The following is a 57,671-nucleotide window of genomic DNA, read 5'->3' as shown; positions in this document are numbered from 1 at the left end:
AGTTGCTGGGTCCGATGCTCGCCGCCGTACTCCTCGGCGCGGGCGGCCTCCGTGCCGTCCTGGTGGTCGACGTCATCTCCTTCGCGCTGGGAGTGCTCACCCTGTTGGTCGCGCGCTTCCCCGAACCGCCCGGCTCACCGAAACGCACCGGCCCGCACGAAGAAGGGCCGGGCTGGCGCGCGGAGTTGACCGAAGGGCGCCGACTGCTCACCAGCCAACCCGGATTGAAGTACCTGCTCCGCCTGGTCACGGTCCTCAACGCGGCCGAGGCCACCGCCACCGCCCTGTTGCTCCCCCTGGTCCTGGCGGCCACCCCCGAGGCGGACCAGAACGCCGCGGTGGCCATGGTCAGCACCGCCGGCGGGCTCGGCCTCGCGGTCAGCAGCATCGCCCTGTCCATCTGGGGAACCCCGCGCCGCCCGTTGGCCTGGGTCACCGCGGCCACCCTCGTGAGCGGCCTCGCGGTGCTCCAGGCCGGGTTCTTCCCGCGCCCGGTCCCGTTGGCGGCGGCAGCCTTCGTCTTCTTCCTCGGCCTACCGGTGGTCAGCAGCTGCGCTCAGGTGCTCTGGCAGTCCGCGGTGGCCGCCGAGGCCCAGGGGCGGGTCTTCGCCCTGCGCCGCATGTTCACCCAAGGCGGCATCCTGCTCGGCTACTTGGTGGCCGGACCGCTCGCCTCGCAGGTGTTCGCCCCGCTGGTGGACCCCGGCGGTCCGCTCGCCGCCACCCTGGGCCGTCTGCTCGGCTCGACCCGCGACCGCGGCAGCGCCCTGCTCCTGTGCTGTACCGGACTGATCCTGGCCGTCACCGCCCTGATCGGGCGCCGCCACACCATCACCGCCCTGCCGGAGCCACCGGACGGGACCGCGGCGCCCACCGGGACCGCGTCAGCCGCGCGGGGCCCGTCACCCGCCGAACCGCACGGCGCGGCGGACGGGACCGGCCCCCCGGTCGCCACGGGCCCTCCGGCCCGCCCCTGAGCGCCTCCTCCTGGCCCGCCGCCCCGTCCCGAAGGCCCGGTCCGCCTAGGCTCGGAGCCAGCGATCCTCCTCCAGCGACCCTCCTCCACCGATCTCCCCCGCACCGATCCGGAGTCACTGTGATCTTCCGCCCCACCCACGCGTCCGACCTCGACCGCCTCCTCCCGCTCATCGTCACCGACGCGGCGGGCGGGATGACCGCCGACACGTACACGACCCGGCTCGCCGCGGGGGAGTACCGCCCCGAGTGGACCTGGGTGGCCGAGGACGGCGCGGGCGGCGCGCCGCTCGCCCTCGCGGTGTGGTGGGGCGGCCCGGACGACGCCCTGCCGAACGCCCTGGACGGCCTCTTCGTCGCCGACCAGGCCGGGCCGCCCGCCGAACACACCGCGTTGGCAGCGGAGTTGCTCGCCGCGGGACACGCGGCCTACGCCGCCGCCGGTGCGGACGCCGCGCCCGACTACCACCTCTCGCTCCCGGGGGACTGGCGCGAACGCCCCGACGTGGTCGCGGCCGTGACCTGGCGTCGGGAGGCGGCCCGGCGCGCGGGGCTCCCGGTGTCCCTGGAGCGGCTGCGCTACGAGTGGACGCCGCGGTGCGGTCTTCCGGAGCCCCGCGGGCGCCTGGTCTTCGCCGCCGAGCCCGACGACGAGGTCTTTGTCGACCTCTTCCGCCGGGTCCTGACGGACAGTCTGGACACGGACTCCACCAAGGAGGCCGCGAGCATGGGCGCGCAGGCCCAGGCCCGCGGCGACGTCGAGTTCTACCGCGACACCATGCCGGGGGAGCGCTCCTGGTGGCGGGTCGCCCGTACGCCCGCGGGCGAGGTCGTCGGCTTCGGCCTCCCCTCCCGCAACCACGCCTTCGCGGTGGTCGGATACCTGGGCGTGGTCCCCGAACACCGGGGTCGCGGGTACGCCGACGAGATCCTCGCCGAGATCACCCGGATCCTGGTGGTCGAGACCGATCCGGAGAAGGTCCGCGCCGACACCGACCTGACGAACGTGCCGATGGCCGCGGCCTTCGAACGGGTGGGCTACCGCAACGACGCCCGCCGCCTGGTGCTGTCCGCGCACTGAGACGCGGGGCCGGCCACCGGCGTGCGAGCGGGTGGCCGAGATCGTGCGTCTATCCGGTGAATATCCTCCCTCGCTTCCATGGGCCCCGTGACGAACGCCGTGGAGAGGGACGACCGAAGATGAGCACCGAAGAGTTGACCGCCGAGGGGCCCGCGGCGCAGGCCGCCGCCGCGACCGAAGCCGAGGCCCGGGCCGCCTTCCTGTCCCGGGCAGGCGGCCCGGCGGTCGGCGCGCGCAGGGTGCTGGAGCGGGCTCCGGCGCTGTTGCCCGGCGCGGTCGACGCCGCCACCACGGACATCGAGGCGGTACTGGGCCACCTCGCCGCCCGCGCGGCGGCGCACCCGGCCGCCGCCGCCCCCGCCGGGTCCGCGCGACCCACCGCCTGGGGCCTCGATCTGGCCACGGGCGGGCTGCGCCGGGTACGCGTCGCCGGGTCCGGCTCCCCGGTGGGCGTCGCGGCGGGCCTGACCTGGGTGGGCGCGCTCGAAGAGGGGCTCGCCCAGCACTGCGCCGCCCTCCTCGCGCGCCGCCTGGAGGTCCCGGGGACCCGGGTGCCCCGGCTGCGCCTCGGCGACGGGGGAGTCGAGGTGCCCCAGGCGCTGCTGCGCGACGCCCGGGCCGCGGGGGAGCCCGTCGCGCACGACCTGACCGAACTGCTCTCCCTGCCCGCCTGCGCCGTCGCGCTCGCCCCGGGCCCCGGGGGCGACGGCCGCGAGGGCGCGTGCGGGACCGTCATCGCCACGGGCGCGACCCTGGCCGACGCGGCCCGCACCGCGCTGGAGCGCGCGCTCGCGCGCCGCCGGGCCCACGAGGCCGGCCGCCAGGTCCCGCGGGCCTTCCCCGCCGTCGGCCGCGAGCGCGAGAGCGACGCCCCCGGTCCGGCCCCCTGCGCCCAGTGGTCCCGTCCGCTGGACGCCCTGCACTCCGCGGGCCACAGCCCGGTCGCGGTGCTGCTGGACCACGACGACCGGCTGAACGAGGTGGTGCCGTACCTGGTCCGGATCGTGCTGTCGGCGAAGTAGCCCCGCCCGTACCGAGACCCGCGCGAGGGCTCAGGCTTCCGGGACGAGGGCCACCGGGGCCTCGGCCTCTGCCGCGGGCGCGTCCGGCGCCGCCAGGCCCGCCCGTTCGGCCAGCGCGCCGCCCTGGAAGCGGCTCTCGGCGCCCAGTTCCTCCAGCAGCTCCGCGATGTGGCGCCGACAGGTGCGCAGCGACATGCCCATCCGGCGTGCGATCACCTCGTCCTTTGCGCCCTCCACCAGCAGCCGCACCAGGGTCCGCCGCAGGCTGTGGCCGACCTCCTTGTACGCGGCTCCGCTGCTGCCCAGGAAGGGGTCCGCGGCGGACCAGTGCTGCTCGAAGACCCGGCACAGGTAGGCCACCACGTCGGGGTCCCGGACCAACACGGCCCCCTCGCCGCTCCCGCCGTCCGAGCGCCGGGGCAGGAACGCCACGCTGCGGTCGAACACGATCGCCCGGTCGGGGAGTTCGGCGGCGGTGCGGTACTCGGCGCCGGCCGCGGTGAGCGTCTCCACGTAGCCCTGGGTGGCCAGGTTGGAGCGGGCCGGGTGCTGGTAGAGCGTGCGCATGCGCACGCCCCGGTCGAGCATCGCCAGGTCCCGCTCGATGGCGTCGCCGAGCCGGTGCGGCGGCCGCCCGCCGCCCGGCTGGATGGTGAAGACCTCCTCCCGGCACCGCGCCGAGTGCTGGGCGAGCAGGGCCGATACGGCGGCCAGGTCGGGCAGCGAGTCGATGCCCTCGCGGCGGGCCTGCTCGTGCCGGGTGGCCCGGTAGCGCGGCATCAGGGAACGCAGGTCGTCCCGGACGGACTGGGCGTGCGCGGCGCTGCGCGCGAGCCGCGCCTCCAGCGGCCCGACCGCCTCCGCCGCGGCGGCGTCCGGGCTGACCGCCATCAGCTCGTCGGGGCTGCCCGGCACCGTGCGCAGGAGCCGCAGCCTGAGCAGGGTGTGGCACGCCCGCTCCGCCTCCTCCGTGCTCAGGCCGAGGTCAGAGGGGACGTCGAGCGGGTGCCGCGGGAGGGCACCCCGCGCCAGGACGTGTTCGAAAACGGCCACGGCGGCCGCGTCCAGTCGCGGCAAGTCGATGAATTCTGTCCCGGTATCGATGCTCGTACCCCCTATGCGGCCCTGCTACTTCCGTGCCCTGCAGGGTATTGCCAGATCACAGCGCTGGACCCACGGGGCGTGGCGTGAGGAGATTCGGGTGTCCGCCACACAAAACCCCTCAGGCGGACATCGCATGGCGAATCCCCCACCGGTGGTGTTCGCGGCCCATGCAACCACCTCCCGACTCAGGAGCCGCACCATGCCCGCAGCCAGCCGCTGCTTCCTCGCCCTCACGGTCCTGTTGGCGTGCGGTGCGTCCGCGCTCACCGTGGGGGACGGGCTCGGACCCGGCGGCGCCGGGCACCGGGACGGATCCGCGGTGGTGACCACGCTCGCGGCCGTTCCCCTGGACACCAGTTGGGGCGACGGGTACGTCGCGCCGCAGCACTGAGTCGTGTGACACCCGGCGGGGTCCCCGGCCCGTGGCGTCCCACCGCGTCCTGTCCGACCCGAAGCGAAAGGCCCCAGAACGTGTCATCCCTGCCTGCGACCCCCTCCCGGTCCGGACACGGGCCCCGAGAAGGGGCCGAGAGCCCGGCGGACCTCGCGCTCCTGCCCGACCTGGTGCGCGCCGTGATCGCCCGGTCCGCGGCGCGGGGCGAGGGTGGCCCGGCGGGGGCCGACGGCGAGGGCGCGGGAACGGTCGACTGGGCCGTGACCCCGGGGGAGTTCTGGTGCCACGTGATGCCGGGCGCGCCGGTCCGGCGCACCCAGGGATGGAAGCTGCACGTCTCGGCCACCCCGCTCGCCGCGCCGCTGGCCCTGGCCCGCGCCGCCGAGGTGCTGGTGGCCCACCGCGCCGCCTTCAAGTTCGCCGGGACACCGGCCCGGGTCGCGGCCCTGGTGTCGGGGCGCTTCGCACGGGGCGGGGGCGGCAAGTTCATCACCGTGTACCCCTCGGACGACGACCAGTTCCGGGTGCTCGCCGAGGAACTCCACCGGGCCACCCTGGGGTTGCCCGGGCCCGCGGTCCTCTCCGACCGCCGCTACCTGCCGGACAGTCAGGTCTCCTACCGCTTCGGGGTCTTCGCCGCAGTCCAGGAACTCACCGCCGACGGCTGCTTCGCCACGCTCCTGACCGATCCCGAGGGGCGCCGGGTGGCCGACGAGCGCAACGCCTGGTTCAGTCCGCCCGCTTGGGCGGGCGACCCCTTCCCGGACCGTGCGAAGGCCCCCGTCCGCAGTGCCGCCACCGCCAAACCGGTCCTGCTCGGCGGCCGGTACCTGGTGCGCGGCGCCATCCAGCACTCCAACAAGGGCGGCGTGTACCGCGCCGAGGACACCGAGACCGGTGCGCAGGTCGTCGTCAAGCAGGCCCGGCCCCACGTGGCCGCCGGTCTGGAGGGGCTCGACGTACGGGACTTGCTGCGCCGGGAGGCAACCCTGTTGGAGCGCTTCGGCAAGGTCGTCCCGGACCGGGTCCCGCGACTGGCCGAGGTGTTCGAGCAGCAGGGCAGCGTGTTCCTGGCGGCGCACACCGTACCCGGCGCCACCCTGCGCCGTACGGTCGCCGAGCGCCTCGTGCGGACCGGCGCGGCCTGCCCGGACGACGCCACGGCCGACTCGCTGGTGCGGCAGCTGATCGAACTGGTCGCCGCCGCCCACGAACTGGGCGTCACCCTGCACGACTTCAACCCGAACAACGTCATGGTCACCCCGGACGACCGGCTGCTGCTGATCGACCTGGAGATGGCGGCCCGCGAGGGCGAGCGCTGGGTCCTGGGGGCCACCCCCGGCTACACCGCCCCCGAACTGCGCGCCGCCCCCCAGGTGGCACCCGCGATGGGCCCCGCCGTCGACCTGTACGCCCTGGGCGCGACCGTCCTGCACGCACTGAGCGGGGCCGACCCGCTGTTCGCGGCGGACCGGCCCGCGGCGGACGCCCGGCCCGACGAGGAACGCCTGGCCCACCTGGTGGAGTTGCTCGCCCGGGACCAGAGCGCGGTGCGCCGCTTCGCCCCGCTGGTCCTCGGGCTGATGCGGGACGAGCCCGCCGAGCGCTGGACGCTGGAGGCGGCCCGTGCCTTCCGCGCGGCGGACCGGCCCGCCGCGCGGAGGGCCGGGGCGCGGACCGCGGTCGGCGAGCCGACCGGCACGCCTGCCGGGCCTCCCGCCGGGGACGTCCGTGCCCGCCTGGTGCACGACGGCGTGGCCCACCTCCTGGCCACCGCCGGTCCGCAGGACGCCGACCGGCTCTGGCCCTCCGACACCTTCGGCGTGACCTGCGACCCGGTGGCCGTGCAACACGGTTCGGCCGGTGGGGTGGCCGTACTCGCCCGGGCCCTCGGCGGCTGGGACGACCACTTCCGCGGTGCGCCGGACGGGCCGGGCGCCCTAACCCGGGAGACCCTGCGCGAGGGGCTGCGCACCGCCGCGCTGTGGACGGCCGACCGGCAGGAGGCCCTGCCCTGGATCCTGCCCGGACTGCACTTCGGCCGCTCCGGCACGGCCTGGGCGCTGCTCGACGCCGCGGGGGCGCTGGACGACCCGGCCCTGGCCGGGCGGGCCTCCGCGCTCGCCCTCAAGCTGCCGGTCGAGTGGCCCAATCCCGACGTCTGCCACGGCGCCGCCGGATCCGGCCTGGCCCAGCTGCACTTCTGGCGCACCACCGGCGACCCGCGCTTCCTGGAGCGGACCGCCCGGGTCGCCGAGGGACTGCTCACGGCGGCCCGGCACACCCCCGAGGGCATCTTCTGGCCGGTGCCGGAGGACTTCGACTCCGGGCTGGCGGGAGCCTGGCACTACGGCTTCGCCCACGGCGTCGCCGGAGTCGCCACCTTCCTGCTGCTCGCCGCCGAAGCCACCGGTGAGGACCGCTTCCTGAAGGCGGCCGTCGAGGCGGGGACCACCTTGACGACCGCCGCCCGCAAGGGGCCGGCGGGCACGATGTGGCCGGTGGACCGGGCCCGGCACCTCGCCGGTTCGCCCGACCTCGCCCGGCACTGGTGCAACGGCTCCTCCGGGGTCGCCACCTTCCTGGTCCGGCTCTGGGCGGCGACCGGCGGGACCGACGACGTCACCCGCGGCCTGGTCGAGGGCGCGGCCCTCGCCGTACGGGCCGGGCGGTTCGGGGACTCGCCCGCCGCGTGCCACGGGCTGGCGGGCAACGCCGAGTTCCTGCTCGACGCCGCCGAGCTGACGGGCGACGAGGAGCACCGGGCGGGCGCGGAACTGCTGGTCGAGCACCTGGCGGCGCAGGCGGTCCTGCGCGACGGCCGGCTGCTGGTGCCCGACGACAACCGCAAGGGCGTGCTCGCCGAGTACGCCACCGGATTGGCCGGGAGCCTCTCGCTGCTGCTGCGGATGCGCTCCGGCGGGCCGCGCGCCTGGCTGCCCGAGGGCGCGCGCACCCACCTCTGAACTTCCGGTGGCCGCCGGCCACCGGTAGCCGGTCCGCACGGACCGGTACACCTCCCACCAGAAGGAGCCCATCATGATGGAGCACGACATCGACGCCCTGCAGGTCCTCCCCGCCGACCTCGCCACCGAGGACCTGGGCGAGGAGCACGCTGCGGCGCTCATCACCGGCTGCCGCATCCACTTCAGCGGCTGCTGACGTCGGTAGCGACTGAACGGCGGGCCCCGGGCCCGTGCAGAAGGAGGGGACCAGCCCGGGGGGCTGGTCCCCTCCTCGGCGTGCTGGGCCGCCCACTAAACCGCTGGTCAAGGGCGTACGGCTGTGGCAGGTTCGGCATGTGACAGCTCATGAGACCTTCCCCGCCGACGGCCTGGAGATCAGCACCCTCGCCGAGCGCCCGGAACTGACCGGCCGGCTCTACGAGATCGCCGACGACTGGCCCGCCTTCATCCCGTACGAGCCGGTCGCCGGAGCCCTGCTGAGCCGGGTCGCCGAGGAGTTCCCGCAGTACTGCGTCGTTGCCACCGACGGCGACCGCGTCGTGGCCCGGGGCTTCGGCGTGCCCTTCGACGCGGCGTCGGACGGCCGCGAGGAGATGCCGGACCAGGGGTGGGACCGGGTGTTGGTGTGGGCGATGCGCGACCGGCGCGGTGGCGCCGCCGTGACCGCGGCCAGTGCGCTGGAGATCACCGTGGACCGCGAGTACCTCGGCCGCGGACTCTCCCACCGCATGCTGGCGGCCCTGCGCGGCGCGGCCGGGGCCCAGGGGCACCGGGACTTCCTCGCCCCGGTCCGGCCGAACGCCAAGCACCTGCGACCGCACCTGCCCATGGCCGAGTACGTCCGCCTCGTGCGCGAGGACGGGCTGCCGCAGGACCCGTGGCTGCGCGTGCACGTGCGCGCGGGCGGCGTCATCGAACGGATCGCCCCGGCGTCGATGACGGTCAGCGGCTCGCTGGACCAGTGGCGCCGGTGGACCGGCCTCCCGCTCGACCGGGACGGCGCGGTGGAGGTGCCCGGCGCACTCGTCCCGCTGCGCTGCGACGCCGCGCACGGGTACGCGGTCTACGTCGAGCCCAACGTGTGGGTCCGGCACGGGACGGGACCCGCCGCGGCCGAGGGCGCCTGACGCGCCACCGGCTCGGGTACGGGTCCCGCCCCGCCTGGGGTCAGAAGCGGTCCGGCGCCGGCAGCGGGAGGAGCGGCGCGGCCCGGCGCCCGTCCGGGGGCGGCGTACCGGCCCGGCAGTTCACGTCCCGCGCCGGGAGCCGCCCCGTGGCCAGATAGCCGGTCACGGTCGCGGTCACGCAGGAGTCGGGGTCGGCCAGGTACACGCCGTGGCCCTCGCCGCCCAGCGCCAGCACCATCCGCGAGCCCTTGAGCGCCCGGTGCAGCCCCTTGCCGCTGACCAGCGGGGTCTGGGAGTCCCATTCGTTCTGCACGGTCAGGACGTTCGCCCGGGTCCCCATCGGGGTCACCGCCTCCCGGGGCCGCTGCCAGAAGGCGCACGGCTTGATGTTGGAGGAGAAGTCGCCGTACAGAGGGTAGGCGGCCTTGTCCCGGACCGCGTCGCGCCGGTACTGCTCGGGGTCGCGCGGCCAGTTGCCGCCGTCCCCGCAGATCACCGACCAGAAGACGGCCAGGCCGTTGTCGGAGGCCGGCTCGCCCGCCGCGGACCGTGCGCCGGCGAGCGCGTCCCGCAGGGAGGGGGCGGACACGGGCGGCGGCGTCCCGTCGGCCGCCGCCTTGACCGCGGCGACCAACGGGGCGGCCCGCGCGGGGGAGAAGAACACCGCGCGGGCGGACCGGATCGTGTCACCGGTCAGCTTCTCGCCCTGGAACTCGATGGGGTCGCGGTCGGCCCGTGCCACCAGGGCCCAGAAGGTGGCGGAGACCGCTGCGGGCGAGGCGCCCAAGTGGTACGTCGCGTCGCGCTCGGCCGTCCACCGCGTCCACCGCGCGAACGCGGGCTCGGCCTCGGTCGCCCAGGTCTGCAGCGCGCCCCGCCACACGCGTTGCGGGTCCACCCCGCTGTCCAGGACGAAGCGGTCGGTGCGGTGCGGGAAGAGCTGCGTGTACACCGCGCCGAGGTAGGTCCCGTAGGAGTAGCCGAGGTAGGAGATCTTCCGCTCGCCCAGGGCCGCGCGGATGGCGTCCATGTCGCGGGCGGTGTCGCGGGTGGTGAGGTACGGCAGGACCGCCCCCGCCGTGCGCCGGCACTTGTCGGCGACCGTGCGCGCCCACGCGACGTCGGAGGCGAAGGTCTCGGGGTGGTACGGCCGGTCGATGCCCTGCTCGGCCTCGCTCAGTCCGCAGCTGACCGGGCTGCTCGCCCCGACGCCGCGCGGGTCGAAGCCGATCAGGTCGTACTGGTCGCGCACCTCCGCGGGCAGGACCTCCCGCAGGTCCGGCGGCAGACCCAGCCCGGAATCGCCCGGCCCGCCCGGGTTGATCAGCAGGACGCCGCGCCGCGCGGCGGGCTTCTCGCTCCTGACCCGGGAGATCGCGAGGTCGAGGGACGGGCCCCGGGGGCGTTCGTGGTCGAGCGGGACCTTGAGGGTCGCGCACTCGAAGGTGGCCGGGCGGTCCGCGGCGCAGCGGTGCCAGGCGGGAGGGGCGGGCCGCGGGTCGGCGGCGCTCGCCCCGGTCGCGGACAGGAGCGGGACGGTGGTGGCGAGGAGTCCGGCGGCGGCGAGCAGGGGCGCGAGACGTTTCGTGCGCACGAGGAGCCGTTCCTTTCGGAGGAGTCGGTTCCCTGCCACCCTGGCGTACGGGCCGAGCGGGCGAATCATCCCGGAGCGTCGGTCCGTATCCACCGTGCGAACGAGCCGGTATCAGGACAAGTGACCGGAATCCGGCGGTGGTTGGAGGGGTGACCGGGGCGTGTTCCCCCTGGACTACCAGCTCGGACCGCCCGGGACGGCGCGCCACCCGCCGTTCCCGTGCGCTTTCACCCGTCCCGGTGGAACCCGCGGCGGTCGGCGCAGGGAGAACCGATTCGCTGCCGGGGCGTCGGCGTACGGTCCGCCGTGACCCCCCGCCGATCTTGAGGAGACCTTCCGTGAAGCTTCGCAGCGCCGTCACCGCCGGCCTGGCCGGGCTGGTGCTCGCCCTGGCCGTCCCCGGCTCCGCCTTCGCCGCGACCGGCGACTTCAGCTACACCTTCACCGACGACCGCGACGAGGTGCTGACCGTCGCCCTGCACGACCCGCGCAGCGAGGAGTGCGTCAACCTGCCCTACGTCGGCAGCAATTGGGTCGAGCCGGGCCACACGCCCCACAACGCGACGGACGAGGCGGTGACCGTCTTCCTCGGCGCCGACTGCACCGGCCCGCAGTGGAAGCTGCGCGCCCACGGCAAGCCGGCCACCGAGAACCTGAAGGTCCGCTCCGTGTACTTCCACGGCCGCCCGAGCTGACCCGCTCCGGCCCCGCTCCCCCCCGCCGCCCGCGCGGCCGGCGGGGGGAGCGGGTCCGGCTCCCGTTCCCGTTGCGGACATAATGTCGGTCCGGATCATGAGGGAAGGAACGCCGATGAGCGACGGGGACGACACGGTCCTGGTGACCACCGAGGGCCGCACCGGCCGGATCACCCTCAACCGACCCGGAGCCCTCAACTCCCTCACCCGCCCCATGGTGCTGCGCATCGACGCGGCACTGACCGCCTGGGAGCACGACCCCCGGGTCCCCCAGGTGCTCGTCGCCGGGGCGGGGGAGCGCGGCCTGTGCGCGGGCGGCGACATCCGGGCGATCCACGCCGACGCCCGTGCGGGCGGCACGGCCTCGGTGGACTTCTGGCGCGACGAGTACCGGCTCAACGCCCGGATCGCCCGCTACCCCAAGCCGTACGTCGCCCTGATGGACGGCATCGTGATGGGCGGCGGCGTCGGGATCTCCGCCCACGGCGGCGTCCGCATCGTTACCGAACGCTCCCGCGTGGCCATGCCCGAGACCGGCATCGGCTTCGTCCCCGACGTCGGCGGCACCCACCTGCTGGCCCGGGCGCCGGGGGAGCTGGGCACCCACCTCGCGCTCACCGGCGCGGCGGTCGGCGCGGCCGACGCGCTGCTGTGCGGGCTCGCCGACCACTTCGTCCCCGCGGCGCTGCTGCCGGAACTGGCCGCGGACCTCGCCGCCGCGCCCGTGGCCGACGTACTGCCCCGGTACGCCGTCCCCGCCCCGGAGGGCGAGCTGGCGGGGCAGCGGGAGTGGATCGACACCTGCTACGCCGCGGACACGGTCGAGGCGATCGTCGAGCGGCTGTTCCGGCACGGCGACCCCGGGGCCAAGCAGACCGCCGAGACGATCCTGGCCAAGTCCCCGACCGCGCTCAAGGTCACCCTGGCCTCCGTCCGCCGGGCCCGCGCCCTCGGCTCGCTGGAGCGGGTGCTGGAGCAGGAGTTCCGCGTGTCCTGCGTCGCCCTGCGCTCGCCCGACCTGGTGGAGGGCATCCGGGCCCAGGTCATCGACAAGGACCGCACGCCCCACTGGTCCCCGGCCGAGCTGGCCGGGGTGTCCGACGCGGACGTGGAGCGGTACTTCGCCCCGCTCGGCGCCGACCGCGAGCCGGGCCCGGACACCCCCCGGTGAGCCGTACCGATCAGCGGTAGCCGGTGACGTCGGCCGGGCGCCCCGGGTCCTGTACCTCGACCATGTACCGCCAGGCGTCGGGACGGCTCCCGTCGAGGTCCGTGAAGCCGTACACCCCGGCCAACTGGCCGCTGGAGAGCGACTGCCCGTTCCAACGCGCGCGCTCGGGGTCGGCGGCCAGCGCCGCCACCGCCCGGCCCACGTACGACGGGGTCTCCGAGATCGCGAAGTGGGGCTGCTTCTCGAGGGCGTCCCGCCAGGTCGCCTCCGTCACCTCGAAGGCGTCGAGCATGATCTCCGAGCGCATCCAGCCCGGAGTGAGCGCCACCGCGCTCGCCCCGCGCGGCCCCAGCTCGTGCCCGAGCGCGAACGCCATCCGCAGCACGGACGACTTGGCCAGATCGTAGAAGAAGGAGTTCCGGTAGCGGCTCGCGTTGTACTCCGCCGTGCCGTCCGTCATCTCCACCACCAGCCCGCCCGGCTCGCGCAGCAGCAGCGGCGCCGCGAAGTGGCTGGTGACGGCGTGGGTCTCGACCGCGAGCCGCAGCAGCCGCAGCCCGTTGTCCAGATCGTGCTCCCACACCGGGCTCTCCCACTCGAAGAGCTGCTCGGCGCCCCAGATGTCGTTGACGAGCACGTCCAGTCGGCCCTGCTCGGCGTCGATCCGGCCGACCACCGCCTCGACCTGCTCCGGCACCAGGTGGTCCGCGACGATCGCGATGCCCGTGCCGCCGGCCGCCGTGACCAGCTCGGCGGTCTCCTCGATGGTCTCGGGGCGGTCGTACTCCGAACGCCTGCCCCGGGTGCTGCGCCCCGTCACGTACACGGTGGCGCCGCGCGCCCCCAGTTCCACGGCGATGCCCCGACCCGCGCCCCGGGTCGCCCCCGCGACGAGGGCGACCCTTCCCGTCAGCGCGCCGGGCGCCGATGCCAGTGATTGCGTCATGCGGGGAGCCTACGGCGCTCCGGCGCCGAGGGCCTCGATGATTTCGGCGGTCGAACCGACCCGGCCCAGGCGCGGGAAGATCTTGCCGAAGGAGTGCGCGTGCGAGTCCGCGTCCGTGTCGGTGGTGGCGTCCTCGGCGAAGACCACGTCGTAGCTGTGCTCCCAGGCCGACCGGGCCGTGGATTCGACACCGATGCTGGTGGAGATGCCCGCGAGGACGATCCGGGTGATCCCGCGACGGCGCAGTTGGAGGTCCAGCTCCGTGCCGGTGAAGGCGCCCCAGTGGCGCTTGGTGATGCGGATGTCGCCCTCGGCGGCGAGCGCGGGCGAGATCTCGCTGAAGGCGGCGGGCGGGGCGGCGAGCGGACCGGGGCGGTCGGTCGCGGCGGCCGGCAGGTCGCCGCCGTCGGCGGACCAGGCGACGTTGACCAGGACCACCGGGAGCCGCGCGGCGCGGAAGGCCCGGGCGAGTTCGACGGACCTGGCGAGGACCTCGTCGGAGGGGCGTGGTGCGGTCGGCAGGGCCAGGATGCCCTGCTGGAGGTCGATCAGGACGAGGGCGGTGTGCGCGTCCAGTGACAGGTCGCTCATGAGGGTCTCGGTTCCTTCTCGTGGTCGGGGATCGGTCGGGTGGCCGACGGCGCTCAGCTTTCGGCGAGCCGTTTGAGCAGGCCGATCGCCTCGCGCAGGGTCGCGCGCTCGGGCTCGCTGAGGCGCTCGGCCAGCAGTTCGGCGAGGCGTTCGTACCCGGCCTCCCTGCGCTCGCGGACGGTGTCACGGCCGCTCTCGGTCAGCGCGATGATCTGCCGCCGCCCGTCGGTGGGGTCGGCGCTGCGCTCGACGTATCCGGCCGCGCGCAGCGCGTTGACCGTGGCGATCATCGACTGCGGTCGGATCCGTTCGGCCCGGGCCAGCTCGGCGGCGGTCGCGGGGCCGCAGCGGTCGAGCTGCTTGAGCGCCGCCACCTGCGACAACGACAACCCTTCGGAGGTCGCGACCCGCATCTGGCGCACCACCATGCGCACGGCGAGCTGGAGGTCCTCGGCGGTCTCCCGCAGTTCCCGCAGCTCCCGCTGTTCGTCAGCCATGCCGCAACCGTAGGTGATCGACAGGTAAACTGGCAAGTTTGCCTGTCGATCGCGTGCCGGTCGGGTGGCCGGAACGGCTGTCTTTCCGCGCCCGGCGTACGCCGGATAGACCTGCGGCCATGACGGCATCGGACATGACGAGCTTCGACGAGGTCTACGGACTGCCGGACCCGCGCCAGTACTTCGCCCGCCTGGGCCCGTACGACTACCGCGCGCCGCACCACGGGCAACGGGTCTTTCGAGAGCTGATCGGTGAACTACCGCCGGAGGAACGGGTGATGCTCGACATCTGTTGCTCCTACGGGATCAACGCGGCGCTGGTCAACCACGACGTGACCCTCGACGAGCTCTACCAGCGCTACACCTCCGCCAAGGCGGCCGAGCTGAGCACGGGCGAACTCATCGAGTGGGACCGGGAGTTCTACGCCGCGCGACGGCTGCCCGAAGCCGTCGGATCCATCGGGATCGACGTGTCGCGGCCCGCCGTGGCGTACGCGCTCGCCGTCGGGCTCCTCGACGAGGGCTACTGCGAGGACCTGGAGACGGGCGAGCCGGGCGAGGAGCTGGGCCGGGCCGCCGTGGGGGTCGGCCTGATCACCGTCACCGGCGGGGTCGCCTTCCTCACCGAGCGGACCTTCGGACGGCTCCTGTCCGCCGTCGGCCACCCGGTGCCGGTGGCCGCCTTCGTACTGCGCACCTGCGACTTCGGGGGCGTCGTCGCCCGGCTGGAGGAGCACGGGCTGAGCGTCGAGCGCAGCGACCGGACCTACCCGCAGCGTCGCTTCACGGACGAGGACGAGCAGCGGCGCGCGGTCGAGACCGTCATCGGGCTCGGCGAGGACCCGACGGGCAAGGAGAGCGAGGGGTGGTACCACTCCCGGCTCTACGTCGGACGCTGACCCGAGCCGGAGCCCGCGCCCGAGCCGGAGCCGGACGTCGCGTCGGGCCCCGAGCGGGCGCGGGGGAGCGCGGCGAGGGCGCCGAGCACGACCAGGGACAGCAGGAGGGCGGCGGCCGCCGCGCCGACGGCCGGGCCGGGCCCCCAGAGGGTCCAGGCCCCGCCGAAGAGCAGGGATCCCGCGAAGCGCGCCAGGGCCTGCACGGTCTGGAGCGCCGCGAGCCCGGTGGTACGGGCCTCCGCCGGCAGGAGGGGCCCGGCGGCGGCCATGAGCACGCCGTCGGTCGCCGCGTAGAACAGGCCGACCAGCGCGAGCACGCCCGCGACGAGCGCCGCCACGGCCACCGGTGACCCCGTCGGAGCGGGCGCGAGCAGGAGCAGGCAGGCCCCCGCCAGCAGCACGTGCCCGCCGAGGAAGACCCGGTGGCGCCCGACGCGGTCGGCCAGCCGCCCCATCGGCAGCGCGCCGAGCAGGAAGGCGAGCGCGGTACCCGCCGGGAGCAACGGGAAGGAGGTGTAGGGCAGTCCCAGGCGGCGCTGGAGCAGGAGGTACACGAAGGCGTCGCCGACCGTGAACAGCCCGAGCAGGGCGGCCGCGCCGCACAGTCGGCGCAGCCCCGGGATCCGCAGCAGGCCGCGCAGCGCGGCCGGGGGAGCGCAGGAGGGGGGCCGCGGCGCCGGATCCGGGCTCTCGCGCACGAACAGCGCGAGCAGGACGACCCCCAGCGCGGCGGCGCAGAAACTGACGGTGAAGACGGCCCCGTAGCCGTCCGCGGCCAGCCACAGCACCCCGAAGGCGACCAGCGGTCCGAGCAGCGCCCCCGCGGTGTCCATCGCCCGGTGCACGCCGAAGGCCCGACCCTGTTCCCCCGGCGGGCAGGACAACGAGATCAGCGCGTCGCGCGGAGCCGTGCGCACTCCCTTGCCCGTGCGGTCGGCGGCCAGCACCGCCGCCACCTGCCACGGGGTGGTGACGGCGAGCAGGGCCGCCTTGCACAGGGCGGAGAGGGCGTACCCGGCGCCCGCGACGAGCTTGCGGCGCCGGGTGCGGTCGGCGATCCGGCCCCCGGCCAGCCGGAACAGGGCGGTGGCGCCCTGGTTCAGACCGTCCAGGGCGCCGAAGGCCAGCGGGGACATGCCGAGCCCGGCCACCAGGTACAGCGGCAGGACGGCGGTGACCATCTCCGCGGAGACGTCCGTGACCATGCTGACCAGACCGAGCACGAGGACGGTGGCGGGCACGGGCCGCCGCCGGGCCGCCGCGGGTGCGGGCAGGCCCCGGGCGGCGTCCGCCGCGCGGCCGGTCGACAGGTACACGCCAGGCGCTCCCTAGAACCAGGTGACGGTGAGGGGGAAGGTGGTGGTGGCGCTGGTGGGGGTGGTGTCGGTGGCGGTGGCGGTGATCCGGGTGGTTCCGCTGCTCCAGGGTTTGCCGGTGATGCGGCCGGTGGTGGTGTCGAGGGTGAGGCCGAGGGGCAGGCCGGTGGCGCTCCAGCGGAGCGGGGCGCGGCCGCCGGTGGCGGTGAGTCGGATGGTGCAGGTCTGGTTGAACGTGCAGCTCTGCGGGCCGGGATCGGCGACCTTGAGGTCACCGGAGGTGGGGGTCGGGGTGGGGGTAGGGGTGGGCGTCGGAGTCGGACTGGGCGTCGGCGTGGGGTCGGTGCCCGCCGCGAAGACCTCGCTGATCGGCTGGACGTTGGCGGCGTTCCCCGCGTGGGTGGCGCTCCCCGCCAGGTCCTCCAGGGTGCGCAGGAGGTGGTGGTGGCTGCAGGCGGTGGCGTACCGGCCCGTCTTCACCTGGGCGCCGTAGAAGACGGTCGCGATCTGGTTCGAGCCGAGGTAGTTGTCCTCGTCCCAGGTCAGCACCAGCAGGCTGTTGTTGGCCTTGGCCCACTGCGCGTAGCCGTCCAGCCCGTTCTTCGTCCAGGTGTCGCCCGTACCGACCGCGCAGTCGTGCATGTCGTTGCACAGGTTGGGCACGACGAAGGACAGCCGGGGCAGCGCGCCGTAGTTCCCCTGGGGGAACTGCGCCCAGGTCTTCCCCGTGTTCAGCGGTACGTTCTTGAACGCGAACCACGGGTTGTGCTTCTGCGCGTACTTCCCGCTCGAACAGGTGGTGGACCCCTCGGCGGGCAGGTCCTCGTTGTACGTCGCGAAGGTCTTCCCGGCCGCGATGACCTCCTGGCCCAGGTTGGCCGCGGTCATCGACTGCGCGGTGTAGCAGCTGTCGCCGGTGATGCCCTGGGTGGCCCCGGAGAAGAGGTTGAAGTAGTTGGGTTGGCTGGGGTGCGTCAGCGCCTTCATGCCGGTCAGGCTCGCGCCGCCGTTCGCCAGCTGGTTGATGTAGGGCGCGCCGGAGTTGCCGATGATGTCGCCGTACTGCTTGTTCTCGAAGACGACGACCACCACGTGGTCGTAGGCGGGGAGCGCGGCAGCGGCGGCGGGACCGGCCTCGGCGGCCTGCGAGGTGGCCGCGGTGAGCGCGCCGAGCAGGCCGAGCGCGCCGAGCGCCGCGCCGAGCGTGGCGCCGAGCCCGGACCGGCGGGCCCGTGGGGTCCGGATCCGGGGCCGGGGCGCGGCGCCCGGTGAAGGTCTCGACGGGGGAACGGTTTCGGGCACCGGTACGGGCATGGTCGTGTCTCCTTCGTGAGGGGTGGTGACGGGTGACTCTCGTGCTCCGGTCATTCCTCGCGCCGGGCCGCACCGGTCACGGCGATGTTCAGGAACCGCGGTACGGGACGCCCGCGCGCGCGGAACCGCGCCGCCACCGCCGCCCGTACGTGCGCCACGCGCTCCTCGGGTAGCCGCAGCAGCACCGCCCGCCCCGGGCGGGCGCCCGGGTGCCAGACGTCCAGGGCCCCGGCCCGCCGCGCGTCGGCCGCGACCCGGTCCCGGTCCGCCGCCCGGTCGGCGCCCGCCCCGCGCAGGGCGACCAGCACCAACCGGCTGCCCGACCCGGCCGGGTCGAAGGCGACGTGGCGCGGGGGCCCCTCCCCGTCCGGCCCGGCGGCGGGCCGCAGGGCGTGGCCCGGCCGGGCGAAGAGCACGGCCCGGCGCAGCGCGTCGTCCCCGTCCGGCAGCGCCCGCGCCAGCAGGCGGCCGAGGCCCGCCCGCGGAGGCCGCGCGGTCGGGTCGGAGCGCAGGTGCGCGTCGGCCACGGCCAGCGCGACCGCGCAGTCCGCCGGTTCCGCCACGGCCAGTCCGGCGGCCGCGGTGAGCGAGCCCTGCACGTGCAGGTCGGTCCCGCCGCGCCCGTACCCCGCGAGGGCCAGGGCCCGCAGCAGGGCGTACGGCCGCTCGGCCCAGGCCGGGGCGGTGGCCGGTGGCCCCGACAGGGCCAGGGGCAGATCGCAGCCGTGCGCGGGATGGCTCAGCGAACTGAGCCGTACGACGCCGTCCTCGCGGGGCGCCGCCGCGGCGGCCACCGGCCACCCGGCCGCCGCGACCAGTCCGGACGCACCGAGACGGAAGGCGTGCGGGGCGCTCCACACGGCGGTGGGCGGCCTGCCGTGCGCGGCCTCCAGGGCGTAGGCGACGAGGCGGAACAGCGGGTCGGCGGTGGCGCTCCGGGCCAGGTCCGGCCCGCCCGCCGCGCCGGTCATCGGCCGACTCCCGGGGCGCCGGGCGCGGGGTGGTCCTTGCGCGCCAGCATCCGGTAGGCGTTGCCGCCCTCTCCCCGGCGGGCGGCGGCGCTGCGGACCGCGTCGAGCACCGCCGCGCCCGCGAAGCAGGGCAGCGCGGCCGCCCGGACCACGTGGCGCAGGGCCCGTCGGCCGCGCGGGACGGCGGGGGACCAGGGACTGCCGGGATCCGGGGCGAGCCGGGTCACCGTGAGCGCCACCGCGCCCAGGAAGTCGTTGCCCTGGTGAGCCGGTCCGTGCTCCTCGGCCAGCACGGTGAACCCCCGCTCGGCCAGTGCCCCGCGCAGGTTCGCCGCCGGGATCAGGTGCTGGTGCTGGGGCTGGAACCAGGGCAGCCAGGCCGGGCCGAGCAGCCGCGCCATCCGGGAGGTGGGGTCCGGCAGTTCGATGGCCAGGTGCCCGCCCGGCGCGAGGACGGCGCCGGCCGCGTCCAGCTCGGCGAAGGGATCCCGGGTGTGCTCCAGGTAGTGGTACATGCTGACCACCTCGTACTGGCCCGCCAGTTTGGCCGCGAACTCCGGGAACTGGCCCTGGAACCCGACGTCCACCCAACCGCGCCGCTCCGCCCCGCGGACCCCGTCGCCCATGTCCAGCCCGTCGAAGCGGGTCCGCGGCCAGACGGACCGCGCCGCGTTGCAGAAATGGCCGTGCCCGGTGCCGACGTCGAGCCAGGAGCCGGGACCGGCCGCCGCGACGTGCGGGCGCAGCATCTCGGCGCGGTCCCGGTAGGTGCCTCCCATGCTGCCGAAGACCGTGCCCGCGCCCTCGCCGCCCCGGCCGTCGTAGAAGTCCCGGTAGTAGAACTCCAGCCCGTCCGGGCTGAGTCGGGGATTCTGGAAGACGTGGGCGCAGTCCCCGCACCGCTCCAGGACGAACCGGCCCGGCTTGCCCTGGAGCAGGTCGGGCACCGTGACCCGGACGGCGAGCCGCCGCGACCCGCACCAGGGGCAGTCGGCGCGGCGCGGTTCGAGGAAACGGTCGGTCCCGGCGGCCAGTTCGCGCCCGTAGCGCTCCGCGCGATCCTCGTGGTCGCCGTCCCGGGCCCCCGCCGCGCCGGACCCGCCGGTGGCCGCGGCGGCCAGGGCGGTGCGCAGGGCGGCGTCGAGCGAGCGCAGTGGCCGGGCGGCGGTGTCCCGGGCCAGCGAAGCGGGCCGCAGGGGTCCGGCCGGGCCGCCCAGGACGGCGTAGGGCTGGAGCCAGTACAGCCCCGCCGCCAGCTTGCCCCACGGGCCCCGGCGCAGCGACGCCCAGGCCAGCAGCGCCAGCCCGGCGAACTGCGCCGCGGCCAGCGCTCCCGGCGCCAGCCCGTGGGCGCGCAGCTGGGCGGCGTCGGCCCGCCGCGGCCCCGGACCGCAGGACAGGCCCGGGGCGACTGCCATCGAGGTGGCGTCCGGCGCGTACTCCTTCAGCGTGCGGACGAGGGCGACCAGCCGCGCCGGGTCGGCCCCCGCCGCCGGGTCGAGGTCGAGCCCGGCCCGGGCCAGCACCTCCTCGGCGACCAGGACGGCGTATCCGGCCCCCCGCCCCTGCGCGAGCCGGTCGCCCCGGTACCCGGCCGGGTCCACCAGCCGCAGGAGCCCCAGGGCCGATTCGGCGCCCAGGTCGGCCGGGATCAGGTCCAGGACGCGCAACCCCTCCCGCTCGGCGTGCGCGCAGGCGCCGAGGAAGGTGGCGGAGTCGGGCTCGACCCCGCGCGCGGTGAACAGCCGCCACCCGGCGGGCACCGGCGCCCCGACCGGGGCCGGAGCGTCCGCCAGGACGGGCAGGGATCCGAGCCGCCGACGGGCGCGCACGGTGCCCGCGCCGAGGGCGGCGATCAGCAGCGCGGGGGCCGCGGAGCGGGCCGCGGAGCGGGGCGTGGCGATCGGCTTCACAGCGTCTTCTCCAACCGGTCGGCCGCGGCGGCGGCTCCGCCCGCCGCGGTGAAGGAGGCCTGGATGCGCCGGGCGGCCCGGCGGGGGCCGGGCTCGTCCAGGACGGCGGTCAGCGCGTCGCGGACCTCCTCGGCCCGGACCCGGCCGAACCGCACCCGCACCCCGGCGCCCGCGTCGGTGACCTGGCGGGCCACGATCGGCTGGTCGTCCCGGATCGGCGCGACCACCAGGGGCAGTCCGTGCGCGAGGGCCTCGCACACGGTGTTGTGGCCCGCGTGGCAGACCACCGCGTCCAGGTGCGGCAGCAACTCCAGCTGCGGGACCCGCTCCTGGAGCAGCACGGTGTCGAAGGGCGGCGCCCCGCCGGGCGCGTGCGGGTGCGCCCGGGGCAGGCGTCCCACCAGGTCGGCGGGGGCGGCAAGGACCAGCTGCACCGAGCCGCCCAGCCGCTCGGCCGCGCCCAGCACGGCGGCGTAGAACCGGGCGCCCGCGGCGCCGTTGAGCGTCCCGAGGGACACCAGGACGCGCCGCCGGTCCGGATCGAGGCGCCGCCAGGGGAAGTCGGGACCGGCCGGGCGCGCCCCGAAGGCCGGCCCGACGAAGGCGTAGTGCCCGGGGAACATGTCCTGCGCGCCGATGAGTTCCCGGGTGGAGAAGACCAGTACGAGCCGGTCCGAGAAGCGCGGGTCCCAGCCCGCCGCCCCGTCGCCCCCGGCCCCCAGCTCGGCCAGCAGGTCCGCGATCCGCTGCGCCACCCACTCCCCGACCCGCGGGAACCCCTCGAAGGGGCGGGCGAACTCGGCCGACGTACTGGCCGAGGTGACCCAGGGCACGCCCAGGCGGCGCGCCACCACCGGTCCGGCCAGGGCCTGTTGATCGGCGACCAGCAGGTCCGGCCGGAAGTCGCGGACCGCCCGCGTCACCCCCGGCGCCATCGCCCGGGCCAGCGGCACCAGGGCCTCCTCCCAGAGGAAGCGCAGCGCGCCGACCCCGCGCAGGTCGCGCCAGCGCTCGTGCAGATCGGCGTACCCGCCACCGCCCGCGGAGCCCGACCCGGAGGGGACCGCGTCCCCGGCCGGCAGGACGCGGGCGCCATCGGGCAGGAGGGCGGCCAGCGCCGCGCCCGGCCCCGTCCAGGCGACCTCGTGCCCGCGGCCCGCGAGCTCGGCGCCGACGGCGGCCGTCGGATTGACGTGCCCCGCCAGGGGCGGAACCACGAAGAGCACCCTCATCGGACCAGGGCTCCCGTCCGGAGCGCCGCGACCTCGTCGAGGTGGGCGAGTACGGACTTGCGCAGGGCCCCGCTGCTCTCCTTGAGCACGTCGTGCCCGAGGCCCGGCAGGATCTCCACACAGCACGGGCCCGTCGCGTGCTCGGCCAACTCCATCACCCCCGGCACCAGTTCGGAGTGCTCGCCGCAGACCGCGAGCACCGGACAGCGCAGCCGCGCGTAGTCGGCCGGGGCGAACACCCGCCCCGCGGCGACGTCGTCGATCAGCGTGGTGCGGTTGAGCAGTTCATCGGCGATCGAGGTGAGGGCGGCCGCCTTGCGCAGCCGCAGCGCCCGCAGCTGGGCGGGTACCGCGCTGTCCTCCAGGCTCAGCGCGGCGGCCGACAGCGTGTCCACCATGTTCTCCACCCAGGCGCCGCTCAGCGGCGGTTCGAGCAGGGTCAGGCCCGCGACGAGGTCGGGCCTGGCGAGCGCGGCGTGCACGGCGAGCGTGCCGCCGTAGCTGTTGCCGACCAGGTGGACGGATCGGTGCGCCAGGCCGAGTGCGCCGAGCAGGGCGACCAGGTCGCGCACGGCCGTGGCGCTGTCGTAGCCCGAGGTCGGCCGCCCGGTGCGGCCGTGGCCGCGCAGGTCGTAGAGGACCACCTCGTGGCCGGAGCGGGCGACGGGCACGGCGAGCGGGCAGTAGAAGGAGGAGAGGTTGTCGACGACCAGCCCGTGCAGGAAGACGACCACGGGCCGGTCCGCGGCGTCGGCGCCCGCGGCGGCGGGCAGTCGCTGGACGTGGAAGTCGACGCCGTCGGCGAGGACGTGGGCCACGGCGGCCTCAGCCGGCCGTGACGGTGTGCGCGGCGGCCCCGCCGGATCCGGCGGGCGAGCGGTGCGCGACGCGGCCGATGTGCGTCACGAGGTCGCCCAGGGACATGGCGAGGATGGCCTCCATGTCCTTCTCGGCGAGGAAGCCCATCAGGTCGACGTCGGCGCCGTAGCGCTCGTGGAGCCGCTCGGCGAGGGCGACGAACTCGATGCTCTCCAGGGCCAGGTCGTCATTGAGGGTGGTGCCCATCGAGACCTCTTCCGCCAGCAGGAACTCGTCGCCGACGATCTCGACGAGCATGCCGGTGATCTCGGCGAGGATCCGGGCGTGGGCACCGGCCGCGCCGGGTGCGCGGTCGGGAGCGGGAGGGAGGGTGGAGCCGGGGACGGGGGCGTCAGATGCCATGGCTGAACTCCGTTGGGTGGGCGGGGGGACGGGGGGATGCGGTCGGGGGCGCGGTCCACGCCACGATGTGATCGAGGGGCGGGCCGCTCGGGGCGGGCAGCACCGCGGTCCGTACGAGCCGGGCGCGCCCGTCCGGGGCCAGCACCCGCAGCCCGTCGGGCTCCAGCGAGGTCACCCGCCACGCGCGCGGCCGGCCGCCCAGCCCCGTGCCCGCCGCCTTGGCCGCGGCCTCCTTGGCGCACCACAGCGCGGTGAGCGCGGTCGCCGCGTCGGCGCCGTCCCGCTCCGCCAACTGCCGTGCCAGCGCCTCCTCGTCGGATCCGAACGCGATCCGGAGCAGGGCTGCGGGGTCGGTGCTCACCGTCTCCACGTCGATGCCGACGGGGCCGGTGGGGTGCGCGAGGGCGACGGCGAGCCGGTCCTTGTGCGCCAGCGAGAGGTGCGCCCCGGCGGCGAGCGGGCCCCCGGGCACCGGGCGGCCGTGCGCGTCGTTGCCGACGGGCACCTCGACCGGGAACACGGGACCCGCCCCGCCGTCCCACAGGAGCTGGCGCAGCGCGTCCTTGGCGGCGATCCGCCCCAGCAGCCAGGGTGCGCGGGCCCGGGGCGCGAGCCCCTCGTAGACGGCGCGTTCGGCCGCGCCGAGGTAGCGGCGCATGACCAGCTCCTGCGAGGCGGGGTCGGTCCAGCGGCGCCGGGCCGCGCACCAGCCGCCGGGCTGGGGTTCGCCGATCCCGCACACCTCCGGGGTGAACTTCATCGGCCACACCCGCTCGTCGGCGGCGAAGCGGCGGTACGTCCACCCCTCGATCCGGGCCCACGGGGCGCCGCCGCTCGCGCCCCCGCCGGGCGGGCACCGCAGCTCGACGTCGCCGAGCACGGTCAGGTTGCGGACCTCGCGGACCCGGGCGACCGCCTCGACGAGCGTGCCGGGGGCGGGCGGGGGGCCGTAGAAGCGGATCCGCTCGATGGTGGCGGGGAAGACCAACCGGTCCACCGGGAGCCGCAGTTGCATCCAGTGGCCGAAGAGCTGTCCGGCGGCGTCGAGCAGGGCGCCGGGGGCGGGGAGCGCGCGCAGCACGCCCCGGATGCCGTCCGCGGCCACCGCACCGACCTCGTGCACCCCGGCGAACCCCGGCCCGTGGAACATCCACCGGTCACGGTAGAGCGCCCGCGCGCTCACCGGGGCCGGCCGTTCGCCGGTGAGCGGCCGGGGCCCGCCGGACTCGCGCGGGGCGGGCGGTGCCTCGTACCGGGTGCCGAGCAGCACGGTCACCACGGCGCCGTCGCCGAGGGTGACGCGGACCCGGCCGGGCCCGTCCGACCGCACGCCGACCTCGATCCGGACGGCGGGCTCGACGGCCAGCCAGCGCAGCGCCCGCACGTCCGCGTAGCCGACCACCACGCTGCCGGCGGGCGCGGTGCGCAGGGCGGCGTCGGCCGCGAGCTCCAACATGGTGGTCATGGGAACGACGGGGAAGCGGTCGGAGTCCTCGGGCCAACCGGCGGGCTGCTCGTAGACGCAGTGGTCCCGGACGTACGCCATTGTCTCCAGGGAGAGCGTGAGGGAGGTGGTCGCTCGCGGCGCGGGGGCCGGGGGCTGCCAGGCCTCGGTGACCGTCCGGGCGGCCGCGCGGGCCTCGTCGAGGACCGCGTCCAGGGCGGACAGCAGGGCCGGGGCGGGCATCGGATCCGCCGAGGGGCGCTCGGGCCCGGGCGGGGCCGGGTCCGCCGCGCGGGCGGCCCCCGCACCGGCCGCCGGGGCCAGCAGTCCGCGGGCCGCGCCGCCGAGCCGGACCAGCGGCGAACCGAGGTCCAGGGGCGCCCCGGGCCGGGCCGCCCGCGCGGTGGCGGGCGGGGGAGCGGGCAGGGCGACCCGTTCCCCCGGCGGCGGCGGCGCCGTCGACGGCTCGGCGAGCCGTTCCCAGCGCGGGGCCGAGCCCTCCGCCCACAGCGCGGCGGCCGTGCGGCGCAGCGCCGCCGTGCCCGTCAGCCGTGGGGCGGAGGTCGCGACCGCCAGGTGGGGCCGGTCGCGCAGGGTGTCCTCGACGAACCCCGGCAGGCTGCCGGGGCCCATGGCCACGAAGGCCCGCACGCCCGCCTCCTCGTACAGCCGCAGCACCAGGGTCCGGAAGTCGACCGGCTCCAGGAGGTGCCGCACCACCAACTCGCGCACCTCGCCGGGCGCCTGGGGGAAGGGGGAACCGGTGGTCGCCGACCACACCGGCACGGTGGCGGGCGTCAAGGGGAGCCGGTCGAAGGCGGCGCGCACCTGCCCGAGGTACGGCTCCCACATCGGGGTGTGGAAACCGGACCGGAACGGCAGCTCCTGACCGAGCACCCCTTCCCGGGCCAGCCGCTCCAGCACCGCGGCGACCTGCGCCGGGTCACCGCAGATCACCGACTGGTGCGGGCAGTTGTCGTGACTGACCACCACCCGGTCCGCACCGTGCAGGGCCGCCGCGGCCCGCCGCGCCCCGCAGCCGAGGGCGGCGTACACGAGGTCGGGCACGGTGAGCGAGCCGGGCCGCAGCGAGCCGAGGAAGTCGTCCACGGCCCGCTGCGGATACATCCCGGCGGCCACCATCGCCGCCCATTCGCCCAGGCTGTGGCCCGCCAACACATCGGCCTCGATGCCCAGTTCCGGCAGCACGCGGGCGAAGAAGCGGCCGGTGGCGAGGGCGTCGAGGGCCCGCTCGATCAGTTCGCCGCCCCGGCCGAGCCGGGGCCGCTCCAGCGCGAACCGGTCCGCCACGTCGTCGAGGACGGGCGTGAACTCCGGCTCCAGGCCCGGGAAGAGGAAGGCCACCCGGCCGCGGGGCGCGCCGTCGCCGGATCCTGCCAGCAGCGGCTCGGGGGTGAACCACACGTCGCCGCGCCCGCGCCAGGCGCGCCCGCGCGCCAGCACCTTGGCGGCCAGCGCGAGCCGCTGCGGGGTCGGTCCGAGCACGGCGAGCCGGTACGGACCCCCCTGGTCCGGGCGTGCGTCCGGGCGTGCGTCCGGGCCCGAGTCCGGGGCCGCGTCCCCTCCCGGGTCCCCGTCCGGGGCCGGGGCGGACCGGGTCGCCGCCGCGAGGAGCTCCGCCAGCCGCTCCGGGGTGCTCGCGCCCAGCAGGAGCACGCCGTCCCGCGCACCGCGCTCGCCGGCCGCCGGGGCGCCCACCGCCCCCCGCCCGGCCGATCCCCCCGCGCCGGGGCCCGCGCCGAGCGGCAGGAACCGGCGCCCGGGAACCGCGCGCCGGGTGGCCGCCGCCCCCGGAGCCTCCTCCAGCACCACGTGCGCGTTGATCCCGCCGAAGCCGAAGGCGTTCACCCCCGCCCGCCGGGGCGCCGCGCCCCGCTCCCACGGCTCGGCCGCCGTCACCGGGCGCATCCGGGTGCGCGCGAGGGCCTCGTGCGGTTCCTCCAGGTGCAGGGTCGGGGGCAGCACCCCCTCGTGCACCGCGAGCGCCGCCTTGATCAGGCCCGCCATGCCCGAGGACTGCATCGTGTGCCCGAGCATCGACTTCACCGAGCCGAGCCCCACCGGCCGCCGCCCGGCCCCGGGCGGCCCGAACACCCGCGCCAGGGTGGCGAGTTCCGCCGCATCCCCCACCGGGGTGCCGGTGCCGTGCGCCTCCAGCAGGCCGAGCGCGTCGGCGGCCAGCGGGTCCAGGCCGGCCTCCCGCCAGGCCCGCTCCAGCGCCCGTACCTGCCCCTCGACCAGGGGGCTCATCAGGCTCGCCGCCCGGCCGTCCCCGGCCACCCCGGTGCCGCGGACCACGGCGTAGATCCGGTCGCCGTCCCGCTCCGCGTCCGCCAGCCGCTTGAGCAGGACCACCCCGGTGCCCTCCGACAGCAGGGTGCCGTCCGCCCGGCGGTCGAAGGGGCGGATCCGCTCGCTCGGGCTCAGCGCGCGCAGCTGGGTGAACACGCTCCACAGCGTGGCGATGTGGCAGTGGTGGGCGGCGCCCGCGACCACCAGGTCGCACCGCCCGCCCGCCAGCAGCGCCACGGCCTGGTCCACCGCCAGCAGCGAGGAGGCGCAGGCGGCGTCCAGGGTGTAGGCGGGCCCGCGGAAGTCCAGCCGGTTCGCCGTTCGGGCCGCGGTGAAGCTCGGCACGAGCCCGATGGAGGCGTCCGGGCGCTCCGGGCCCAGGGCGTCCTGGAAGGCGGCGCGCACCTCGGCGATCCGCCGCTCGCCGAGGTCGGGCGCCAGCTCGCGCAACGTCTGGGCCAACTGGTGCGCGGTGCGCACGCGTTGGTCGAGCCGGGCGGTGGCCACCCCCATGAAGCCGCCGCGCCCGAGCACCATCGCGATCCGGGACCGGTCGGCGGGCAGCCGGTCGTCCCCGCCCGCGTCCGCGATCGCCTCGGCCGTCGCGTGCAGGGCGAGCAACTGGTCCGGCTCGGCGCCCTCGACGGTGGCGGGCATGATGCCGAACCGGGTCGGGTCGAAGGTCGCCAGCCCGTCCACGAAGCCGCCCCGGCGGCAGTAGAACCGGTCGCCGACCGCGGGCCCCTCGGCACCCGACGGGTCGTAGTAGACCTCCGGGTCCCAGCGGTCCGGGGGCACGTCGCCGATGGCGTCCGTACCGGCGAACAGGTTGCGGCGGTAGGCGGCGAGGTCGGCGGCCCCGGGGAAGACGGCGCCCATCCCGACGATCGCGGCGTCCGTCGGGCGCGGTCCGCGGCGCGGCTCAGCCACGGCCGTCCACCCCGTCCGGCTGCGCGGCGGCCATCAGGACCACCTGCGCGTCCCGCTCCGCGTCCGCCCGTCCGGCGGGCGCGGTGAGGCGCGCGACCTCGGCCAGGAAGGCCCGCGTCCCCTCCTGCGGGCCGATCAGCGGGATGCCGCGCCGGGCGTAGTCGCGCTCCAGCTCGGGCGTGACCATGCCGCCCGACTCGGCGGCCCACGGCCCCCAGTCGATCGCCAGTACCCGGCCGGGGAAGGTGTCCGCCCAGGCCCGGGCGAAGCCGTCCAGGGCGTCGTTCGCGGCGGCGTAGTCGCACTGGCCGCGGCTGCCGAAGACGCCGGCGACACTGGCGAACAGGACGAGGAACGAGGGGGGCGGGGTCGCGCCGTGCTCGGCGGCCGCCGCCGCGAGGTGCCGGGCCCCGGCCACCTTCGTCGCGAACACCTCGGCGAAGGCAGCCGGTTCCTTGTCGGCGAGCAGTGCGTCGCGCAGCCTGCCGGCGCCGTGGACGATGCCGTCGAGCCGCCCGTGCCGGGCGCGCACGTCGGCCACGACGGCCCGCACGGCGCTCTCGTCGGTGACGTCCGCGCGGTGGTAGCGCACCGAGGCGGCGGACCCGGCGAGGGCGCGCAGCGTGGCGCGGACCTCGCGCTCGGCGAGGACGCGCGTGGCGGCCGCCTCGATCTCGGCGGGCCTGCGCAGCCCCGCGGAGATCAGCGCAGCGCGGAGCGCGACCCGGTCGTGGGCCTGGGCGAACGCGTCCTCCTCGGGCCCCGGTTCGGCGCTGCGCCCGAGCAGCTCGACGTGGCAGCCGGTGGTACGGGCCAGCGCGAGGGCCGCGCGCGCGGTGATCCCCCGGGCGCCGCCGGTCAACAGCACCACCGACTCCGGGCCCAGCGGCAGCCGCTCGGGGTCGGCGTCGGCATCGGGGCCGACGTCCGCCGGGACCGTACGCAGGCACACCCGGACCCCGTCCGTGCCGTACCCCACGGACACCGGGCCGCCGGGGGAGTCGAGTTCGGCGAGCAACCGGGCCGCGAGCCGGTCGGGCCGGTCCTTCGGGTCGACGTCCACCGCGCGCAGCAGCACGCCGGGGTACTCCAGGGCCGCACCGCGCGCGAAGCCGTGCAGCCCGGCACCGGCGGCCGCGTCCGCGCCGCCGCCCGCCCGGTGCCCGAACCTCCCCCCGCCCCCGCTGACCAACAGCAGCCGCGGCACCCCGCCGAGCAGCGCCCGCCGGATCGCCGCGAACCTCCCGGGCAGCACCGGCTCGGCCCCGCCCCGCAAGGCGCTGAGGTCCACCAGCCCGTCCAAGCCACCCGACCCGTCATGTCGCTCCGGCCCGTCCGGCGCGTCCGGCGCACCCGCCGGGGTCACCGGGGCCGGTGGCTCCGGACGGTCGGACAGGGCGTCGACCTCCGCGCCGCGGGCGCGCAGGAGGGCGGTCAGCGCCAGGGCCACGCCCTGGCCGTCCCCGACGATGCCGTACCGCCGCCCGGTCAGGTCGTCGGCCACGGGCCCGGTGGGGTCGGCGGGCACCACAGCCGGCGTCGACCTCCGCACGCGGACCCCGTCCCGTACGGGCTCCACCGGTCGCTCCCGCGTCGCCCGCTCCGGCGGCGCGCCCCCGGCGGGGCCGCTCTCCCCGGTCGGCGCCCGGTCGGGGTCCGCGGCCCGGCGGGTCGTGATCCATTCCACGATGCCGCGCAGGGTCTTGATCCGGGCCAGTTCCTCCACCGCGGACTCCGCCGAGCCGTCGGCGGTGCGGGGGAGCCCGATCCGGTCGGCCAGCGCGCCGATGATCTCGACGCGCTTGATGGAGTCCACGGACAGGTCCGCCTCCAGGTCGAGTTCCGGGTCGAGCATGTCCAGCGGGTAGCCGGTCCGCCGGTGGACGATGTCGAGGACCACCTCCATCACCTCGGCGGCCGTCACCACGGCGGGAACGGCCGGCTCCGCCACCTCTATCGGCCCGGCCGCCACCTCTATCGGCCCGGCCGCCACGGCCAGGGCCTCCGGCGCGGTGGTGGCCGCCGGGGCCGCGGGGGCCACCGCACCCGCGCTCGCCCCCGCTCCCAGGAAGCCGAGCAGGACGTCGCGCTGGGCCGCGACCAGTTCGCGGGTGCCGTCCAGGTACGCCAGTACCGCCGCTTCCCGGGCGCGGGACCCGTTCCCCGCGGGCCCGGGGGCCTCGACCGCCGGGGGAGGGGTCACCCGGCGCGCCGGGCGCAGGCCGCCCGCCACCGGTTCGCCGTCGGCCGTGCGGACCAGGTGGCCGTCCACCAGCCAGCCCGGACGGCGCGGCGCCCGCTCGGGCAGGGCGGCGGTCCGCCCCCGCCACAGCGCGTCCGGCGCCACCGGTACGCCCGCGGCGACGAGTTCCGCCAGCGCGGTGACGAGGCGGATCAGACCGTGCTCGCCGGGCACCTCCAACGGCACGACCGCGCAGGGCCGTTCGGGCCCGAGGATCTTCTCCACCAGGGCGCTGAGCACCCGCCCGGGCCCGGCCTCCACGAAGGTCCGCACGCCCGCCGCGTACATCGCCTCGATCTGTTCCACGAACCGCACGGGGCGGCCCACTTGGCGGGCCAGCTCCTCCCGTACGGCGTCGGCCCCCGCCGGATACGGGCGCGCGGTGGCGTTCGACCAGACCGGCACGGCGGGATCGGCCACCGCCACGGCGGCCAGTTCGGCGGCGAGGGCCTCGGCCGCCCCGGCGACCACCGGGCTGTGGAAGGCGCAGGCCACCGCCAGCGGCTGGGCCGAGAGCCCGGCGGCCCGCAGCTCCCGCACCGCCGTGTCCACCGCGGCCGTCGGGCCCGACACCACGCACTGGCGGGGCGCGTTGTGGTTGGCCACCACGCAGCCCGCCCGCTCCGCGACGGCCCGGACCTCCTCGGGCGCACCCGTCACGGCGGCCATCGCCCCGGGATCCGCCCCGGCCGCGTCGAGGATCGCCCGGGCCCGGCGCGCGCTCAGCCGCAGCAGGCCGTCCGTGTCGTAGGCGCCGGCCGCCCACAGGGCCGTCAGCTCGCCGTACGAGTGCCCCGCCACGCAGTCGGGCCGTACGCCGAACTCCCCGAGCAGCAGGTGCGCCGCCGCCCCGGCCAGGCCGAGGGCGGGCTGGGCGATCCGGGTGTCGGTCACCGCGTCCCGCAGGCCGGTGCGCCCGGGCCCGGTGAAGGCGGTCGGCGGGAACATCGCCGACGTGACCGCCGCGGGCGCCCGGTCCAGCAGCCCGCGCAGCGCCGGGAACGCCACGAAGAGGTCGCCCAGCATGCCGGGCCGCTGACTGCCCTGGCCGGGGAAGAGGAAGGCGACCCGCCCGGGGTCGGCCCCCTCCGGCCGGACGTACACCCCCTCGCCCGGGGTGAAGTCCCGCGCCCGCGCCAGCCGGTCCGCCAGCTCCTGCGGCCCGCTCGCGAGCACGGCCACCCGCACCGGACCGGAGCCGCGCGCCGCCTCCGCCGCCAGGTCCCGCAGCGCCCACGGCCGCCCGGCGCCCTCGTTCTCCTCCAGCCGGGCGGCGAGCCGGGCCATCGCCCGCCCGGCGGCCCTGCGGTCCGCGCCCCGGAAGCAGAACAGCTCCACGGGCCAGGCCGCCACCGCGTGCCCCGGCTCCTGCGCTCCCGCGTAACCGGCCAGCACCGCGTGGTAGTTGGTGCCCCCGAAGCCGAAGGCGCTGACCCCCGCGAACCGCCGCTCCACCGGCACCGGCCACGGCCGGGCCTCGGTGTCGAAGCGGAAGGGGCTCGACGCGCCCTGCCAGGCCGGGTTCGGCGTGCTCAGGAGCGCGGTCGGCGGCCGCACGCCCGTGTGCACCGCCCAGGCGGCCTTGATCAGCCCGGCCAGCCCGGCCGCGCACTTGGTGTGCCCGATCTGCGATTTGACCGACCCCAGCGTGCACCCTCCGGCCCGGGCGCCCGCGTCGGCGAACACCACGCCGAGCACGGTCAGTTCGGTGCTGTCGCCCACCACCGTGCCGGTGCCGTGCGCCTCCACCAGCCCCACCTCGGCCGGGGAGACACCGGCCCGCGCGTAGGCCCGCTCCAGGGCCCGGCGCTGCCCCTCCGGGCGGGGCGCGGTCAGACCGAGGGAGCGGCCGTCGCTGGACGCGCCGACCGACTTGATCACGGCGTACACCCGGTCGCCGTCCCGCTCCGCGTCCGCCAGCCGCTTGAGCACCAGCGCGCCGACGCCCTCGCCGAGCGCGATCCCGTCGGCGCCCGCGTCGAAGGGGCGGCAGCGCCCGCTGGGGGACAGCGCCCGCACGGAGGCGAACATCAGGTAGTCGTTGATCCCGTTGTGCACGTCCGCCCCGCCGCACAGCACCATGTCGCTGTCCCCGTCGCGCAGTTGGCGGCAGGCGAGGTCGAGGGCGGCGAGCGAGGAGGCGCAGGCGGCGTCGACCGTGCAGTTCGCGCCCCCGAGGTCGAGCCGGTTGGCGACCCGCCCCGCGATCACATTGGCGAGGACGCCGGGGAAGGAGTCCTCCGTCAGCCGCGGCAGCTGCTCGTCCAGCTCGGGCGGCAGCGCGCCCAGGTACGCCGGGTGCAGGGCGCGCAGCCCGTAGGCCCCCGCCAGCTCCGTACCGGCCTCCGCGCCGAAGACCACCGAGGTGCGGGCACGGTCGAAGGCGCGCCCCGTGCCGTAGCCCGCGTCCGCCAGGGCCCGGGCGGAGATCTCCAGGGCCAGCAGCTGCACCGGCTCGATCCCGGACAGGGAGGAGGGCGCGATGCCGTGCGCGAGCGCGTCGAAGGGCAGCGCCGGGAGGAACCCGCCCCAGCGGGACGGCGTGCGCTCCCCGGCCCGGGCGGGGTCGGCGTCGTAGTACAGCTCCGGGTCCCACCGCCCCGCCGGAACCTCCGTCACCGCGTCCGTCCCGGCGAGGACCTGGGCCCAGAAGGCGTCGAGGTCGGGTGCGCCCGGGTAGGCGCAGGCCATGCCCACGATCGCGACGTCCAGCGGATCGCCGGCCCCGCCGTCCCCGCCCGGCTCCGCGGCCCGCGCGAGGTGCCGGGCCCGCTCCCGCAGCAACTGCGTCGCGCCCGTGGTCACTTCGTGGTGCAGCGCGGCCACCGTCGTGGTGCCGCTGCGCAGGGTCGCCGCCTGGCCGAGCATGAACAGGCCCTCGGCGCGCTGCCGTTCCTCGCCGACCGGCTCCGCGGCCGCCCCGCCCACGGGGTGTCCCAGCCCCTTGCTGGCGATCCGCAGCCGCCCGAGGTTGAGCCGTTCCAGCTCCTCCCACACCCGGCGCGGCTCGGCCCCCTCCCGCTCCAGCCGCCGCCGGGTGCTCGCGAAGGCCCCGGCGTACGGGGTGGGCGCGCAGCGCGTGGCGTGTCCCGGCGCGGTGTGCAGCAGGACGGTGTCCGTGCACTCCAGGGCCGCCCGCTGGAATCCGGGCAGGACCGCGCCCGCCGCGACGGCCTCCTCGGTGAACAGGTACGCCGTGCCCATCAGCACCCCGAACCGGGCGCCGCGCTCCACGAGCGGCGCCGCGGCGGCGGCCGCCATCGCCGCGGACCGGGCGTCGTGGATGCCGCCCGCGAACAGCACGTCCAGGGAGCCCGGTTCGCCGTCCGCGAGCAGCAGCTCCACCTGCTCCTCCCACAGCGGGAAGGAGGCGCGCGGCCCCACGTGCCCGCCGCACTCCAGCCCCTCGAAGACGAAGCGCCGGGCGCCCTCGGCGAGGTAGCGCTCCAGCAGCGCGGGCGAGGGCACGTGCAGGTGCGTGCGGATCCCCGCCGCCTCCAGCGGGGCGGCCTGCGCCGGACTGCCACCGGCGACGATCGCGTACGGGGGGCGCACGTCCGCCACCGCGGCCAGTTGCTCCCGGCGCAGCTCGGGCGGCGCGAAGCCGAGCAGCCCGACCCCCCAGGGGCGACCGGCCAACCGGTCGGCGGTCTCGGCCAGCAGACGGCGCACGTCCGCGCCCGCCATCACCGCGAGCGCCAGGTACGGCACCCCGCCCCCGTCCGCCACGGCCTCGGCGAAGGCCGCCTGGTCGCTGACCCGGGTCATCGGCCCCTGGGCGACCGGGAGGTGGGGGCGGTCGGGGCGCGGGCGCAGGGGAGCGCAGCGCGCCGCCGTCCCCGGCCGCTCCAGGACGGTGGCCCGGACGGCCTGGAGCACCCCGCCCGTGGTGCGGTGGCGCGCCGCGAGCCGGGCGGCGAAGGCTCCGTCCTGGCCGACGGGCAGCAGCTGCCGCGCGAGGCCGCGGGCCCCGAGCAGGAGCGCGGCGGGCCCCTCGGGCAGCGGGAGATCGGGTCGCGCGTACACCCGGTGGCCGTCGGCGATCCGGGTCTGCGAGGCGTCCATCCCCCGCAGCGCGTCGCTCACGTCGGCGGGCAGCGCGGCCTCGCCCTCGGTGGTCAGGGCGAGTTGTGCGTCGAGCACCACCCCGGCGGCCCCGCCCGCGACGGCGGCGGCCGCGGTGTGCGGGCCGATCCCGCCGCAGGCCAGTACGGGCACCGCGATCCGCGGCTCGCCGAGCAGCTGCTGGAGCAGCACGAAGGTGGTGGAGCCGCCGACCCGGCCGCCCGACTCGTGCCCCCGGGCCACGAGCGCGACCGCCCCCGCGGCGACCGCGGCCACGGCCTCCCCGGGTCCGGTGACCTCCGCCCAGACCCGCCGCCCGGCCCCGGCCCAGCCGCCCGGCGCCGCCTGCGGGTCCGCCAGCAGCACGGTGTCCACCTCGGCGGGCAGGTCGGCGGGGCCGAGGGGGCAGCCGTGCGGCACCCGGACCCCGTACGGGCGACCCAGCAGGCGGGCCAGCTCGGTGAAGGCGCGCCGGGCCGCGGCGGGGTCCCGGCCGAGGTCGAGGAGGCCGAGCGCCCCGGCCCGCTCGGCGGCGGTCACGATCCGCTGGTTGGGCTCCTCGAAGGGGCTGAGCGCGACCACCAGGTCACGGGTGGCGGCGGACGGAGCGGCCTGGGGGGTCACGGGCGGTCCTCTTCCGGTGGGGGGCTGAAGCAGTGCTGTGTGACATGTCGCGGTGTCTGGTGACGCTGGCGTGACGCGGCGCGGCAGTGCGTTTCGGCATCGGGCGGCCGGGACGCGCGGACGGCGACACGGACCGGGGCCACCGGGGTGGCGGGGCGCGGGGCGGGCCGTGCCGTCCACGGTTCGGGCGTCGGCGGTTCGGACGTACGCGGTTCGGACGTACGCGGTTGCGGGCGACCCGCCTCGGACCCGGCGGGCTTGAACGGTGGTCAAAGTCCCTGGACGCCGCGATGCATCGTGCGGTCGGCGTCCTGCACTGTCAACGGCCATGCGGAGGCGGGGCTTTCGCACCCGTCGATTTCCGGACCGCCGCGCCGGAGCCCGTCGGCGGGCCCGGATCCGGCCGCCCGCACCGCCCCGGCCTGCACCTTCGTCCCCGGGGGCGGGGCGCGGCGGCGGGCGGTTCGGCCCGCCGCCCCGGTGCGAGTCATGCCGCGGCGGTACGTCTTGTCGCCGACCGGGTATGACAGCCGCGCGGCGGCGGGAAGTTGTTCATCCCGTAGCCCCTTACACCTGGGTCATCGCGCGGTTACCGTCCGGTCATGACCCCCACACTCGCGCAGCTTCGCTACTTGGTGGCCGTCGCGGACTGCCGTTCCATCACCAGCGCCGCGGCCTCGGTCTTCGTCGCCCAGTCCGCGCTCTCCAGGGCCGTCCAGGCCATGGAACGGGACCTGGGGGTGGAGCTGCTCGCCCGCCGGGGGCGGGGGGTGGACCTCACCCCCGAGGGGGCCCGGGTCGTGCGGCTCGCCCGGACCGTGCTCGACGCCGTCGAAGCCATCGACGACATCGGCGCCGCCACCACCGGCGGCGCCCGGGCCACCCTCGTGGTCGTCGCCACCCCCACGCTGGCCCTGGACCTGGCCGCCGACCTGGTCCCCGCCTTCACCGAACGGCACCCGGGCATCGACGTGCGGCTCCAGCAGTACGACAGCCGCGAGGTGCTGACCCGCGAACTCCTCGAAGGGCGGGCCGAGCTGGCCCTGGTCGACCTGCCCGTGGACAAGGAGCTGACGACCCACCACATCCAGGAGCGCGAGGTGGTCCTGATCTCCCCGCCGGGCTCCCGGCTCCCCGATCCGCTGCCGTTCCGGGTGCTCGACGGCCTGGAGATGGTCCTGCCGTCGCCCGGGACGGGGCGGCGCACCGAGATGGAGGCCATGTTCAGCTGCCTCGGAGTCCGTCCCGTGCCCTGCCTGGAGGTGGACGAGCGGCTGGCCTGGGTGACCGGCGTGACGGACGGGCGCGGCTCCCTGATCTGGTACCGGGACGTGGTGGCGCGCGCCTTCGGGCACCGGGCGGAGGTGCGGTCCTTCACGCCGCCGCTGCTGCGGCCCGTCGGCATCGCGCACGCGCGGCGGCCGCTCAGCCGGGCGGCCCGGGCGTTCATCGCGCACGCGCGGCACAACGCGCCGGTGCGGGAACCGGCCCGCTGACGCCGGTCGCGCCGTGCCCGGTCGCGCCATGCCCGATCGGCATCGAACCATGCTCAAACAGGGGGCCCGCCGCCCTGGTCGGCTGGCCGGCGGGCCGTCACATTGTGCGCATGCCTCGACTCCTCACCTCCCCCCGGGCGGCCGCGCTGGTCACGGTGGCCCTCGCGACGGTCCTGCCCACGGTGGCCCGGGCGGCCGGCGCCGACCGCCCCGTCCCGTCCGCCGCCCCCGCCGCTGCGTCGGCGGCCGCGCCCGAGAAGAAGTGCGTCATGCCGGGCGGGCTCACCGAACTGAGCGGCCTCGCCGCCAGCCGCAAACACCCCGGCGTCCTCTACGCCGTCAACGACAGCGGGAACACCAACCAGGTCTTCGCCGTCGACTGCTCCACGGCCACCGGGCAGCTCAAGGCTACCTTGACCGTCTCCGGGGTGCCCAACACCGACTGGGAGGCCCTGGCCCTCGGCGCGGACGTGACGGGCGCCCCCGTGCTCCTCGTCGGCGACATCGGGGACAACTTCGGCGGCCGGTCGGAGATCACCGTCCACAGCTTCCCCGAACCCGATCTGCTGGTGAACGCCGATGTGACACCGGTCAGTTACCGCTTCGCCTACGCCGACGGCAAGCACGACGCGGAGTCCCTGCTCGCCGACCCGCTCACCGGGCAGCTGTACGTCGCCAGCAAACTCATCGGAGCCGCCGGCCAGTTGTACAAGGCGCCCCTGCCGCCCCGGCCCGGTCAGGTGAACACCCTCACCCCGGTGCGGCCCGGCCCCGTGTTCGCCACGGATGGCGCGTTCTCACCCTCCGGCGCGTCCTACGCGCTGCGCAGTGGCGGGCCGTTGGGCGCCAACACCGCCTCCGTGTACGACGCCTCCTCGGGGGCCAAGCTCGCGGACGTCCCGCTCCCCGCCCAGTCGCAGGGCGAGACCGTGACGTACGCCGACTGCGCGACCCTGCTCGTGGGTTCGGAGAACGATCCCCAGATCTGGCGCGTCCCGCTGCCGCCCGAAGCCGCCCCGGGCTGCGGCGCCACGCCGACGCCCACCCCTACCCCCACCCCGCCCCCCACCTCCGGTGACCTCAAGGTCGCCGATCCCGGCCCGCAGAGCTGCACGTTCAACCAGACCTGCACCGTCCGACTCACCGCCACCGGCGGCCGCGCCCCGCTCCGCTGGAGCGCCACCGGCCTGCCCCTCGGCCTCACCCTCGACACCACCACCGGCCGCATCACCGGCAAACCCTGGAGCAGCGGAACCACCCGGATCACCGCCACCGCCACCGACACCACCCCCACCAGCGCCACCACCACCTTCCCCCTCACCGTCACCTGGTTCTGAGGCGAAAGGCGGCCGCGACACCGAGACCCGCCGAACCCCGGCGCCGCGGCCGATGGATCCGGGGGCCGGTTCAGGGGCCCGTGCGCTCGGCGCAGGCCCGCCCGCCGCATCGCACCGCGGTTCAGCCATCGCCCGGCGGGGAGAGCTCCGTGCTCAGCCAGCCTAGGGCGTCCGGGTACATCCCGGCCCAGGTCTGGAAGTTGTGCCCGCCCACCGGGCGCACCAGCGTCTTGACCCGGACGCCGGTGCCCGCCGCGGCCTTCACGAAGACGTCCAACTGCTGCGGCGGACTGTCCTTGTCCTGCGCCGAGGTGGCGAGGAAGAGCCCGACGTCCGCGTTCCGCGCGTGCCGTACGAGCCACAGCGGGCTGTTGCGCTCCCGCAGCACGGGGTCCGCGAGGACGTCCGGATCCCCGGTCAGCGGGTCCGGGTCCAGGGCGGCGCCCGCGGCGAAGACCTTCGGATACTGCAAGGGCAGCTTCGCGGCGCAGAACGCACCCGTCGAGAATCCCATCAGGCCCCACCCCTTGGGCTCGGGCAGGGTCCGGAAGTTGCGCGCGACCAGCGCCGGGACGTCGTCCGCGAGCCAGGTGGCCACCTTGTGCCCCGGGATGTCGCTGCAGTCCGTGTTCACGCCGCCCGGGTAGACCTCCGGCATCACGAGGATGAAGGGGTGCGCCGCGCCCAGCTGCACCAGCTGCTGGAGCGCGCCCGGCATGGACCCCACCTCGAACCACGACCGGGGCGACCCGGGGTACCCGTGCAGCAGCGTCAGCACCGGGAAGCGGGTCTTCTCCGCGCCGGGGGCGTCGTACTCCGGGGGAGTCCACACGATCACCTGACCGGCGAGCTGGGAATGGGTGCCCCGGAAGTACGTGGTGCGGGCGCCGTCCGCGCCCAGGGTGAACTTGGCGCGCCCCGGCGGCGGCCCGGTCATCACGGCGGCGCCCTGGCCGTTCTCGGTGCCGAGCAGGTCGTCCCAGGAGGAGTACAGCCCGTAGCTGCCGTTGATCCAGGTGGCCACCACGCAGATGGCGGTCAGCTGGCACAGGCCCAGCATCAGCAGGCGGGCGGGCCACCGCACCCAGGCCGGGCCCGGGACGCGGTTCCACAGCAGCAGCGCGGCCAGCATCGCGAGCGCCGTGACGACGACCAGCGTGACGAGGAACGACGTGCTGGTCAGCTCCACGGCATCGGCTCCTGACGTGCGTGGCGCGCCCGCCCGGCCCCGGTGCGACGCGCCTGTCCCGCCAATCTACGACGGGCGGGCGCCCCCGGCGCGGCGGGCGCGCGGGGCCCGGGCGGTCCTTCGCGCGGGCCGGGCGGCGCTCAGGCGGGGCGCACCCGGACCACCACCGCGTGCCAGCCGGTCGCCCCGTCCGGAAGGGTGTCGGAGCGCAGCCCCGGCTGGACGGCGCCCGTCCCGTCCGTCGCACGGACCTCCAAGGTGTGGCGGCCGACGGCCGCCGGCCACTCCCACACCCACTGGCGCCAGGTGTCGGCGCCGTCCTCGGCCCCGAGCCGGGCCTCCTGCCACGCGCCGCCGTCGACCCGCACCTCGACCCGCGCGATCCCGCGGTGCTGCGCCCACGCCACCCCGGCCACCGGCACCCGGCCCGCGCGGGGCGCGGCCGAGGAGCGCGGGGTGTCGATGCGCGACTGGGTCTTGACCGGGGCCCGGGCCGCCCAGGAACGGCGCACCCAGTACGCGTCGTAGGCGTCGAAGGTGGTCAGCCGCAGCTCGCGCAGCCACTTGCAGGCCGAGACGTACCCGTACAGGCCCGGTACGACCATCCGCACGGGGAACCCGTGCCGGAAGGGGAGCGGCGCGCCGTTCATCCCGACGGCCAGCAACGCCTCCCGGCCGTCCATGACGGTCTCGACGGGGGTCCCGAAGGTCGTCCCGTCCACCGAACGGGCCACCAGCTGGTCGGCCGGGCCGCCCCGGGAGGGCGGCCGCACCCCGGCCTCGCGCAGCAGGTCGGCGAGGCGCACCCCGAGCCAGCGGGCGTTTCCCGCGTACGGTCCGCCGACCTCGTTGGACACGCACGTGAGCGTGATGTCGTGCTCGACCAGCGGGCGGGCCAGCAGCTCCCGCAGGTCGAGGCCGAGGGGCCGGGTGACCCCCTCCCCGTGGACGTCCAGCCGCCACTCGCCCGCGTCGATCCGGGGGACCACCAGGGCGGTGTCCACCCGGTAGAAGTCGTCCACGGGGGTGAGGAACGCCGACACCCCGGGGACGCCCACGTCGGCGCCGACCGGCACCGGCGGCGCGGGCCGCGCGGGCGGTGGCAGCCGCAGCCCGGCCCGGGACGCCGTCGCACCGGCCGAGCCGTGGGCGGCCAGCCGCCGCCCCGCGTACCCGGCCGCGGCGGACCCGACCAGCGCGGCGGCGGCGATCCGGCCGAAGCCCCGCCGGTCCGGTCCCCGCACCGGCCCCCGGTCCGCGCCGGAGCCGGGCGACGGCGGGGCGCCCGTCGGCGAAGTCAGCGCGCCGGTCAGCAGGTACAGCACCCCCGTCGCCCCCGCTCCGCCCACCAGCGAAGGCAGCGCGTCCTGCCAGGTCGCCTCCGGCCGGCTCAGCGCGGCCACCGCCCCCACGAGGGCGAAGCCGCACACGAGGGCCGTCCCGGCGGCGCGCCGCCGCAGCGCGAGGACCCCGGCCGCGGCGGCCACCAGCGCCAGGGCGACGAGCACCCCCACCAGCAGCACCGTCTTGTCCGCCGTGCCGAACTGGCGGACCGCCCAGTCCTTGACGGCGGCCGGAGTGCGGTCGACCAGCGCGCCCCCGACCGCGGTGACCGGGCCCGATTCGGGCCGCACGGCCGCCGCGGCCAGTTCCGACAGGCTCAGCCCCGCGCAGCCGGCGACCACACCGCCGAGGGCGCCGTGGACGCGGTGCCGTCGCTGTCCGACCGCCTTCACACGGGTCATTCGGAGCCACCGCCCGCCCGGTTTGGTGCCACGACCGCACGCCCGACGACCGCACCCCCCACGACCGCAGCCTGGTGCCGCGCCCGCGCCGTCCGCGCGAGCGCTCAGGCGGCCGGGAAGGCCAGCACCATCAGGGGCGGCGAGGTCGGGGCGGGCGAACCGCCCGCCGGTTCCAGGGTGACACCGACACCCGTGGCCGCGCCCACCGGGCCCGCCAGCAGGGCCGGGGCGTCGGGCCGGGCCGGGTCCATCAGCCCCGCCGGGCGCATCGACCCGGCCGGATCGGCGAACCACAGCTGGTAGACCCGGCCCGCGGGCGGAGCCGCCATGCCCGCGCCGACGAAGGCCGCCCGGTCCCGCTCCCGCGAGAGCACCACCGTCCCGGTGGCGCCGCCGGGGGCGAGCCGGCCCGTGGCCAGCCGGGCGTCCGGTGCGGACAGGATCCCGGTCAGGTCGGCGTCCCGGGCCCGCTCGGTCCGGGCCGCCCGCACGGCGGTCTCCGCCCGCTGGTACTGCCACAGCGCCAGCCCGCCGAGCCCGACCGCCCCCGCGAGGCACGCGGCCAGCGCCCACCGGGTCCACCCGGTCGACCGGCCGGGCGCCCGGCGGTGCGCCGACGCCGACCCGGGCGCGGGGGTCCGTACGGGGGGACCCTCGGCCCGGATGCGCCGCAGCACGGCCTCGCGCAGCTCCGGGGGCGGGGGCACGGCGACCGCGAGGGCGAGCCGGGCCGCCGTCCCGGACAGCTCCCGCACCTCGTGCGCGCAGGTCGGGCAGGTCTCCAGGTGCGCCTCGAAGGCGGCACGCTCCGCCGGGTCGAGCGCGTGCAGGACGTACGCACCGGCCGCCCCGTGCGGGTCCTCGGGCCCGGCGCCGTCCGCGTGATCCGAGGTGGTTCCGTCCGTGCTCATTCCCCGCTCACCCCCAGGCAGCCCCGCAGCCGCAGCAGCCCGTCGCGCAGCCGTGTCTTGACGGTACCCAAGGGCACCGACAGGGCGTCGGACACCTCGCGGCAGGTGAGCCCGCGGTAGTAGGCCAGGGCGATCGACTGGCGCTGCAACTCGGTGAGCGCGGCCAGGCAGCGGCGCACCCGGTCCCGCTCCAGCCGGGCCTCCACCGCCTCGCTGACCTCGTCGAAGGCCGGCAGCGCGGCCTCCAGGCGGGCCGCCCGGCGGTCCCGGTCGGTGGCGGCCTGCGCGGAGCGGACCCGGTCCACGGCACGGCGGTGGGCCATCGTGAGGATCCAGGCCATCGCGCCGCCCCGGTCGCTGCGGTAGCGCCCGGCGGTGCGCCAGACCTCGACCAGCACCTCCTGGGCCACTTCCTCGGCCTGGGCCCGGTCGCGCAGCACCGCGCGCGCCAGGCCCAGGACGGAGCCGCCGACCGCCTCGTAGACCGAGACGAACGCGGCCTCGTCACCCTCGGCGACCCGTCCGAGGAGGGCGGGCAGGGGCCCTTCGGCGCGCGGTACGTCTTCCACGGGGCGATCCTGCCACCGTACGGCGGGCCGTACCCGTCGAAGACGCCCGCGGGTCGGCCGGGATCGAACGGTGACCGGTGGGGAGCCGCCCGCTACAGGCCGACGGAGGTCGGCGGCGGCGGGACCCAGCGGCCGGTGCGCGGCGGCCGGACGTCGTACTCGGTCTTCAGCTCCGCCGGGATCGCGTGGTGCATGACGCGGCCCCGGGTCAGCGAGGTCAGTTCGAAACCGGCGAGCAGGGAGCCCGCCTTGTCGAGCGCCCACTCCGCGTACGGGCTGCTGTCCTCGATGGTCTCCAGCAGCCCGAGGACGACGGGCACGGCCTTCGCCGCCGTGTCCCAGCCGCTGCGCGGGATCTCCAGCCAGTCGGCGATGGTGTCCCCGACCAGGAACCGGATGGTGGCGGGCACCATCGGGTCGAAGAGCGTGCCCGGGACCACGTCCTCGTACATCCGCATCAGCTGGGCGTTGAGCGCGACGCCCTCGGGGGAGGGGCCGAGGTTGCGCAGCAGGTACAGGTCGCAGTAGGCGCGGGCCTCGGTGAGGTTCTCCGGGACGGCCGCCATGTCGCAGCCGAGCATGTACGCCACGACCCGCCAGGCGTAGAAGTAGGCGTCGGCGCCCTCCTCGCTCATGTGCACGCCGAGCCGGTGCATGGCGTCGAGGACCAGGATCGAGAAGCAGATCTGCCCCCCGATCATGTCCTCCTGGCAGATGGGCATGCCGTCCCGGGCGACGTCCCAGTGGCCGCCGCTGCGCAGGTGGTGGCGGACCGCCGCGTGCAGCAGCCGCACCTTCTGGGCGGCCGGGATGAACTTGCTGCCCTCGGCGAAGGAGTTGGTCTGCATGAGGTAGGTGACGAACTGGCCCGTGTTCGCCATCCGGCGCGAGGGGTAGGAGAGCGAGTGCGTCGAGGACAGCAGGCGCGAGAGCCGGGGGACCGCGTAGGTGGCGGGCATCGCCGCGAAGGACAGACCGGTGTTGATGTGGGCCGCGTTGTCCATGAAGAACAGCCGTGCCTGCTCCATGACGTCCCAGTCCACCCAACCGGGAGGCATGGCGGTCGCCTCGAAGTACGCGGCGGCGGCCGCCGGGAGCTTCTCGGGCAGTTTGTCCCCGGTGGTGGAGAAGAACCGCATCAGCGTGTTGAGGTCCCCCACCTCCTTGCGCTCGAACATCGCGGCGACGGTCTCGTCGGCGAGCGGATCCCCCTGCTCGCGCAGGGCGTCGAGGGCGGCGTCGTCGTAACGGGCGCGGGGTGGAGCGGTGGTGTTCGCGTTCACGTGAGTCCTTCTCTTCGGTACGGGGGAGGGGCGGGGCCGGGACGCGCGGGAGCCCCCGGGGACGCGCGCGGGACGCCGGACCCGCGGGGCCGGGGTCAGATCGTCCGGAGCGCCGCCGCATCGGCCAGTCCGCGCAGCGCGGAGCGGGCCTCGGCGGGCATCGGTACGGCGTCCAACGCGCCCGCGGCCCGGGCGATGCGTCCGGCGATCATCGACTCGACCTGCTGCCGGGCGCCGCAGCGCTCCATCAACTCCCGCACGCTCGCGGCCTCTTCCTCGCCGAGTGCGGGATTGCCGACGAGTTTGGCGAGCAGTCTGCGGTCGTCCTCGCAGGCGGCCGCCGCGGTCAGGGCGAGCAGCGCGGTCGGTTTGCCGTCCCGGAGGTCGTCCAGGTTCGACTTGCCGGTCTCGGCCGGGTCGCCGAAGGTGCCGAGCAGGTCGTCGCGCAGCTGGAACGCCTCGCCGAGGGGGAGCCCGTAGGCCGAGAAGGCGTCCAGCAGGGCCCGTGATCCACCGGCGAGCGTGGCGCCCAGGTGCAGCGGCCGCTCCACCGTGTACTTGGCCGTCTTGTACCGGGCCACCTCCAGGGATTCGGCGACCTGGAGCGGGCGGGTCGGCGCGTCGGTGCGCAGGACCTCCAGGAACTCGCCCGCCATCGTCTCGCGCAGCAGGGCCGACCAGAGCGGTCCGGTGCGGGCGAGGTAGGCGCCGGGGAGTCCGCACGAGGTGAAGACGTGCCCCGCGTACCCCATCAGGAGATCGCCGAGGATCATCGCGAGGGCGGTGGAGCGCTGTCCGGACGCGGCGAAGGCGGCGTGCGCGGTGAGTTGGCCGTGCCGCATCCTGCTGTCGTCGATGATGTCGTCGTGGGTGCAGGCCGCCGCGTGCACCAGCTCCATCGCCGCCGCGGCCCGGATCACGCCTTCGCAGTCGGGCTGGCCCGCCGCCCGCCACCCCCAGTACAGGAACGCGGCCCGGATCCGCTTGCCCCGGGCCAAGGAACGGCGCAACTGCTCCGAGAGCGGCGAGAGTTCGACGTGCAGCCCGAGGAGGGCGGCCTCCTCCTCGTCGGCGAGCCGGACGAGGACCTCGTCGATGCGCACCTTGAAGCCGCTCTGGTCATGCACGCGGATGACCGGCCCGCTCGGCGGCCCGGCGGGCCATGGTCTCCAGGTAGTTCTCGGAGCCCACGGTCGCGCGCTGGGTGGCCAGTTCGCCGCGCTTGCGCAGCTCGACGACGCCGTCGGTGAGCAGCTCGCGCAGATCGGAGCGGCGCATCACGTCCTGGGCCCGCTCGCTGGACTGGCGTAACTGGTCGAGTGCCAGGTCGGCGACTCCGGCGGCGAGGAAGGTCAACAGTTCCAGGGCCGACGCGGCCCCCCGGCCCCCGTCGGCGGCCGGATCCGTCGGCGCCGTCCGCTCCTGCTCGGTCTCGGACATGATGCGTTCACTCCTGTGGCGGGATGGGATGCACGGGCGTCACAAGGGGCGGCCGCCGGATGTCTCCGACGACCGCCCCTGCTGGCTTCCCGGCCAGTGAACCCGTACGGCCGCCCACGGGGCCAACCGGATGCGGCCCTCTCCCCCGCACGTGTTCCGAGATTCCCACGGGAGGGTGATGATCACCGTATGACGTGATCACCGCAGTGGTGGTGGTGTAGGCAAATGACGCAGGTGTGCCGGGGTCGGACCGGCAATGCCCGGGTCAGACCGGCAATGCCCAGGTCTGGTCGATCCGGTGGTCACCGCAGTCGGCCAGCCGCAGCTGCCCGGTGGCGTCGGCCGCGCCCGGTGCCTGGAGGCACTTGCCGGTGCCGCTCTCGACCAGCGAGCCGTCGCCCTGCGCCATCCAGTGCCGGCTGTTGCGCGCCGTCGTCCCGGTGTCCCCGGCCGGGCAGGCGGCCAGCGTCACCGGCCCGTCGGCGCTCGTCGCGGTCAGGCACTTGCCCCCGAGCCGCACGGTCGCGTCCTGGCGCAGTACCCAGCGCTGGTCGTCGGCGCCGGTGCAGGCGGACAGGACGACCGCGTCCGTGCCCACCGTGTTCATCCCGTCCAGGCACCGCGCGCCGTCGCCGGTGATCTGCCCGGTGGGCACGGGATCGGCGCACCCGGCACCCGGGGTGAGCCGCCACACGGCCGTGTCGTGCGCGTCGACCGTGGCGGCCAGGCTGTGCACCACGTCCTCCCGCGCGCCCGACCACAGGTCGTGCGCGGACACCGTGCAGCGGGCGAGCCCGCGGTCGGCGAGCCCGAGGTCGGCGAGCGGCAGCGACACCTCCCGCGCACCGCCCGAGCGGTTGAGCACGGCGACGGCGCGGTCGCCGTTCTCCAGCGGCCGCACCAGGACGTCGTACGCGCCGCTGGAGGCCACGACGGCGCCCTGACGACCCATCGGGTCCTGGTCCAGCTCGATCAGCCGCTCGTTGCCGAGGGCGTCGAGCCCGCCCCGCGTCAGCTGCGACACGTCCGAGGAGAGGATGAACGGCGCCGCCATCATGGCCCACAGGGCCACCTGGCTGCGCCCCTCCGCGTCGGTCAGGCCGGGCGCCCCGGCGAGCAGGAAGTCCGGGTCGTTCCAGTTGCCGGGGCTCGCGTAGCGGTCCAGCCAACGGTTGTAGCCGTAGTTGCCGAGGACCGAGGCCCAGCGCGAGGCGGTCGGCGCGGCGGGCTTGTAGACCTGGATGTCCTTGCCCTCGCGCCACAGCTGCCCGCTCTCGCCGACCCAGCCGAGCACCTTGTGCCAGTCGGCGCTGCCCCACTCGCCCTTCTGGAAGTAGGCCGGGGCGGAGGCGGAGAGCACCATGGCACGGCCGCTGGCCTTCAGGGCGCGGGCGGCCGCCCCGTACGCGTCGCGGTAGGCCTGCTCCTTCGTCGTGCCGGGCGGCACGTAGAGGTTGCAGCCGTCCATCTTCACGTAGTCGACCTTCCAGGACGCGAACAGCTCGGCGTCCCGCGCGAAGTGGTCCCGGCCGCCGCCGTTGGGCGTGCCGCTGCCGGGGTAGCGCTCGCAGGTGAGGTACCCGGCGTCCTCGTAGATGCCGAACTTGAGTCCCTTGCCGTGCAGGTACTCGCCGAGCCAGGCCATGCCGTGCGGGAACTTGGCCCGGTCGGTGACCAGGTCGCCGTTCTCGTCCCGGGCCTTGGTCATCCAGCAGTCGTCGACGGTGACCGTGTCGTAGCCCTTGGCGGCCAGTCCGGTCCTGACGAGGGCGTCGGCGTTGGCGACGACGGTCCGTTCGTCGATGGCGCACATGTAGTGCGCCCAGTTGTTCCACCCCATGGGCGGAGTGAGCGCGAGCGGGGTGTCCCAGGTCGCGGTGGGCTCGGCCGCGGCGGGAGCGGACGCGAGCGGGAGCGCGAGCAGGGCGGCCGCGATGAGACAGGGGAGCGACGCACGCAGGCGAGGCGGCACGGGGACTCCTTGACGTGGGGAGTACCGACAGGGACTGTCGTGCGCCCAGTGCAGCGGGACGACTACCCAGTGTCAACATATGTCGATGTGTACGGATCAATTACCAGCAATATGGGTGTAGCGGCGGGCGGGGGCCGGTAGTTGCCCCGCCACGATCGAGGCGAGCGCGAGCCCGAAGCCGAGGAGTTGGACCGGACCGAAGGTCTGCCCCAGCACGACGGCGCCGAGCAGCGCGGCGACCAGCGGTGAGAGCAGGACGAGGACGGCGACCGAGGTGACGGGCAGGGCGGCGATGCCGCGCAGCCACACGACGTAGGAGACGATCCCGCAGGCCAGGCCCAGCCACAGGTAGCCGAGGGCGGCGGCCGGGCCGATGGCCGGGGGCGCCCCCTCCAGCAGGAATGTGAGCGGCAGCAGGAACAGCCCTCCCGCGGTGAGCTGCCAGCCGGCGAGGGCGGTGGCCCCGACCCCGGGAGGGCGCCCCCACCGCTTGGTGAGCGTGATGCCGAGCGCCACGGACCCGGCGCTGCCGAGGGCGGCCAGGATCCCGACGGCGTCGAACGCCGCGCCCGGCCCGATCACCACCAGGCCGACGCCGACCGTGCCCACCAGCCCCCAGCCCAGGCGCCGCGGGGACAGCGCCTCGCGCAGCACCGCCACGGCCAGCAGGGCGACGAGGAGCGGCTGGGCCGCCGCCGCCGTGGCGGCCACGCCTCCCGGAAGGCGTGCGGCCGCGAGGAAGAGCAGCGGGAAGGGGACGCCGATGTTCAGCACGCCGAGCGCCGCGGCCCTGCCCCACCACCGCGCGCGCGGCGGCGTCCGGGTGAGCGCCAGCGCGATCAGGCCGCCGGGCAGTGCGCGCAGGAGCCCCGCGAACAGGGGGTGTTCCGGGGGGAGGAGCTCGGTGGTGACGAGGTAGGTCGTGCCCCACGCGACGGGGGTGAGCGCGGTCAGGGCGGCGCGCGGCAGCTGCCCGCGGGGAGCTCCGCCGACGCCCGCGGCGCGGCCGCTCCGGCTTGCTGGACTGGTCATGCCGGCAGTCTCGTCCGGTGGTGATCCATGAGTCCAACACATGTTCGTCACCGCATCGATCGTGAGAGAAGATGGATCGATGGAGCTCCAGCAGATGCGCTACGTCGTCGCCGTCGCCGAGACCAACAGCTTCACCCGGGCCGCCGAGCGCTGCCTGGTCGTCCAGTCGGCCCTCAGCCACCAGATCGCACGGCTGGAGAAGGAGCTGGGGGCGCGGCTCTTCGAACGCACCAGCCGCCGGGTACGGCTGACGCCGGCCGGAGCGGCGTTCCTCCCCGCCGCGCGGCAGTGCCTGGAGGCGGCCGAGCGCGCGGTCGCCGAGGTCGCCGCGGCGGTCGGCGAGGTGCGCGGACGCCTCGCCGTGGGGCTGATCCCCAGCGTCGCCGCAGTCGACGTCCCGAGCGCCCTGCGCACCTTCCACCGGCAGTACCCGCACGTGCGCATCAGCCTGCGGGTGGGAGCGAGCGAGGAACTCGGCGAGCAGGTCGAAGGGGGCGCCCTCGACGTGGCCTTCCTCGGGCTGGCGACCACCGCGCGGCCCGCGGGCGTCGCGGCCTTCGAACTGGCCCGGGACCGGCTGGTCGCGGTGGTCGCCCCGGACCACCCCCTCGCCCGGGAGTCCGCGCTCGACCTGCGCCGGCTCTCCCGCGAGGTCTTCGTCGACCTCCCGGCCGGGACGGCCGGACGCCTCCAGTCCGACCAGGCGTTCGCCGCCGCCGGGCTCGGCCGCGACGTCGCCTTCGAGGTCACCAACGCGGACTTCCTGGCCCGCCTGGTCGGCCAGGGCCTGGGCGTCGCCCTGCTCCCCGCCGGCTACGTCTCCCAGCTGGCCGGCGTCGCCTCCGTCCCGGTCACGGACGCGCCGACCCGCGTCGAGTACCTCGTCTGGAGCCGCTCCGGGCGCACCCCCGCGGCGACCGCCTTCCTCGACCTCATCGGCGTACCGACCGGGCCCGGCGCGCGGTAGACGCCGCGCACCCCGTCTCGATACGTCGTATGTTACGGTGTATCTCATGCCGAGACGATCGATGGCCCTGGACCGCGCCACCCCCGATGCCATCGCCGTGGCCGCGCTGCGGATCCTCGACGACGAGGGGCCCGCGGCCCTGAGCTTCCGTGCCCTCGGTGACCGGCTCGGCGTCTCGCACGCCACGGTCCAGCGCCGCTGCAACGACCTCGCGGGTCTGCTCGACCTGTGCACCGAACACCTCGCGGGCCAGCTGCCGCAGGTGCCGGAGGGCACCGGCTGGGCCGAGGCCGCGGAGCTGCGCTTCACCCGCTTCTACCAACTGCTCACCGCCCATCCGGGGTTGCTCGTGCTGCGCGGCGGCCGCCCCTGGCTCGGCCGGCAGCTGCTGGCCCGACTGGTCGAACCGGCCATCGCCGACAGCATCGCGGCCGGTATGACCGCCGCCGAAGCGATGACCTGCTACCGCCGGATGTACCTGCTGACCCTGGGCAGCGCCGCCTTCGTCGACCACCGCGACCCGGTCGGGGCGACCCAGGCCTCCCGGGCCGCGCTGGCCGCCCTCGACCCGGCCCGCTTCCCCGCGCTCAGCGGCGCGGTGGCCGACGTACTGCCCCCCCTCACCGACCACGAGGTGTACTACGGCGCCCTGCGCCAGCTGATCGACGCGGCGGACCCCACCCGCCGCCCGTAGGCGTCCGGGCCCGCCAGGAACACCACCCCGAACGGAGCGCCACCCGCATGGAAACGCAGCTCGACTACGCCGCCGTCCGGGCCGCCGCGGACCGGATCGCCGGGGCCGTGCGCCCCGCCGCCGTCGTCCCCGCGGCCGAAGGGCTCTGGTTCGCCCTGGAACACCTCCAGCACACCGGCTCCTTCAAGGCGCGCGGCGCCCGCAACTTCCTCGCCGCCCACGGCGCCGCGGGCACCCTGCCGGAGTCCGGCGTGACCATAGCCTCCGGCGGCAACGCCGGCCTGGCCTGCGCCTGGGCGGCCCGCGCCCAGGGCGTACGGGCCACCGTCTTCCTCCCGGAGACGGCCCCGCGCGTCAAGGTCGAGCGGCTGCGCGGTTACGGGGCCGAGGTCCGGCTCGTCGGCGACCGGTACGCCGAAGCGCTGGCCGCCTGCCAGGAGTTCGCCGCGGCCACCGGCGCGCTGAGCAGCCACGCCTACGACCACCCGCTCATCGCGGCGGGCGCGGGCACCCTGCTCGACGAGATCAGGGCCGCCCTGCCGGGGTTGGACGCGGTGGTCGTCGCGGTCGGCGGCGGCGGGCTCTTCGCCGGGGTCGCCACCGCCGCGCGCGAGCACGGCGTACGGGTGGTCGCGGCCGAACCGGAGAACTCCCGCGCCCTGAACGCGGCCCTGACGGCGGGTCACCTGGTGGACGTGCCCGTGGAGTCGGTGGCCGCCGACTCACTGGGCGCCACGCGCGCCTCCGCGGACGCCCTGGCCGCGGCCCGGCACCCGGACGTCACCTCCGTCCTGGTCCCCGACGCGGGGATCACCGCCGCCCGCCGGGCCCTGTGGGAGGAGCACCGGATCGTGGTCGAAGCGGGCGCGGCGACCGCGCTCGCGGCGCTGCGCGTCCTGCCGGACCCGCCGGGCGAGCGGGTCGCCGTCGTCCTGTGCGGGGCGAACACCGACCCCGGCGACCTCTGACGGCACCCGCCCGCCCGGACGGGACGGCGGCGGCGGCCCTCAGCCGTCGCCGTTGTCGCGCACGACCACGACGGTGCTCGCCGCGTACTGCACCACCTGCTGGCTGACCGAGCCCAGCAGCGCGCCCTTGAACCCGCCGTAGCCCCGGGTGCCGACGACGGTCAGCGAGGCGTCCTTCGAGGCGTCCACCAACACCTGGGCCGGTGCGCCCCGGACCACGCGCTGACGGATCGCCACCCCGGAGTCGGCGCCGAGCGCGTCGGCGATCGTCTCCTTGAGCTTCTGCCGGGCCTTCTCCTCCGCCCCGATCAGCTCGGCCTCCGCGTTCCCCGAGCCGTCGGCCCCGCCGGGGCCGAAGTCGAAGGGATTGCGGCTCCAGTCCCAGCTCATGACGGCCAGCACCCGCCCGCCCACGGCCGCCGCCTGGCCGGCCGCCCAGCGCAGGGCCTCCTTGGAATGGTTCGAACCGTCCACGCCCACGACGATCACGGGCTCGGTCTGCTCCACCACGATGACTTCCTCACGTTTGGTGCCGATGGTCCCTCTTGGCACCCTATTACCCCTTCTGTTCGCGCGGCGGCAACGTCGTCGCCCGGAGCCGCGGCACCGGGGCCGGTTCCTCGACCGCTCCGACGCGGGACCGGCCCACGCCCAGGTCGTGGAGTGAGGTAAAGCGGTTTTGTCGGCCCGTTGGTAAAGCGCATTAGTGCGGCGCTCCGGAACTGTCCGAAAGGGGCTGCGGGCTGACCTCGCGACAGCTTCGTTATCGAATCGATACCACTTTCCCATGCCTGTGAACTAAAGCGCATCAGTGCAGGTCAGGGTGGTATTGATTGAGAGGCTTGGGCGCGCTATGGAAGTGCCGCGTAGCGATTCGGGACGTACGGACATCCGGCCGTCGGGACCTTGGGCACATTGACGCGATCTTGATTTCGGACGACCGTGGGCATCGCTCACCGGCAGCGAGGCCGGGACTCCCCGAAGGCGGCGACGATGACCCGTTCGAACCTGACCCGTATGGCCATTGCCGTGGCTCTGGCCGGCGCCCTCTCGGGGTGCGGCCTGAGCGGCGGGGCGGACGTGAAGGAGGCGGAGAGGACGGGCAAGGTGGCCGGTGAGATCACCTTCCGGACCCTCCAGTTGAAGCCGAAGTTCACGGGGTACGTGCAGGGCGTCATCGACGCCTTCGAGAAGAAGTACCCGGACGTCAAGGTCAAGTGGGAGGACGTCCCGGGCGACGGGTACAACGAGAAGCTCGTCGCGGACGCCCAGGCAGGGGCCCTCCCGGACGTGGTGAACCTGTCCACCGACTCCTTCCAGCTCCTCGGCGACCGCGGGATGCTCGCCGACGTGGCGAAGCTCGACGGCGAGGTGGCCGAGGACTACGTGCCGGGCGCCTGGAACCAGTTCAAACTCCCGGGCAAGGGCGACGGCGTGTTCGCCTACCCGTGGTACGTGACGCCCGAGATCCTCACCTACAACAAGGACCTCTTCGTCAAGGCCGGACTCGATCCGGCCAAGCCACCCACGACCGTCGAGCAGTTCTTCGACTACGCGGAGAAGATAGCCGCGACCTCGGGCGGCCAGTACTCCGCCTTCATGGCCGACCCCAAGGGCCGACTGCCCGGGGACTGGCAGAAGATGGGCGTCCCGATCCTGAGCGAGAAGCAGGACGCCTTCGTCTTCGACACCGACAAGGCGGTCGCCTGGGTGGAACGGATGAAGGACCTGTACGCCAAGGGGGCCATGCCCAAGGAGTCCCTGCTGAAGTCGGACGACATCAACCAGCTCTACGGCGCGGGCAAGTTGGTGTTCGGCCCCGGCTCCCCGGGCTTCATCAAGGACGTCAAGCAGAACTCCCCGCAGGTCTACGCGCACACCCAGGTCGCCGGGACGGTGACCGGCACCCTCGGCCACATCGGCATCTACGCCCAGTCCCTCGGCATCAAGAAGGACACCAAGCACCTCGACGCCGCGACCGAGTTCGCCAAGTGGGTCACCAACGGGCCCAACCAGGTCGCCTTCTCGAAGAACGCCACCATCTACCCGTCCAACGCCAAGGGACTCGCCGACCCGTACTTCGCGGACCGGGGCGACGGCACGGACGCCGAGACGACGGCCCGCGCGATCGGCGCCGAATCCCTGAAGACCGCCCAGCTCGACGCCAACACCCCCGTCCAGTGGACCAACCAGGTCGGCGACGCGGTGGTCCGCGAGGTGCAGAAGGCGATCAACGGGGAGCAGGACGCCCGTACCGCGGTGAAGAAGGCGCAGGAGGAAGCCAACGCGCTGCTGGCCAAGACGGCACGCAAATGACGGCGACGACACGGGCGCCGGGGACCACCCGGACGACACGGACCCGGGAGTCGGCGCGGCGCCCGCGCAGGGCGGCATCGGACGCCGGCGGCGACCCGGGCCCGACGCACCGCGCGTGGTGGACCCCGTACCTCTTCCTCGCCCCCGGCCTGGTCATGGTCGTGCTGTTCAGCCTCTGGCCCTTCGTCAACACCGTGATCCTCTCCTTCACGGACGCCCAGATCCTGCGCGGCGGCTCCTTCGTCGGCTTCGACAACTACGCCCGGGCCTTCGCCGATCCCGACTTCTGGGTCGCCACGGGCAACAGCGTGCTGTACCTCGTGGTCGTCGTCCCCTGCCTCGTGTTCCTGCCGCTCGCCCTCGCCGTCCTGGTACGGACGAAGATCCCCGGCATCGGCTTCTTCCGGTCGGCCTTCTACACCCCGGTGATCGCCTCGGCCGTGGTCGTCGGCCTGATCTGGCAGTGGGTGCTGCGCAGCGACGGCCTGGTCAACACGGTCTTCCAGGAGATCGGCGTGGTGTCCGGGCCGATCCCGTTCCTGACCGACAGCACCATGCTGCTGGTCTCCGCGATGATCGTGACCGTGTGGAAGGGGCTCGGCTACTACATGGTCTTCTACCTCGCGGCCCTGGGGAACGTCTCCACCTCCCTCTACGAGGCGGCCGCGATCGACGGCGCGGGGCCGGTCCGGCGGTTCTTCAGCATCACCGTCCCCCAGGTGAAGCCCATGATGCTGCTGGTCGGCACGCTCTCCGCGATCTCCGCGCTGCGCGTCTTCACCGAGATCTACATCCTCGGCGGCGAGAGCGGCGGTCCCGGCGGCGGCGCCCGCACCCTGCCCTTCCTCATCCGGCAGGTGGGCCTCGGCTTCTCCGGCGAGACCGGCTACGCGGCCGCCATCTCCATCCTGTTGTTCCTCCTGACGCTGGTCTTCAGCCTGCTGGGCCGCCGTCTTTCGAAGGGAGACGAGAGTTGAGCGCCGCCCCGGCCGGGCCCGCCGCACGCGTCAAGGGCGCCAAGGCCGTCAAGGTCGTCAAGCGCGTCGGCCGCGACCGGACCCGCCACCTGCTCGGTCTGAGCGCCCGCTACCTGACGCTGGTCCTGATGCTCGTCGTCATGCTCGGGCCGATCGTCTGGCAGTTCCTCACCTCGATCCGCGGCCGCACCGAGAACGTCTACGACGGCGTCCTGCCCTCGCGGCCCACGCTCGACAACTACGTCCGGGTCGCGGACTCCTTCCCGCTGCTGCAGTACGTCGGCAACACCCTCACCGTCGCGGTCCTCGCGATCACCTCGAACATGCTCTTCGCGGCGATGGGCGGCTACGCCCTCTCCCGGCCCGGCTGGAAGGGCCGCAAGGCCGTCTTCACGGTGCTCGTGGCGACCTTGATGTTCCCCTTCGAGTCCGTGATGATCTCGATGTTCCTCACGGTCCGCGAGATGGGTCTGGTGGACACCCTCGTCGGGGTCTGGCTGCCCGGCGCGGTCTCCGTCCTGAACATCATGATCATGCGGGCGTCCTTCCTCGCCGTGCCCAAGGAGGTCGAGGAGGCCGCCGTCCTGGACGGCGCCAACGAATGGACCCGCTTCACCCGGGTCTTCCTCCCCGCCGCCAAGGGCGCGCTCGCCGTCGTCTGCATCACCAGCTTCATGGGTGCCTGGGACGACTTCCTGTGGCCCCTGCTGGTCCTCACCAACAGCGACCACTACACCCTCCAACTCGGCCTGAAGTCCCTGGCCGGCGCCACCACCGTCAACGACCAGCGGATCATCGCCGCCGGTGCGATGGCCGCGCTCATCCCGATGATGCTGCTCTTCTTCGCCCTCCAGCGCTTCTTCTTCAAGGGCGTCGGCGAGGGAGCCGTCAAGACCTGAGCGGCGCCCCGGCGCCGCGCCCCTCCGTACCCGCCACCCCCCTCCTGGAGCAGCCGTCGTGCACGATGACCGCAGCATCACCGAACACCGCCTCCGCCGTGTCCTCAAGGAGCGCATCAAGCCCGCCGTCCACACCCTCGCCGTCCCGCTGACCGTGGAGCGCTGGGAGGCCCCCGGCGAACCCGTCCCGGCCGCCGAGGGACTGGCCGCGCCGTACGGGCCCTGCGCGGTGGGCGACGTGTGGGGCCCGGCCTGGGGCACCACCTGGTTCCGGCTCACCGGCACCGTCCCGGCCGAGTGGGCCGGACGCACCGTCGAGGCCGTGCTCGACCTCGGCTTCGACCGGATGATGCCCGGCTTCCAGTGCGAGGGCCTGGTCCACACGGCGGACGGCGCCGAGGTCAAGGCGCTCAACCCCTACAACGACTGGGTCCGCGTCGCCGACCGCGCCGAGGGCGGCGAGCGCGTCGAGTGGTACGTCGAGGCCGCCTCCAACCCCGTCCTGGTGGACCACGCCGTCACCTACGAGGGCGACCGGCAGACCAGCGGCGACCAGCCCCTGTACCGGCTCGCCCGGATGGACCTCACTGTCTTCGAGACCGAGGTCTGGGACCTCGTACAGGACCTGGAGGTCCTCTACGACCTGATGGTGCAGCTGTCCCCGGGGGACGCCCGCCGGTACGGGATCCTGCGCGCCATCGACTCCGCCCTGGACGCGGTCGACCTCGCCGACGTCCCCGGCTCCGCGGCCGCCGCCCGCGCCCGGCTCGCCGGGGTCCTCGCCGCCCCCGCGCACGCCTCGGCGCACCGCATCAGCGCGATCGGGCACGCGCACATCGACTCGGCGTGGCTGTGGCCGCTGCGCGAGACCGTCCGCAAGGTCTCCCGCACCGCCTCCAACATGCTCGGCCTGATGGACGAGCACCCCGAGTTCCTCTTCGCGATGTCGCAGGCCCAGCAACTCGACTGGATCAAGACCTACCGGCCCGAACTCTTCGAGCGGATCAAGAAGAAGATCGCGGACGGTCAGTTCGTTCCCGTCGGCGGCATGTGGGTGGAGTCCGACACCAACATGGTGGGCGGCGAGGCCATGGCGCGGCAGTTCCTCTACGGTAAGAAGTTCTTCCTGGACGAGTTCGGCATCGAGACCCGGAACGTCTGGCTGCCCGACTCCTTCGGCTACACCGCGGCCATGCCGCAGATCGTCAAGCTCTCCGGCTCGACGTGGTTCCTGACCCAGAAGATCTCCTGGTCCCAGGTGAACAAGTTCCCCCACCACACCTTCTGGTGGGAGGGCATCGACGGCACCCGCGTCTTCACGCACTTCCCGCCCGTCGACACCTACAACAGCGACCTGGGCGGGGAGCAGCTGGCCCACGCCGCCCGCAACTACCAGGAGAAGGGCCGCGGTTCCCGCTCCCTGGCGCCCTTCGGCTGGGGCGACGGCGGCGGCGGTCCCACCCGCGAACAGCTCGCCCGCGCCCGGCGCCAGCGCGATCTGGAGGGCTCGCCCCGGGTGGAGATCGAGCGCCCCGACGCCTTCTTCGAGAAGGCGCACGCCGAGTACGCGGACGCGCCCGTCTGGGCCGGCGAGCTGTACCTGGAACTGCACCGGGGCACCTACACCTCGCAGGCCAAGACCAAGCAGGGCAACCGGCGCAGCGAATCCCTGCTGCGCGAGGCGGAGTTGTGGGCGGCCACCGCCGCCGTCCGGGTCCCCGCGTACGACTACCCGCACGCGGACCTGGAGCGGATCTGGAAGGTCGTGCTGCTCCACCAGTTCCACGACATCCTGCCCGGTTCCTCCATCGCCTGGGTGCACCGAGAGGCCCGCGCGACCTACGCGAAGGTACGGGCGGAACTGGAGGCGATCACCGGGGCGGCCCAGCGCGCCCTGGCCGGCGAGGGGAGCGCCGAGCTGGTCTTCAACTGCGCCCCGCACGCCCGGGGCGGCGTTCCGGCCGGTGGCGCCGCGCCGGCCGTCGCCGCGCCCGATCCGGTGAGCGCGCGCGACCGGGAGGGCGGCGGCCACGTCCTCGACAACGGGCGGTTGCGGGTCGTCGTCGACGCCCGGGGGCTGATCGTCTCGGCCTACGACATCGAGGCGGGCCGCGAGTCGCTGGCGCCGGGCGGGGCGGCGAACCTGCTCCAGATCCACCCCGACTTCCCCAACATGTGGGACGCCTGGGACATCGACGCCTTCTACCGCAACAACGTCACCGACCTCGTCGACCTGGACTCGATGCGACGGTGCGAGGACACGCCGCAGGCGGTGACGGTCCGGGTCGTGCGCTCGTTCGGCGCCTCGAAGGCGGTCCAGTCCCTGACCCTGCGGGCCGGTGCCAAGACCGTCGACATCGTCACCGAGGTGGACTGGCACGAGAGCGAGAAGTTCCTCAAGGTCGCCTTCCCGCTGGACGTGAAGGCCGAACGCACCGCCTCCGAGACCCAGTTCGGGCACGTGTACCGGGCCACCCACACCAACACCTCCTGGGAAGCGGCGAAGTTCGAGATCTGCGCCCACCGCTGGATCCACGCGGAGGAGCCCGGCTGGGGCGTCGCGGTCCTCAACGACTCCACCTACGGCCACGACGTGACCCGTGACGTGCGCGCGGACGGCGGCCAGACCACCACGGTCCGGCTCTCCCTGCTGCGCGCACCGCGCTACCCCGACCCGGAGACCGACCAGGGCGAGCACACGCTGCGCTTCTCCCTCGCCCCGGGCGCGGCGGTCGGCGACGCGGTGCGCGAGGGGCACTGGCTGAACCTGCCCGAGCGCACGGTCAGGGGCGCCGCCCCGGTGGCCCCGCTGGTCGTGGTGGACGACGACGCGGTGGTCGTCGAGGCGGTCAAGCTGGCCGAGGACCGCGGCGGCGACGTGATCGTCCGCCTCTACGAGTCCCGCGGCGGGCGCGCGCGGGCCACCTTGACCCCGGGCTTCGCGGTCTCGGCCGCGGTCGAGAGCGATCTGCTGGAGCGCCCGCTGCCCGGGTCCGAGGCGGTCACCGGGCCGGGGCCGGACGGAGCGGTCGCCCTCGCGCTGCGCCCGTTCCAGATCCTCACCGTCCGCCTGCGCCGGGCCTGACCCCGCGCTCGTCGGCCCCGGCCCCCGGCGGCCCCCCCCGGGGCGGGGGGGGGCGCCGGGGGGGGTGTGTGGGCCCCCGGGGCGGCCCCTCACCCCCGCGTGCCCCCGGGGGGGGGTGATACACAAAAAACCCGGCCCACCACC

Annotated in this window: 43 protein-coding genes (1 of these 43 running past the window's edge); 19 read left to right on the top strand and 24 right to left on the bottom strand. The window is 75.5% G+C overall.

Features of this window, described 5'->3' with window-relative positions; all coding sequences use genetic code 11:
- From ACFWAR_RS26750 to ACFWAR_RS26740, 3 genes are all read left to right on the top strand, one after another.
- Positions 1–977: the 3' portion of an MFS transporter gene (locus ACFWAR_RS26750; protein WP_385782043.1), read on the top strand. Its footprint begins 430 nt before the window's first position; 977 of the gene's 1,407 nt are visible here — the last part of the coding sequence; its start codon lies beyond the left edge, outside the window; it ends in the stop codon at positions 975–977.
- Positions 978–1,096: 119 nt separating this feature from the next.
- Complete coding sequence (locus ACFWAR_RS26745) at positions 1,097–2,056, top strand: GNAT family N-acetyltransferase (RefSeq protein WP_385782041.1); 960 nt, start codon at positions 1,097–1,099, stop codon at positions 2,054–2,056.
- A 119-nt stretch (positions 2,057–2,175) separates the two neighbouring features.
- Positions 2,176–3,078, top strand: a complete 903-nt coding sequence (locus ACFWAR_RS26740) for a hypothetical protein (RefSeq protein WP_385782038.1) — start codon at positions 2,176–2,178, stop codon at positions 3,076–3,078.
- 30 nt (positions 3,079–3,108) lie between these two features.
- Here the strand turns inward: ACFWAR_RS26740 and ACFWAR_RS26735 are convergent, their stop codons facing one another.
- Entirely contained in the window at positions 3,109–4,155 is a 1,047-nt protein-coding gene (locus ACFWAR_RS26735) for a hypothetical protein (protein WP_385782035.1), read from the bottom strand.
- A gap of 226 nt (positions 4,156–4,381) precedes the next feature.
- On the opposite strand from ACFWAR_RS26735, the gene ACFWAR_RS26730 reads away from it, so the two are divergent.
- From ACFWAR_RS26730 to ACFWAR_RS26715, 4 genes are all read left to right on the top strand, one after another.
- The gene (locus tag ACFWAR_RS26730; protein ID WP_385782032.1) at positions 4,382–4,573 is read left to right on the top strand and encodes a hypothetical protein; all 192 of its coding nucleotides are present in this window, start codon (positions 4,382–4,384) and stop codon (positions 4,571–4,573) included.
- Between the two features lie 80 nt (positions 4,574–4,653).
- On the top strand, positions 4,654–7,542 hold the full coding sequence (gene lanL, locus ACFWAR_RS26725) for a class IV lanthionine synthetase LanL (protein WP_385782030.1): 2,889 nt from the start codon (positions 4,654–4,656) through the stop codon (positions 7,540–7,542).
- A gap of 73 nt (positions 7,543–7,615) precedes the next feature.
- Positions 7,616–7,738, top strand: a complete 123-nt coding sequence (locus tag ACFWAR_RS26720) for an ALQxL family class IV lanthipeptide (RefSeq protein WP_385782027.1) — start codon at positions 7,616–7,618, stop codon at positions 7,736–7,738.
- Positions 7,739–7,877: 139 nt separating this feature from the next.
- Entirely contained in the window at positions 7,878–8,669 is a 792-nt protein-coding gene (locus ACFWAR_RS26715) for an N-acetyltransferase (RefSeq protein WP_385782024.1), read from the top strand.
- Positions 8,670–8,709: 40 nt separating this feature from the next.
- Here the strand turns inward: ACFWAR_RS26715 and ACFWAR_RS26710 are convergent, their stop codons facing one another.
- Positions 8,710–10,263 (bottom strand): alpha/beta hydrolase, encoded by a 1,554-nt coding sequence (locus tag ACFWAR_RS26710; protein ID WP_385782021.1) that lies wholly within the window; start codon positions 10,261–10,263, stop codon positions 8,710–8,712.
- Between the two features lie 338 nt (positions 10,264–10,601).
- Between ACFWAR_RS26710 and ACFWAR_RS26705 the strand changes: the two genes are divergently transcribed.
- Positions 10,602–10,958, top strand: coding sequence for a hypothetical protein (locus ACFWAR_RS26705; protein ID WP_385782019.1), 357 nt, complete (start codon positions 10,602–10,604; stop codon positions 10,956–10,958).
- A gap of 115 nt (positions 10,959–11,073) precedes the next feature.
- On the top strand, positions 11,074–12,129 hold the full coding sequence (locus tag ACFWAR_RS26700; RefSeq protein WP_385782016.1) for an enoyl-CoA hydratase/isomerase family protein: 1,056 nt from the start codon (positions 11,074–11,076) through the stop codon (positions 12,127–12,129).
- A 10-nt stretch (positions 12,130–12,139) separates the two neighbouring features.
- Here the strand turns inward: ACFWAR_RS26700 and ACFWAR_RS26695 are convergent, their stop codons facing one another.
- From ACFWAR_RS26695 to ACFWAR_RS26685, 3 genes are read right to left on the bottom strand one after another with little or no spacing between them, the layout of a single operon-like run.
- A complete protein-coding gene (locus ACFWAR_RS26695; RefSeq protein ID WP_385782013.1) occupies positions 12,140–13,075 on the bottom strand; it encodes an SDR family oxidoreductase in 936 nt (311 codons plus the stop codon).
- 9 nt (positions 13,076–13,084) lie between these two features.
- A complete protein-coding gene (locus ACFWAR_RS26690) occupies positions 13,085–13,666 on the bottom strand; it encodes a hydrolase (RefSeq protein ID WP_385782010.1) in 582 nt (193 codons plus the stop codon).
- Between the two features lie 53 nt (positions 13,667–13,719).
- Positions 13,720–14,163 (bottom strand): MarR family winged helix-turn-helix transcriptional regulator, encoded by a 444-nt coding sequence (locus tag ACFWAR_RS26685; RefSeq protein WP_385782007.1) that lies wholly within the window; start codon positions 14,161–14,163, stop codon positions 13,720–13,722.
- Positions 14,164–14,282: 119 nt separating this feature from the next.
- On the opposite strand from ACFWAR_RS26685, the gene ACFWAR_RS26680 reads away from it, so the two are divergent.
- On the top strand, positions 14,283–15,062 hold the full coding sequence (locus ACFWAR_RS26680) for a hypothetical protein (protein ID WP_385782004.1): 780 nt from the start codon (positions 14,283–14,285) through the stop codon (positions 15,060–15,062).
- Here ACFWAR_RS26680 and ACFWAR_RS26675 read toward each other — a convergent pair.
- Genes ACFWAR_RS26675 through ACFWAR_RS26635 form a run of 9 tightly spaced genes read right to left on the bottom strand, consistent with a single transcriptional unit; the run spans position 15,047 to position 34,647 of the window.
- Positions 15,047–16,378, bottom strand: a complete 1,332-nt coding sequence (locus tag ACFWAR_RS26675) for an MFS transporter (protein WP_385782001.1) — start codon at positions 16,376–16,378, stop codon at positions 15,047–15,049. The two genes, ACFWAR_RS26680 and ACFWAR_RS26675, sit on opposite strands and share 16 nt — an antisense overlap.
- A 12-nt stretch (positions 16,379–16,390) precedes the next feature.
- The gene (locus ACFWAR_RS26670) at positions 16,391–17,692 is read right to left on the bottom strand and encodes an alkaline phosphatase family protein (protein WP_385781998.1); all 1,302 of its coding nucleotides are present in this window, start codon (positions 17,690–17,692) and stop codon (positions 16,391–16,393) included.
- 50 nt (positions 17,693–17,742) lie between these two features.
- Complete coding sequence (locus ACFWAR_RS26665) at positions 17,743–18,663, bottom strand: galactokinase (RefSeq protein ID WP_385781995.1); 921 nt, start codon at positions 18,661–18,663, stop codon at positions 17,743–17,745.
- Positions 18,660–20,576, bottom strand: a complete 1,917-nt coding sequence (locus tag ACFWAR_RS26660) for a methyltransferase domain-containing protein (protein ID WP_385781992.1) — start codon at positions 20,574–20,576, stop codon at positions 18,660–18,662. Before ACFWAR_RS26660 ends, ACFWAR_RS26665 begins: the two co-directional genes overlap by 4 nt.
- Complete coding sequence (locus ACFWAR_RS26655) at positions 20,573–21,808, bottom strand: glycosyltransferase (protein ID WP_385781989.1); 1,236 nt, start codon at positions 21,806–21,808, stop codon at positions 20,573–20,575. Before ACFWAR_RS26655 ends, ACFWAR_RS26660 begins: the two co-directional genes overlap by 4 nt.
- Positions 21,805–22,626, bottom strand: coding sequence for an alpha/beta fold hydrolase (locus tag ACFWAR_RS26650; RefSeq protein WP_385781986.1), 822 nt, complete (start codon positions 22,624–22,626; stop codon positions 21,805–21,807). Before ACFWAR_RS26650 ends, ACFWAR_RS26655 begins: the two co-directional genes overlap by 4 nt.
- A gap of 7 nt (positions 22,627–22,633) precedes the next feature.
- Positions 22,634–23,029, bottom strand: a complete 396-nt coding sequence (locus ACFWAR_RS26645) for an acyl carrier protein (RefSeq protein WP_385781983.1) — start codon at positions 23,027–23,029, stop codon at positions 22,634–22,636.
- Positions 23,019–27,716: a beta-ketoacyl synthase N-terminal-like domain-containing protein gene (locus tag ACFWAR_RS26640; protein ID WP_385781980.1), complete on the bottom strand. Its 4,698-nt coding sequence runs from the start codon at positions 27,714–27,716 to the stop codon at positions 23,019–23,021. Before ACFWAR_RS26640 ends, ACFWAR_RS26645 begins: the two co-directional genes overlap by 11 nt.
- Positions 27,709–34,647: an SDR family NAD(P)-dependent oxidoreductase gene (locus ACFWAR_RS26635; RefSeq protein ID WP_385781977.1), complete on the bottom strand. Its 6,939-nt coding sequence runs from the start codon at positions 34,645–34,647 to the stop codon at positions 27,709–27,711. Before ACFWAR_RS26635 ends, ACFWAR_RS26640 begins: the two co-directional genes overlap by 8 nt.
- 602 nt (positions 34,648–35,249) lie before the next feature.
- On the opposite strand from ACFWAR_RS26635, the gene ACFWAR_RS26630 reads away from it, so the two are divergent.
- Complete coding sequence (locus ACFWAR_RS26630) at positions 35,250–36,143, top strand: LysR family transcriptional regulator (RefSeq protein ID WP_385781974.1); 894 nt, start codon at positions 35,250–35,252, stop codon at positions 36,141–36,143.
- Positions 36,144–36,253: 110 nt separating this feature from the next.
- On the top strand, positions 36,254–37,480 hold the full coding sequence (locus ACFWAR_RS26625) for a putative Ig domain-containing protein (protein ID WP_385781971.1): 1,227 nt from the start codon (positions 36,254–36,256) through the stop codon (positions 37,478–37,480).
- A 121-nt stretch (positions 37,481–37,601) separates the two neighbouring features.
- On the opposite strand, the gene ACFWAR_RS26620 is transcribed toward ACFWAR_RS26625, so the two are convergent.
- The 9 genes from ACFWAR_RS26620 to ACFWAR_RS26580 all read right to left on the bottom strand — a co-directional run bounded on the left by ACFWAR_RS26620 (position 37,602) and on the right by ACFWAR_RS26580 (position 47,621).
- Entirely contained in the window at positions 37,602–38,669 is a 1,068-nt protein-coding gene (locus tag ACFWAR_RS26620; protein ID WP_385781969.1) for an alpha/beta hydrolase, read from the bottom strand.
- 140 nt (positions 38,670–38,809) lie between these two features.
- Positions 38,810–40,414 (bottom strand): molybdopterin-dependent oxidoreductase, encoded by a 1,605-nt coding sequence (locus tag ACFWAR_RS26615; protein WP_385781966.1) that lies wholly within the window; start codon positions 40,412–40,414, stop codon positions 38,810–38,812.
- A 104-nt stretch (positions 40,415–40,518) separates the two neighbouring features.
- Positions 40,519–41,325, bottom strand: coding sequence for an anti-sigma factor domain-containing protein (locus tag ACFWAR_RS26610; protein ID WP_385781963.1), 807 nt, complete (start codon positions 41,323–41,325; stop codon positions 40,519–40,521).
- Entirely contained in the window at positions 41,322–41,894 is a 573-nt protein-coding gene (sigK, locus tag ACFWAR_RS26605; protein WP_385781960.1) for an ECF RNA polymerase sigma factor SigK, read from the bottom strand. Before sigK ends, ACFWAR_RS26610 begins: the two co-directional genes overlap by 4 nt.
- Before the next feature lie 92 nt (positions 41,895–41,986).
- Positions 41,987–43,177 carry an oxygenase MpaB family protein gene (locus ACFWAR_RS26600; RefSeq protein WP_385781958.1) on the bottom strand — a complete coding sequence of 397 codons (1,191 nt, stop codon included), beginning with the start codon at positions 43,175–43,177 and terminating at the stop codon, positions 41,987–41,989.
- A gap of 95 nt (positions 43,178–43,272) precedes the next feature.
- Positions 43,273–44,304, bottom strand: coding sequence for a polyprenyl synthetase family protein (locus ACFWAR_RS26595; RefSeq protein ID WP_385781955.1), 1,032 nt, complete (start codon positions 44,302–44,304; stop codon positions 43,273–43,275).
- Complete coding sequence (locus ACFWAR_RS26590; RefSeq protein ID WP_385781952.1) at positions 44,297–44,617, bottom strand: hypothetical protein; 321 nt, start codon at positions 44,615–44,617, stop codon at positions 44,297–44,299. Before ACFWAR_RS26590 ends, ACFWAR_RS26595 begins: the two co-directional genes overlap by 8 nt.
- Positions 44,618–44,882: 265 nt before the next feature.
- Entirely contained in the window at positions 44,883–46,589 is a 1,707-nt protein-coding gene (locus tag ACFWAR_RS26585; RefSeq protein WP_385781950.1) for a ricin-type beta-trefoil lectin domain protein, read from the bottom strand.
- Positions 46,590–46,685: 96 nt separating this feature from the next.
- Positions 46,686–47,621, bottom strand: coding sequence for an EamA family transporter (locus ACFWAR_RS26580; RefSeq protein WP_385781947.1), 936 nt, complete (start codon positions 47,619–47,621; stop codon positions 46,686–46,688).
- Between the two features lie 79 nt (positions 47,622–47,700).
- On the opposite strand from ACFWAR_RS26580, the gene ACFWAR_RS26575 reads away from it, so the two are divergent.
- Genes ACFWAR_RS26575 through ACFWAR_RS26565 form a run of 3 tightly spaced genes read left to right on the top strand, consistent with a single transcriptional unit; the run spans position 47,701 to position 50,250 of the window.
- Positions 47,701–48,588, top strand: coding sequence for a LysR family transcriptional regulator (locus tag ACFWAR_RS26575; protein WP_385781945.1), 888 nt, complete (start codon positions 47,701–47,703; stop codon positions 48,586–48,588).
- A 46-nt stretch (positions 48,589–48,634) separates the two neighbouring features.
- Positions 48,635–49,282: a TetR/AcrR family transcriptional regulator gene (locus ACFWAR_RS26570; protein ID WP_385781942.1), complete on the top strand. Its 648-nt coding sequence runs from the start codon at positions 48,635–48,637 to the stop codon at positions 49,280–49,282.
- Between the two features lie 47 nt (positions 49,283–49,329).
- The gene (locus ACFWAR_RS26565) at positions 49,330–50,250 is read left to right on the top strand and encodes a serine/threonine dehydratase (protein WP_385781939.1); all 921 of its coding nucleotides are present in this window, start codon (positions 49,330–49,332) and stop codon (positions 50,248–50,250) included.
- Between the two features lie 39 nt (positions 50,251–50,289).
- On the opposite strand, the gene ACFWAR_RS26560 is transcribed toward ACFWAR_RS26565, so the two are convergent.
- Positions 50,290–50,760 carry a universal stress protein gene (locus ACFWAR_RS26560; RefSeq protein ID WP_385781935.1) on the bottom strand — a complete coding sequence of 157 codons (471 nt, stop codon included), beginning with the start codon at positions 50,758–50,760 and terminating at the stop codon, positions 50,290–50,292.
- 483 nt (positions 50,761–51,243) lie between these two features.
- Between ACFWAR_RS26560 and ACFWAR_RS26555 the strand changes: the two genes are divergently transcribed.
- Genes ACFWAR_RS26555 through ACFWAR_RS26540 form a run of 4 tightly spaced genes read left to right on the top strand, consistent with a single transcriptional unit; the run spans position 51,244 to position 57,527 of the window.
- Positions 51,244–52,566: an ABC transporter substrate-binding protein gene (locus ACFWAR_RS26555; protein ID WP_385781933.1), complete on the top strand. Its 1,323-nt coding sequence runs from the start codon at positions 51,244–51,246 to the stop codon at positions 52,564–52,566.
- Positions 52,563–53,543, top strand: coding sequence for a carbohydrate ABC transporter permease (locus tag ACFWAR_RS26550; protein WP_385781930.1), 981 nt, complete (start codon positions 52,563–52,565; stop codon positions 53,541–53,543). Before ACFWAR_RS26555 ends, ACFWAR_RS26550 begins: the two co-directional genes overlap by 4 nt.
- Positions 53,540–54,442, top strand: a complete 903-nt coding sequence (locus ACFWAR_RS26545; RefSeq protein ID WP_385781926.1) for a carbohydrate ABC transporter permease — start codon at positions 53,540–53,542, stop codon at positions 54,440–54,442. The genes ACFWAR_RS26550 and ACFWAR_RS26545 overlap by 4 nt, the downstream gene beginning before the upstream one ends.
- 58 nt (positions 54,443–54,500) lie before the next feature.
- Positions 54,501–57,527: an alpha-mannosidase gene (locus tag ACFWAR_RS26540; protein ID WP_385781923.1), complete on the top strand. Its 3,027-nt coding sequence runs from the start codon at positions 54,501–54,503 to the stop codon at positions 57,525–57,527.
- Positions 57,528–57,671: the final 144 nt, after the last annotated feature.

Origin of the sequence: Streptomyces sp. NPDC059917 (assembly GCF_042730635.1) — a bacterium.
Taxonomy (GTDB): Bacteria; Actinomycetota; Actinomycetes; order Streptomycetales; family Streptomycetaceae; genus Streptomyces.
The sequence above is the reverse complement of the archived record's forward strand: the minus strand, read 5'-3'. Positions and strand labels throughout refer to the sequence as shown.

What these genes read in the sequence shown, in the direction of transcription:
- ACFWAR_RS26740 (WP_385782038.1), top strand. Translation starts at nt 2,176, where the DNA reads ATGAGCACCGAAGAGTTGACCGCCGAGGGGCCCGCGGCGCAGGCCGCC.
- ACFWAR_RS26625 (WP_385781971.1), top strand. Translation starts at nt 36,254, where the DNA reads ATGCCTCGACTCCTCACCTCCCCCCGGGCGGCCGCGCTGGTCACGGTG.
- ACFWAR_RS26580 (WP_385781947.1), bottom strand. Translation starts at nt 47,621, where the DNA reads ATGACCAGTCCAGCAAGCCGGAGCGGCCGCGCCGCGGGCGTCGGCGGA.
- ACFWAR_RS26670 (WP_385781998.1), bottom strand. Translation starts at nt 17,692, where the DNA reads ATGCCCGTACCGGTGCCCGAAACCGTTCCCCCGTCGAGACCTTCACCG.
- ACFWAR_RS26590 (WP_385781952.1), bottom strand. Translation starts at nt 44,617, where the DNA reads ATGTCCGAGACCGAGCAGGAGCGGACGGCGCCGACGGATCCGGCCGCC.
- ACFWAR_RS26645 (WP_385781983.1), bottom strand. Translation starts at nt 23,029, where the DNA reads ATGGCATCTGACGCCCCCGTCCCCGGCTCCACCCTCCCTCCCGCTCCC.
- ACFWAR_RS26720 (WP_385782027.1), top strand. Translation starts at nt 7,616, where the DNA reads ATGATGGAGCACGACATCGACGCCCTGCAGGTCCTCCCCGCCGACCTC.
- ACFWAR_RS26695 (WP_385782013.1), bottom strand. Translation starts at nt 13,075, where the DNA reads ATGACGCAATCACTGGCATCGGCGCCCGGCGCGCTGACGGGAAGGGTC.
- ACFWAR_RS26730 (WP_385782032.1), top strand. Translation starts at nt 4,382, where the DNA reads ATGCCCGCAGCCAGCCGCTGCTTCCTCGCCCTCACGGTCCTGTTGGCG.
- ACFWAR_RS26610 (WP_385781963.1), bottom strand. Translation starts at nt 41,325, where the DNA reads ATGAGCACGGACGGAACCACCTCGGATCACGCGGACGGCGCCGGGCCC.
- ACFWAR_RS26655 (WP_385781989.1), bottom strand. Translation starts at nt 21,808, where the DNA reads ATGAGGGTGCTCTTCGTGGTTCCGCCCCTGGCGGGGCACGTCAATCCG.
- ACFWAR_RS26555 (WP_385781933.1), top strand. Translation starts at nt 51,244, where the DNA reads ATGACCCGTTCGAACCTGACCCGTATGGCCATTGCCGTGGCTCTGGCC.
- ACFWAR_RS26685 (WP_385782007.1), bottom strand. Translation starts at nt 14,163, where the DNA reads ATGGCTGACGAACAGCGGGAGCTGCGGGAACTGCGGGAGACCGCCGAG.
- ACFWAR_RS26575 (WP_385781945.1), top strand. Translation starts at nt 47,701, where the DNA reads ATGGAGCTCCAGCAGATGCGCTACGTCGTCGCCGTCGCCGAGACCAAC.
- ACFWAR_RS26565 (WP_385781939.1), top strand. Translation starts at nt 49,330, where the DNA reads ATGGAAACGCAGCTCGACTACGCCGCCGTCCGGGCCGCCGCGGACCGG.
- ACFWAR_RS26570 (WP_385781942.1), top strand. Translation starts at nt 48,635, where the DNA reads ATGCCGAGACGATCGATGGCCCTGGACCGCGCCACCCCCGATGCCATC.
- ACFWAR_RS26550 (WP_385781930.1), top strand. Translation starts at nt 52,563, where the DNA reads ATGACGGCGACGACACGGGCGCCGGGGACCACCCGGACGACACGGACC.
- ACFWAR_RS26700 (WP_385782016.1), top strand. Translation starts at nt 11,074, where the DNA reads ATGAGCGACGGGGACGACACGGTCCTGGTGACCACCGAGGGCCGCACC.
- ACFWAR_RS26690 (WP_385782010.1), bottom strand. Translation starts at nt 13,666, where the DNA reads ATGAGCGACCTGTCACTGGACGCGCACACCGCCCTCGTCCTGATCGAC.
- ACFWAR_RS26630 (WP_385781974.1), top strand. Translation starts at nt 35,250, where the DNA reads ATGACCCCCACACTCGCGCAGCTTCGCTACTTGGTGGCCGTCGCGGAC.
- ACFWAR_RS26615 (WP_385781966.1), bottom strand. Translation starts at nt 40,414, where the DNA reads ATGACCCGTGTGAAGGCGGTCGGACAGCGACGGCACCGCGTCCACGGC.
- ACFWAR_RS26680 (WP_385782004.1), top strand. Translation starts at nt 14,283, where the DNA reads ATGACGGCATCGGACATGACGAGCTTCGACGAGGTCTACGGACTGCCG.
- ACFWAR_RS26665 (WP_385781995.1), bottom strand. Translation starts at nt 18,663, where the DNA reads ATGACCGGCGCGGCGGGCGGGCCGGACCTGGCCCGGAGCGCCACCGCC.